This window comes from Bacillus cereus group sp. BfR-BA-01330 (genome assembly GCF_022663885.1).
Taxonomy (GTDB): Bacteria; Bacillota; Bacilli; order Bacillales; family Bacillaceae_G; genus Bacillus_A; species Bacillus_A cereus.
The window spans coordinates 173,015-213,403 of the sequence record NZ_JAKUGK010000010.1 but is presented as its reverse complement, the minus strand read 5'-3'; the positions used below and the strand labels follow the sequence as shown (position 1 = coordinate 213,403).

Genomic DNA, 40,389 nt, shown 5'->3' with positions numbered 1-40,389 from the left:
TGATCAGGTTGATAGGTTCGAGGTGGAAGCATGGTGACATGTGGAGCTGACGAATACTAATAGATCGAGGACTTAACCATATAATATGTAGCAATGTTATCTAGTTTTGAAGGAATATGCCTTCATAGTTTGGTGATGATGGCAGAGAGGTCACACCCGTTCCCATACCGAACACGGAAGTTAAGCTCTCTAGCGCCGATGGTAGTTGGGACCTTGTCCCTGTGAGAGTAGGACGTCGCCAAGCAAGAACCTAAGTTATTTTGACTTAGGTTTTTTTGTGTTTATTTTTATTTACCGAATGCTATAATCCGTAAATTTAATAAAGCTACAGACGAAAAAAGAATGAAGTAGAGACTCTTTAAAATAATAGTAATGATTTTTTGTGTTCCTGATTTTCCTAATGTCGCTAAAGTAATACTTAAAATAGGACACATTATTTCTATCATAAGTATATATTTTAAATAATGAGATGCTATAAATAAATATTTAATAATTACAGAAATTACTGCAATAGAGAAAAATAAATAGGATAATAGCAAAGTTCTTTCTTTAACAGTTATCCTCCTTAGAAATTAAATCGTTATAATAATACAAGAGTGTATATATTTTGATTAAAAACATACTGAAGTGCTATTTAAACGATAAATACATAAAATAGATCTCTAGAAATATATATTCTAATTCCCTTTTCTTCTTGTATATAGTTGCAATTCTTCTTTTGAATATAACTAAAACACGAACGTTATTGACTGCTAATAAAAAAACATTCGATTATTTATTGACATTGTTTATGAAATATTGTTAATATAGCCATAGAAACAATAATATAAGACCTCATATAATCGCGGGGATATGGCCTGCAAGTCTCTACCTAACGACCGTTATTCGTTAGACTATGAGGGAAAGTCACTCGGTATTTTTCTATTCACAAGGGATACGTATGCCTGAGTAGAGCGCTTTCTCTCATAGTAAAAGAGAAACTGTTCTATTTCAGGCTTTTTTTATTTGAATCGGGGGGATTCTAATATGAAATCACTAGTTGGAGTCATAATGGGAAGTACGTCAGACTGGGAAACAATGAAATATGCTTGTGACATTTTAGATGAATTAAATATACCGTATGAGAAAAAAGTTGTATCCGCTCATCGGACTCCGGATTATATGTTTGAATATGCAGAGACGGCTCGTGAACGTGGATTGAAAGTTATTATTGCTGGAGCTGGTGGAGCAGCACATTTACCAGGAATGGTTGCAGCGAAGACAAATCTTCCTGTAATTGGAGTTCCAGTTCAATCAAAAGCATTAAACGGCTTAGATTCATTATTATCCATCGCCCAAATGCCAGGAGGTGTTCCAGTTGCAACTGTTGCAATTGGTAAAGCCGGTTCAACGAATGCTGGATTACTTGCCGCACAAATACTTGGATCATTCCATGATGATATACATGATGGATTAGAATTGAGACGAGAAGCGATTGAAAAAGATGTGCGTGAAGGTAGTGAGCTAGTATGACGAGAATCATTTTACCTGGAAAAACAATCGGTATTATTGGAGGCGGCCAGCTAGGAAGAATGATGGCATTGGCAGCTAAGGAGATGGGATATAAAATTGCTGTTTTAGATCCTACAAAGCATTCGCCATGTGCACAAGTTGCTGATATTGAAATTGTTGCACCATATGATGATTTAAAAGCAATTCAGCATTTAGCAGAGATAAGTGATGTTGTCACATATGAATTTGAGAATATTGATTATAGATGTTTACAATGGCTTGAAAAACATGCGTACTTACCACAAGGTAGTCAGTTGTTAAATACAACGCAAAATCGTTTTACAGAAAAGAATGCGATTGAGAAGGCTGGGTTACCAGTAGCAACGTATAGATTAGTTCAAAATCAAGATCAGCTTACAGAAGCAATTGCTGGGTTATCATTCCCTTCTGTCTTAAAAACGACGACAGGTGGATATGATGGGAAAGGGCAAGTTGTTTTAAGAAGTGAAGCTGATGTTGAGGCGGCAAGAAATCTTGTGGATAAAGCAGAATGTATTTTAGAGAAATGGGTGCCTTTTGAAAAAGAAGTATCAGTTATTGTGATTCGTAGTGTAAGTGGTGAAACAAAAGTGTTTCCAGTAGCAGAAAATATTCATGTAAATAACATTTTACATGAATCTATCGTTCCAGCTCGCATTACAGAAGAGCTTTCTCAAAAAGCAATTGCGTATGCAAAGGTACTTGCGGATGAATTAGAACTTGTGGGAACACTAGCTGTAGAGATGTTTGCTACAGATAATGGTGAGATTTATATTAATGAATTAGCGCCAAGACCTCACAATTCAGGACACTATACACAGGATGCATGTGAAACGAGTCAATTTGGTCAACATATTCGAGCAATCTGTAATTTACCTCTAGGAGAAACAAATTTGTTAAAACCAGTTGTCATGGTAAACATTTTAGGCGAACATATAGAAGGGGTCCTAAGACAAGTGAATAGATTAACCGGGTGCTATTTACACTTGTATGGAAAAGAAGAAGCAAAAGCACAGCGAAAAATGGGGCATGTTAATATTTTAAATGATAATATTGAAGTCGCTCTAGAAAAAGCGAAGAGTTTGCATATTTGGGACCATCAAGAACAACTGTTGGAGGGAAAAAGATGATTAGTCGTTATACACGCCCTGAAATGGGTGCGATTTGGACGGAAGAGAACAAATTTAAAGCGTGGTTAGAAGTTGAGATTTTAGCTTGTGAAGCATGGGCTGAGCTTGGCGATATTCCAAAAGAAGATGTTAAAAAAATTCGTGAACATGCATCATTTGATATTGATCGTATTTATGAAATTGAAAAAGAAACACGTCATGACGTAGTTGCATTCACTCGTGCTGTATCAGAAACGCCAGCATTAGGCGAAGAACGTAAATGGGTTCATTACGGTTTAACATCTACAGATGTAGTAGATACAGCATTATCTTACATCTTAAAACAAGCGAATGAAATTATATTAAAAGACTTAGAGAACTTTGTAAGCATTTTAGCTAACAAAGCGAAAGAGCATAAATACACAATCATGATGGGAAGAACACACGGTGTTCATGCAGAACCAACGACATTTGGTTTAAAACTTGGTCTTTGGTATGAAGAGATGAAACGTAACGTAGAGCGTTTCAAACAAGCTGCTGATACAGTTCGTGTTGGTAAACTATCTGGTGCGGTTGGTACATATGCAAATATCGATCCATTCGTAGAAAAATATGTTTGTGAAAATTTAGGATTAGAAGCAGCACCAATTTCAACACAAACATTGCAACGTGATCGTCACGCACACTACATGTCAACACTTGCACTAATTGCAACATCTATCGAAAAGATGGCAGTTGAGATTCGTGGTTTACAAAAGAGTGAAACACGTGAAGTTGAAGAAGCTTTCGCAAAAGGTCAAAAGGGTTCTTCTGCAATGCCACATAAACGTAATCCAATTGGTTCTGAAAATATGACTGGTTTAGCTCGTGTTATCCGCGGTTATATGATGACAGCTTACGAAAATGTTCCATTATGGCATGAGCGTGACATTTCTCACTCTTCGGCAGAACGCGTAATTTTACCAGATGCTACAATCGCATTAAATTACATGTTAAATCGCTTTGGTAATATTGTTAAAAACTTAACTGTATACCCAGAGAATATGAAACGTAATATGACAAGAACATACGGCTTAATTTATTCTCAGCGCGTAATGCTTACACTAATCGACAAAGGTATGGTACGTGAAGAAGCTTATGATATCGTACAGCCTAAAGCGATGGAAGCTTGGGAAACACAAGTACAATTTAAAGAGCTTGTAGAAGCTGATGAGCGTATTACAAGCAAGTTAACACAAGAAGAAATTAATGAATGCTTCAACTATGAGCATCATATGCAACACGTTGATACAATCTTTGAACGCCTTGGATTAAACGAAGCGTAAAATTTCATATGGCACAGAATAGAGTCATTCTGTGCCATTCTTTATAAAAATATTATTCACATTTTTCAAACTACAGGGGGCTTGCGAAATGCAAAAGCTAGAATTGCTGTATGAAGGTAAGGCAAAAAGAATTTATCGTACAGAATCAGCAGATATGGTTTGGGTAGAGTACAAAGATAGTGCGACTGCTTTCAATGGGGAGAAAAAAGAGACGATTACAGGAAAAGGTCGTTTGAACAATGAAATTACAACTTTATTGTTCAGAAAGTTACAAGAAGTGGGAATTAAAACACATTTTGTTGAGAAGTTATCTGAGACAGAACAACTTGTTAAAAAAGTGAGTATTATTCCTTTAGAAGTTGTCACAAGAAATGTAATTGCAGGAAGTCTTTCAAAACGATTAGGAATGGAAGAGGGAACTGTACTTGCAGAACCAATCGTAGAATTTTACTTCAAAGATGATGATTTAGGAGATCCGCTTGTAACGGAAGATCATATTCGTGTATTAAACGTTGCATCGCCAGAGCAAGTAAGTGTATTACGAGATATGGCTCTACAAATCAATCAAGTGTTGATTGATCATTTCGCAAGCTGTCGTGTAAGATTAGTAGATTTCAAATTAGAGTTTGGTGTAACGGAAGAAGGAGAAATCATTTTAGCGGATGAAATTTCACCAGATACTTGCCGTTTATGGGATGAAACGAGCAATGAAAAGTTTGATAAAGACGTATTCCGTCGTGATCTTGGAAATTTAACAGATGCTTATGAAGAGATTTTAAAACGTTTAGGGGGAATTTCACATGTATAAAGTTAAGGTATATGTAACATTAAGAGAAAGCGTATTAGATCCACAAGGAACAGCAGTAAAAGGAGCACTTCATAGTCTTTCATTCACAGAAGTACAAGACGTTCGAATCGGAAAGTACATGGAACTAACAATTGATAAATCTGTATCTGATTTAGATAGCAAGGTAAAAGAAATGTGTGAAAAACTATTAGCGAACGTTGTAATGGAAGACTTCCGTTATGAAGTTGAGGAGGTTGTCGCACAGTGAAATTTGCCGTAATAGTATTTCCGGGTTCGAACTGTGATGTCGATATGTTCCATGCAATTAAAGATGAGCTTGGCGAAGAAGTAGATTACGTTTGGCACGATACAGAGAATTTAGATGAATATGATGCAATTCTACTACCAGGTGGATTTTCTTATGGTGACTACTTACGCTGCGGTGCTATCTCTCGCTTTGCTAATGCAATGAAAGCAGTGCAAAAAGCTGCTGAGCAAGGAAAGCCGATTTTAGGTGTATGTAATGGATTCCAGATTCTTGTTGAATCAGGATTACTACCAGGAGCGTTAATGAGAAACGAAAACTTAAAATTTATGTGTCGCACTGTTCAGTTACGTGTTGAAAATAATGAAACGATGTTTACATCACAATATGGAAAAGATGAAATAATTAATATTCCAATCGCGCATGGTGAGGGGAATTACTATTGTGATGAAGCGACTCTTAAACAATTAGAAGAGAACAATCAAATCGCATTCCGTTACGTAGAAAACCCTAACGGTAGCGTTTCAGATATTGCTGGTATTGTAAATGAAAAAGGAAATGTACTTGGTATGATGCCACACCCAGAGCGTGCTGTAGATGAATTACTTGGCGGTGCTGAAGGGTTAAAAGTCTTTCAATCTATCTTAAAACAGTGGAGGGAAACATATGTCGTTAATGCTTGAACCAAATCCAACACAAATTAAAGAAGAGCGTATATATGCGGAAATGGGGCTAACAGACGAAGAGTTTGCCATGGTTGAAAAGATTTTAGGTCGTCTGCCAAATTATACAGAAACAGGGTTATTCTCTGTAATGTGGTCTGAACATTGTAGTTATAAAAATTCAAAACCAGTGCTTCGAAAATTCCCAACAACAGGTGAGCGTGTTCTACAAGGGCCTGGGGAAGGTGCTGGAATTGTAGATATCGGTGATAATCAAGCAGTTGTATTTAAAATGGAAAGTCATAACCATCCTTCAGCTATTGAACCATATCAAGGAGCTGCAACAGGTGTTGGTGGTATTATTCGTGACGTATTCTCTATGGGAGCACGTCCGGTAGCTCTATTAAACTCACTTCGTTTCGGTGAATTACAGTCACCACGTGTGAAATATTTATTCGAAGAAGTAGTAGCAGGAATTGCAGGATACGGTAACTGCATCGGTATTCCGACTGTTGGCGGCGAAGTACAATTTGATCCATGTTACGAAGGAAATCCACTTGTAAATGCAATGTGCGTAGGTTTGATTAACCACGAAGACATTAAAAAAGGACAAGCACATGGTGCTGGTAACACAGTAATGTACGTAGGAGCATCAACTGGTCGTGACGGTATTCACGGTGCAACATTCGCGTCGGAAGAACTATCTGAAAGCTCAGAAGCGAAACGTCCAGCGGTTCAAGTAGGGGATCCATTTATGGAAAAACTTCTTATTGAAGCGTGTTTAGAATTAATTCAATCTGATGCACTTGTTGGAATTCAAGATATGGGTGCGGCTGGTTTAACATCATCATCTGCAGAAATGGCAAGTAAAGCAGGAATGGGTATTGAAATGTACTTAGATGATGTACCACAGCGTGAAACAGGAATGACACCATATGAAATGATGCTATCTGAATCACAAGAGCGTATGTTAATTGTCGTGAAAAAAGGTAGAGAACAAGAAATAGTAGATTTATTTGAGAAGTATGGTCTTGCAGCGGTTACGATGGGGAAAGTAACAGAAGATAAAATGCTTCGTTTATTCCATAAAGGTGAAAAGGTAGCTGAAGTTCCAGCAGATGCTTTAGCAGAAGAAGCACCAATTTATCATAAGCCATCAAAAGAAGCAGCATACTTTGCTGAATTCCAAGCAATGAAAATGGAAACGCCAAAAGTAGAAAATTATAAAGAAACGTTATTCGCTTTATTACAGCAACCAACAATTGCAAGTAAAGAGTGGGTATACGATCAATACGATTACCAAGTTCGCACAAGCACAGTTGTTACGCCAGGTTCAGATGCTGCAGTTGTACGTGTACGCGGTACAGAAAAAGGATTAGCAATGACGACAGATTGTAACTCTCGCTACATTTATCTAGACCCAGAGATGGGCGGTAAAATTGCAGTAGTAGAGGCAGCGCGTAATATCGTATGTTCTGGCGGAGAGCCACTTGCAATTACAGATTGCTTAAACTTCGGTAACCCAGAAAAACCAGAAATCTTCTGGCAAATTGAGAAATCAGTAGACGGTATGAGTGAAGCTTGTCGCACATTACAAACACCAGTTATCGGCGGAAACGTATCGATGTATAACGAGCGTAGTGGTGAAGCTGTATATCCAACACCAACTGTTGGGATGGTCGGACTTGTGCATGACTTAAAACATGTAACAACACAAGAGTTTAAGCAAGCTGGTGATTTAGTGTATGTAATTGGTGAGACGAAAGCTGAGTTTGGCGGAAGTGAATTACAGAAAATGATTCACGGCAAAATTTTCGGTCAATCACCAAGTATCGATTTAGATGTAGAATTAAAACGCCAAAAACAAGTATTAGAAGCAATTCAAGCTGGTCTTGTTCAATCTGCACATGATGTTGCTGAAGGTGGTTTAGCAGTTGCGATTTCAGAAAGTGCAATTGGTGCTAAAGGCTTAGGTGCTACTGTGAAATTAGATGGAGAAGCAACAGCTGCATTATTCGCTGAATCACAGTCTCGCTTCGTGATAACTGTAAAACGTGAAAATAAAGAGGCGTTTGAGAAAGTGGTAGAAGCAATCCAAGTTGGAGAAGTAACAAGTACAAATGAAGTAACAATTCATAATGAAGAAAATGAAGTATTACTTACAGCAAATGTAGATGAAATGAGAAAGGCTTGGAAAGGGGCAATCCCATGCTTGCTGAAATAAAGGGGTTAAACGAAGAATGTGGCGTTTTCGGAATTTGGGGGCATGAAAATGCAGCACAAGTTTCATACTACGGATTGCACAGTTTACAGCACCGTGGGCAAGAAGGCGCAGGCATTGTCGTAAATAATGGGGAAAAAATCGTCGGTCACAAGGGGTTAGGTTTAATATCAGAAGTGTTTTCAAGAGGTGAGCTAGAAGGATTAAATGGAAAATCAGCAATCGGACATGTACGATATGCAACAGCTGGTGGAAGTGAAGTTGCTAACGTTCAACCATTGTTGTTCCGTTTTTCCGATCATAGTATGGCGTTAGCTCATAACGGAAATTTAATTAACGCAAAAATGCTTCGTCGTGAATTAGAAGCAGAGGGCAGTATTTTTCAAACTAGTTCAGATACAGAAGTACTTTTACATCTTATTAAACGTAGTACGAAAGATTCTTTAATTGAAAGTGTAAAAGAGGCTTTAAATAAAGTGAAAGGTGCGTTTGCGTATCTTTTACTAACTGGAAATGAAATGATCGTTGCATTAGATCCGAATGGGTTCCGTCCGCTTTCAATTGGAAAGATGGGGGATGCTTACGTTGTAGCATCTGAAACATGTGCTTTTGATGTAGTAGGTGCAACATACATTCGTGATGTAGAACCGGGTGAATTACTTATCATTAATGATGAAGGAATTCACGTAGATCGTTTCACAAACGATGTAGAACATGCAATTTGTAGTATGGAATACATTTACTTTGCACGACCAGATTCTAATATTGCAGGCGTTAACGTTCATGCAGCACGTAAGAATATGGGGAAACGTTTAGCGGCAGAAGCTCCTATTGAAGCAGATGTTGTTACTGGTGTACCAGACTCTAGTATTTCAGCTGCGATTGGCTATGCGGAGGCGACAGGTATTCCATATGAGTTAGGATTAATTAAAAATCGTTACGTTGGACGTACGTTTATCCAACCTTCTCAAGAACTGCGCGAGCAAGGGGTTAAGATGAAGCTTTCCGCAGTAAGAGGTGTAGTTGAAGGGAAACGAGTTGTTATGATTGATGACTCTATCGTAAGAGGAACGACAAGTAAACGAATTGTTCGTATGCTTCGGGAGGCTGGAGCGACAGAAGTTCACGTAAGAATTGCTTCACCACCTCTGAAATATCCATGTTTCTATGGCATTGATATTCAAACGAGAAAAGAATTAATTGCAGCAAATCATACAGTAGAAGAAATCCGTGAAATGATCGGAGCAGATTCTTTAACATTTTTAAGTGAAGATGGATTAGTAGATGCAATTGGACGTCCATATGAAGGAAAATATGGCGGCCTATGCATGGCTTACTTTAATGGGGACTATCCAACAGCTCTTTATGATTATGAGCAAGAGCTTTTAGAAAGTATGAAATAAGAAAAGTGAAACAAGCTTCTACTTCTTTTGATGTAGAAGCTAGCTCTTTTCTTAAAATAGCCCGCCCTGGATGGGGAGAAATTAAAAGACGAGGTGTAAATAACGATGGCGAATGCATATAAGCAAGCAGGAGTAGATATTGAAGCTGGATATGAAGCGGTATCTCGCATGAAAAAACACGTACAAACAACTATGAGAAAAGAAGTACTAGGCGGTTTAGGCGGTTTTGGAGGTATGTTTGATCTATCAAAATTTGCATTAGAAGAACCTGTATTAGTATCTGGAACAGATGGCGTGGGAACGAAATTGATGCTCGCTTTTATGGCAGATAAACATGACACAATTGGTATTGATGCAGTAGCAATGTGTGTAAATGATATTGTTGTCCAAGGAGCAGAGCCGCTTTTCTTCCTTGATTATATTGCTTGCGGTAAAGCTGAACCTAGTAAAATTGAAAACATCGTCAAAGGTATATCAGAGGGCTGTCGCCAAGCTGGTTGTGCATTAATCGGTGGAGAAACAGCTGAAATGCCAGGAATGTATTCTACGGAAGAATATGATTTAGCTGGTTTTACAGTTGGGATTGTTGATAAAAAGAAAATTGTAACAGGTGAAAAGATTGAAGCTGGTCACGTGCTAATTGGCTTAGCATCTAGCGGTATTCATAGCAATGGTTACTCTTTAGTACGAAAAGTGTTACTAGAAGATGGGGAACTATCTTTAGAGCGTATTTATGGCCGCTTAGAACTACCTCTTGGTGAAGAATTATTAAAACCAACGAAAATTTATGTCAAACCTATTTTAGAACTATTGAAGAAACATGAAGTATACGGTATGGCGCATATTACAGGTGGTGGATTTATTGAAAATATTCCACGCATGTTGCCAGAAGGAATCGGTGCCGAGATTGAACTAGGATCTTGGGAAATTCAGCCGATCTTTAGTTTGCTTCAAGAAGTTGGAAAACTGGAAGAAAAAGAAATGTTCAATATTTTTAACATGGGTATTGGTATGGTAGTAGCAGTGAAGGAAGAAGATGCAAAAGATGTTGTTCGTCTTCTTGAAGAGCAAGGAGAAATGGCTCGTATTATTGGACGTACTATACAAGGAGCTGGCGTTACTTTTAATGGGGGCACAGCACTATGAGTAGATTAGCAGTTTTTGCTTCTGGAAGCGGATCTAACTTTCAATCTCTCGTTAATGCGGTAGAAGAAAAAAGATTGGATGCAGAAATTAGTTTATTAGTATGTGATAAACCAGAAGCACGCGCTGTTGGACGGGCAAATTATCATCATATTCCGTGTTTTGCTTTTTCAGCGAAAGCATATGAGTCAAAAGAAGCATTTGAAAAAGAGATATTAAAGAAGCTAGAAGAATATGAAATTGATTATGTTATTTTAGCTGGATATATGCGGTTAATCGGGCCGACGTTACTAGAAGCATACGGCGGGAAGATTATTAATATTCATCCATCATTACTACCGAGCTTTCCGGGTAAAGATGCTGTCGGTCAAGCGTTAGAAGCAGGTGTGAAAGTAACTGGAGTAACAATTCATTATGTAGATGCAGGTATGGATACAGGGCCAATTATTGCGCAAGAAGCAGTGGTTGTTTCTGAAGGGGATACGAGAGAAAGTTTACAAAAGAAAATTCAACAAGTTGAACATAAATTATACGTAAATACAGTGAATCAAATTGTTCAGTCTGTGAAAGAATCAACTGTTAACTAACATACAACCAGGGGTGAAGGATAAATGAAAAAGCGTGCATTAGTAAGTGTTTCAGATAAAACAGGAGTAGTAGAATTTGTTAAAGGGTTACTAGAACAAGGGATTGAAGTTATTTCAACAGGTGGTACGAAAAAGTTATTAGAAGAAAACGGTTTACAAGTAATTGGTATTTCTGAAGTAACTGGTTTCCCTGAAATTATGGATGGCCGTGTGAAAACGTTACATCCAAATATTCATGGTGGTCTATTAGCAGTTCGTGATAATGAAACACATGTAACACAAATGAATGAATTAGGTATGGAGCCAATTGACTTTGTTGTTGTTAACTTATATCCATTTAAAGAAACAATCGCTAAGCCTGATGTAACATTTGCTGATGCAATTGAAAATATTGATATCGGTGGCCCGACAATGATTCGCTCTGCTGCGAAAAATCATAAATTCGTATCTGTAATTGTAGATCCAGTAGATTATGATATTGTGTTAGCAGAACTGAAAGAGAACGGTGAAGTAGCAGAGGAAACAAAACGTAAACTAGCAGCGAAAGTATTCCGTCATACAGCAGCGTATGATGCGTTAATTTCTAACTACTTAACAGAGCAAATGGGTGAAGAAAGTCCAGAAACATTAACTGTGACATTTGAGAAAAAGCAAGACTTACGTTATGGCGAGAACCCACATCAAAAGGCAACTTTCTATAAAGCGCCATTCGCAGCAACTTCTTCTGTTGCATACGCAGAACAATTACACGGTAAAGAATTATCGTATAACAATATTAATGATGCAGACGCAGCACTTAGCATCGTAAAAGAATTTACAGAACCAGCAGTAGTAGCAGTAAAACATATGAATCCATGTGGTGTTGGAGTAGGAACTGATATTCACGAAGCATATACTCGCGCTTATGAAGCAGATCCAGTATCAATTTTCGGCGGTATTATTGCAGCAAATCGTGAAATTGATAAAGCTACAGCAGAAAAGTTACATGAAATTTTCTTAGAAATTGTTATCGCACCTTCGTTCTCGCAAGAAGCTTTAGAAGTGTTACAAAGTAAGAAGAACTTACGTTTATTAACTATAAATATTGAAAAAGCGACAAGTGCAAGCAAAAAACTAACTTCTGTACAAGGTGGACTTCTCGTTCAAGAAGAAGATACGTTATCATTAGATGAAAGTACAATTTCAATTCCAACGAAACGTGAACCTTCAGAGCAAGAATGGAAAGATTTAAAACTAGCTTGGAAAGTTGTAAAACATGTGAAATCAAACGCAATTGTTTTAGCGAAAGATGACATGACAATTGGCGTCGGTGCGGGACAGATGAACCGTGTTGGTTCTGCAAAAATCGCAATTACACAAGCTGGTGAAAAAGCACAAGGTAGCGCACTTGCATCTGATGCTTTCTTCCCAATGCCAGATACATTAGAAGAAGCAGCAAAAGCAGGAATTACAGCAATCATTCAACCAGGCGGATCAATCCGTGATGAAGATTCTATTAAAGTGGCAGATACTTATGGGATTGCTATGGTGTTCACTGGCGTACGTCATTTCAAACACTAATAGAGGATGTTTAAAAAGTCTGGTCAAGATAACCTTCGCATGTCGTCGTTGCATCGCCAGTGCGGTACTCATGTAGGAAAGCTACACTCCGTGTCCTCCTGGCAAATGCGCCTAGACCTGCTCGGTTCTCTTAATCCTCCTTTTTAAACCTTTATTGATATGGATGTTTAAAAAGTCCGGTCGAGATAACCTTTTATTGATATGAAAAAGCAAACTAGGAGCATAGCTTCTAGTTTGTACTTATTTAATTATTGGGGGATGAAATATGAATGTTTTAGTAATTGGCCGCGGTGGGCGTGAGCATGCTTTAGCTTGGAAGTTTGCACAATCTGAAAAAGTAGAAAAGGTATATGTAGCACCAGGTAATGAAGGTATGAGAGATGTTGCAACACCAGTTGATATTGATGAAAATGATTTTGATGCATTAGTTTTATTTGCAAAAGAGAATAATGTTGAGTTAACTTTCGTTGGACCAGAAATTCCGCTTATGAATGGAATTGTTGATTGTTTTAAAGAAGAGGGACTTCGCGTATTTGGTCCGAATAAAGCGGCTGCTGTTATTGAAGGTAGTAAAGCTTTTACAAAAGAGCTTATGAAAAAGTATGATATTCCAACTGCGGCGTACGAAACTTTTACAGATTATGAAGAAGCAGTACAGTACATTCAAAAAGTTGGTGCACCAATCGTTATTAAAGCTGACGGCCTAGCTGCGGGTAAAGGGGTAACGGTAGCAATGACGCTTGAAGAGGCATTACAAGCTGTGAAAGAAATGCTACAAGATGTGAAATTCGGCGCGGCAAGTAAGAAGGTCGTTATTGAAGAGTTTTTAGATGGACAAGAATTTTCATTAATGGCATTCGTGAATGGAACAACTGTACATCCAATGGTAATCGCCCAAGATCATAAAAGAGCTTTTGATGGTGATAAAGGTCCAAATACGGGCGGAATGGGTGCATATTCTCCAGTACCACAAATTCCAGAATCAGCAGTTCAAGAAGCGATTCAAACTGTATTACATCCAACTGCTAAGGCGATGATTGCAGAAAACCGTTCGTTTACAGGTATTTTATACGCAGGTCTTATTTTAACAAATGATGGTCCGAAGGTAATTGAATTTAATGCACGCTTCGGTGATCCTGAAACAGAAGTTGTATTACCTCGCTTAGAAAATGATTTAGTTGACGTATGTAACGCTGTATTAGATGAAAGTGAACTAACGTTACAATGGTCAGAAGAAGCTGTAATCGGTGTTGTACTTGCTTCTAAAGGATATCCAGAAGCATATAAAAAAGGTGATATTATTAGTGGACTAGATGCACTGCAAGATGTGATTGTTTTCCATGCAGGTACAGCAATGAAACATGGGGACTTTGTAACGAACGGTGGCCGTGTATTATTTGTTGCTTGTAAGGCAAATAGTTTACAAGAAGCAAAAGATAAAGTATATAAAGAAATCGGTAAAATTGAGAGTGATGGTCTATTTTATCGAAGTGATATAGGATATCGTGCAATTGGGCATGAGATGACGAAAAGTTAATATGTAAAAATCCCGCTGAGGAATCAGCGGGATTTTTTATGCATCTTTATCTTTTTTTAATTTCCCTTTTTGCTTTGCCATTTCTCGAAGTAAATACTCGATGTGTGCATTGACGCTACGAAATTCATCATTTGCCCATTTTTCGATGACTGCGTGTAATTCAGGATCAATACGTAATGGAAAGCTTTTCTTTTTAGCCATAATTACTTATAGCCCTTAGTATAGGCTTCCTGTATTAATAACTGGTTGTGCACCTTTATCTGAAACGATGGCAACTAATAAGTTGTTTACCATATTTGCTTTACGCTCGTCATCGAGTTCTAGTACGCCTTCTTCATCTAACATATGGATGGAATCTTTCGCCATCTTCACAGCACCTTCAACAATTTCTTTTCTAGCAGCTAATACTGCTTTTGCTTGCTGGCGTTGTAGCATTGCATGGGCAATTTCTGTTGCGTAAGCTAAGTGCGTTAAACGAGTTTCTAATACTTCTACACCAGCAATTTCAAGACGCGCCTCTAACTCACGTTTTAATTCTTCAGAGATTTCTTCAGTATTTCCGCGTAACGTAACGCAGGTTTCATCTTGGAAATTGTCATAAGGATATTTTGTTGCAACATGGCGGATTGCCGTTTCGCTTTGAATTTCTACAAATCGATCATAATGTTCAACACCAAACATTGCTTTTGCAGAATCAACAACTTTATATACGATAACAGCTGCAATTTCAATTGGATTTCCATCAACGTCATTTACTTTTAATTTTTTACTGTTAAAGTTTTCAACACGTAAAGATACAGTTTGACGGAATGCGAACGGAATCGTTAAAAATAAACCGTTTTGACGAATTGTTCCTAAATAATTACCGAAGAACGTAATAACCTTCGCTTGATTCGGTTGAACAATACCGATACCTGTAGCGAGAACTGCGGCTAATATAATAGTTAGTGCCGCTCCTATGAAAATTTCTTGTGCAAGGAAAAATACACCGATAGCAGCTAAAATCAAAATTCCAATAATACCGAGAAAACCATTTACATAAAATACTTGTTTTTCTTTCATATGATCGCCTCCTGATATAAAAATGATATCACTTTTATATCATTTTAAGCAAGAGGTATGCACCTAATTTTCTGAATTTTATTGATTGATATCTTTTATATACATTTTAAGGTCGAAAAAGAGAATGTACGTTCTGTTTTATGGTAAAATAAAGAAGACTTAACCGCCCACTGCAGCAGCTAAGTCCCTTTGAGAGCATCTTGCATCGTGACAAATGATTCAAAGCGGTTTTGCCAGGATTATATTTTCAATCGCTGACTCAATCTCTTTGTCAGAAGCGTCATAACTTCCTTTTGACTTTGGCTTGTCATGAGTGGAAGTTTGATTCACTTCTTCTTTAGCATGTCCTTTTTCAGCAAAATTCATGCTAGGCATTTTAAATGCCCCCATATTCATGTATTTTCCGAATTTCCACATTTCAACAACAGGGCAGAAACGAACAATTCCTTCTGCAACTTTCATTGCACCAATCCATAGAAAAATGTTAGACCAAGTGCACCACGGCTTGCGTACAAGTTTAGTTGCACTACATCCGAAGAGGACAAGCCCAAGTGTAATTCGAATTAGAGCGTTTATTGTCCCGATATTTTGCTTCATTAGAAAAACACTCCTTTTTATGAAAGTTGAAATAGATAATACTATTTCTTTTATTAGTATCCCGTTTGATTTTTGGGATATGTAATCCAACATTTGACGTGGAAAAAGATGTTGGAATGTGCGTGTGTGTAAGTAACTTTTTTTGTTATAATGAAAGAATGCATAAAAGGAACTTCAAAATTAAATCCTCTAGTTTAAAAAATATGGAAGAGGTAATTCCAAACTTAATTCTCCGTTTTAAACAAATATTTAAGATGAAGTTAAAACAATAATGATGAAAATAAACTGTTATTTTGAACAGAAATATATATAACTAGAGAAAAGGAAGGGTGTTTTCATGTACGATATTTCCGGATGGAAACATGTATTTAAGCTTGATCCAAATAAGGAGTTAAGCGATGAACATTTAGAAATGATTTGTGAGTCTGGAACTGATGCGGTTATTGTAGGTGGAAGTGATGGAGTTACAATTGATAACGTATTACACATGCTAGTTAGCATTCGTAGATATGCAGTTCCTTGTGTATTAGAGGTTTCTGATGTAGAAGCAATTACACCAGGATTTGATTTTTATTACATCCCAAGTGTTTTAAATAGCCGAAAAGTAGAATGGGTAACAGGTGTTCATCATGAGGCATTGAAAGAATTTGGGGATATTATGGACTGGGACGAAATTTTTATGGAAGGGTATTGTGTTTTAAATCCAGAAGCGAAAGTAGCCCAGCTTACAGAAGCGAAATGTGATTTAACAGAAGATGACGTTATTGCATATGCTCGTTTAGCAGACAAGTTATTACATTTACCGATATTTTATTTAGAATATAGCGGTACGTATGGAGATGTTGAACTTGTTAAAAATGTAAAAGCAGAATTGAAACAAGCTAAGTTATACTATGGCGGTGGTATTTCTAATGCAGAACAGGCGAAAGAAATGGCACAATATGCTGATACAGTAGTTGTTGGAAATATTATTTATGATGATATAAAATCGGCGTTAAAAACAGTTAAAGCAGTAAAAGGAGAGTAGGTGCAGGCGTATATGAGTATGACAGATAGATTATTAAACGGTTTAAATCCACAGCAACAAAAAGCAGTCCAAACAACGAATGGACCACTTCTATTAATGGCAGGTGCAGGTAGTGGTAAGACACGTGTGTTAACACATCGTATTGCGTATTTACTTGGTGAAAAAGGTGTAGCACCATGGAATGTACTAGCTATTACCTTCACAAATAAAGCAGCTCGTGAAATGCGTGAGCGTATTGATACACTTGTGGGACCAGAAGCAGAAGATATTTGGATTTCGACGTTCCACTCTATGTGTGTACGTATTTTACGACGGGATATCGATCGTATTGGTATTAATCGTAACTTTACAATCTTAGATTCAGGCGATCAGCTAACTGTAGTCAAAAAAATTATGAAAGAGCGCAATATTGATCCGAAGAAATTTGAGCCGCGCTCTATTTTAGCGGGTATTAGTAATGCGAAAAATGAACTGTTATCTGCGGATAAATATGCAAAAAAAATTACAATGGCTGATCCATATGAAAAATTAACGAGCGATGTATACACAGAGTATCAAAAACGTCTTTTGAAAAATAATTCATTAGACTTTGATGATTTAATTATGACCACGATTCAGTTATTTGAACGTGTTCCAGAAGTATTAGAGTTTTATCAGCGTAAGTTCCAATATATTCACGTTGATGAGTATCAAGATACGAACAAAGCGCAATATCTTCTTGTTAAACATTTGGCAGCGCGTTTTAAAAATCTTTGCGTTGTAGGTGACTCTGACCAGTCTATTTATCGCTGGCGTGGTGCAGATATTTCTAACATTTTGTCGTTCGAAAAAGACTATGAGAATGCACAAGTAATTTTGTTAGAACAAAACTATCGTTCGTCACAAAATATTTTAAATGCAGCGAATGCTGTTATTGAAAAAAATACGAATCGTAAGCCGAAGAAATTATGGACAGACAATCAAGTTGGAAGTAAAATCTCGTATTATCGTGCTGCAACTGAAAAGGACGAAGCGTATTTTGTTGCGAAAAAAATTCGTGACGATATTCAAATGGGGAAACGAAAATATACTGATTTTGCAGTGTTATATCGTACGAATGCTCAGTCTCGTATGGTCGAGGAGATTTTCCTTAAATCTAACATTCCGTACAAAATTGTCGGGGGTACGAAGTTCTACGACCGTAAAGAGATTAAAGATATTTTGGCGTACTTACGTTTAATCGGTAATCCAGATGATGAAATTAGTTTTGCACGTATTATTAACATGCCAAAGCGTGGTATTGGTGCGACTTCTATCGATAAAATTATTAATTACGGTGTGCAAAACGGAATTTCATTAACTGCTGTATTTGATGAAATTGAGCATGTTGGAGTAAGTGCAAAAATTACAAAGGCAGTAAAAGAATTTGCGAATTTATTAAATAACTGGGTAAATATGCAAGAGTATTTATCTGTTACAGAATTAGTAGAAGAAGTTATTGAAAAAACAGGCTATCGCGATATGTTGAAAAATGAACGTTCTTTAGAAGCGGAAGGTCGTTTAGAAAACTTAGACGAGTTCTTATCTGTTACGCAAACATTTGAATCTCAAAGCGAAGATAAGAGCCTTGTTGCATTCTTAACAGATTTAGCACTTGTTGCTGATATTGATCGTGTAGATGAAGACCCAACTGCTGGTGAAGAAGTTATTTTAATGACGATGCACTCAGCGAAAGGATTAGAGTTCCCGGTTGTGTTTATTGTTGGCTTAGAGGAAGGGATATTCCCTCATACTCGTTCTCTTATGGAAGAGGATGAAATGCAAGAAGAACGTCGTCTTGCTTATGTAGGTATTACCCGTGCAGAAGAAGAGCTATATTTATCTAACGCGCAAATGCGTACTTTATTTGGTAGAACAAGTATGAACGCTGCGTCTCGATTCATTACAGAAATCCCGACAGAACTAGTGGAATCATTAAATGAAACAGCGCCAAAGCGTGAAACATCGTTTGGTGCAAAAGGCAGAACGGCAAGTAGCGGCAAAACGACAATCACAACGACAACACGCTCTCGTTCAGCTTTCGCGCGCCCTGCAGCTAAGACGACAGGCGGCGAACAAATTGGCTGGGCAGTAGGAGATAAAGCTTCCCACCAAAAATGGGGAGTCGGTACAGTTGTAAGTGTAAAAGGTGAAGGTGATGCAAAAGAATTAGATATTGCATTCCCAAGCCCAATTGGTGTTAAACGTTTGTTAGCAAAATTTGCACCTGTGACGAAACAATAGAAAGGAATGAGGATATGTCAAAAGAGATAGCAAAAAAACGTATAGAAGAACTGCGTGATTTATTAAATACATTTAACTATCAATATCACGTATTAGACAATCCTTCTGTTTCTGATGCGGAATATGACCGTAATATGCAGGAGCTTATAAAATTAGAAGCAGAGAACCCAGAGTTTATGAGTGAAGATTCTCCCTCCGTTCGCGTTGGGGGGACTGTTCTTGATATATTTGAAAAAGTAACACATAAGTCACCAATGTTAAGTTTAGGAAATGCATTTAACGAAGGAGATTTACGTGATTTCGACAGAAGAGTACGTCAAGGAATTGATAGTGCGAATGTAAGATATATATGTGAATTAAAAATTGACGGGCTTGCCGTTTCGCTTCATTATGAAAAAGGACGCTTCATTCAAGGGGCGACACGTGGTGATGGTGTAACGGGTGAAGATATTACTCAAAATTTAAAAACGATTAAAGCTATCCCACTTCGTTTAAATGAAGAAGTAACGTTAGAAGCACGAGGCGAAGCTTATATGCCGAAGCGTTCATTCGTTAAACTAAATGAAGAAAAAGAGCAAAATGGAGAAGATGTATTTGCGAATCCGCGTAATGCAGCAGCAGGTTCAATACGTCAACTTGATCCGAAAATTGCAGCGAAGCGTAACTTATCTATGTTTGTGTATGGTCTTGCGAATGTAGAAGAAAAAACAATTCCATCACATAGTGAATCGCTTGATTTCTTAGGTGAACTTGGATTTAAGACAAATCCAAATCGCCGTACATGTGAAACAATTGAAGAAGTTATAGCTTATGTAGAAGAATGGCAAGAAAAACGTCCGCATCTTGATTATGAGATTGATGGAATCGTTATAAAAGTAGATGATGTTGCCCTTCAAGAAAGTCTAGGAACTACAGCGAAGAGTCCAAGATGGGCGATTGCTTATAAATTCCCGGCTGAAGAAGTTGTAACGAGATTAACAGGCATTGAATTAAGTGTTGGCCGAACAGGAGTTGTAACACCGACTGCAGAACTAGAGCCAGTGAGAGTTGCTGGTACGATTGTTCGTCGTGCTTCTTTACATAACGAGGATTTAATTCGTGAAAAAGACATTCGAATTGGTGACTACGTTGTTGTGAAGAAGGCTGGAGATATTATTCCTGAAGTTGTGAACGTTATTTTTGATAAGCGTACTGGTGAGGAAGAAGAATACCGCATGCCAACTCATTGTCCAGCATGTGAGAGTGAACTTGTTCGTTTAGAAGAAGAAGTAGCACTTCGTTGTATAAATCCAACTTGTCCTGCTCAAATTCGAGAAGGGTTAATCCATTTCGTTTCAAGAAATGCAATGAATATTGATGGACTTGGAGAACGTGTCATTACACAACTCTTTGATGCTGATTACATTCGTACATTTGCTGATTTATATGCATTGACGAAAGAGCAATTATTACAGTTAGAACGTTTTGGTGAAAAATCAGCAACAAACTTAATACAAGCAATTGAAAATTCTAAAGAAAACTCGTTAGAGCGATTATTATTTGGTCTTGGAATTCGCCACGTTGGAGCGAAAGCAGCACGTACATTTGCAGAGCACTTTGAAACAATGGATGAGCTTGTAAAAGCAACGGAAGAAGAACTAAAAGCAATTAATGAAATTGGCGAAAAAATGGCTCAATCTGTTGTGACATATTTTGATAATGAAGATGTATTAGAGTTATTACAGCAGTTTAAAGAGTATGGCGTGAATATGACATACAAAGGTATAAAAATTGCAGATTTACAAAATGTTGAATCTTACTTCGCAGGAAAAACGGTTGTTTTAACAGGTAAGCTAGAAGTTATGGGGCGAAGTGAAGCGAAGAAGAAGATTGAGGCATTAGGTGGAAAAGTAACGGGAAGTGTTAGTAAGAGTACGGATTTAGTTGTTGCAGGTGAAGCGGCTGGTTCGAAATTAGCACAAGCGGAGAAACATAATGTTGAGGTTTGGAATGAAGAGAGGTTCTTACAAGAGCTAAATAAGTAAGAGGTGCAAACTTACCATGAAAAAAATAGCATTAGCGGTATTAAGCCTTGGCCTACTTGTAAGTGGGTGTAGTGCAGGTGCCGACAAAGATGAAAAAGTGGCTGAGAAATCGGGGAAAGCAAAAGAACAATCAGTTGTTCCAAAATACGCTATTTCGGATGAATATTATAAGACGACTATTCCATTTGATGGTGGAAATGCACGTGGTTTAGTGGTGCAAGGGTTAAATAGTCGTCTTGATATAGATGAATTTGAAACAGGGTTAATGCGAATTGCAAAAGAATCATTTAGTACGAAAGATAATTTTTTAAAAGGCGGAAAAGCTCTAGATACTCAAACTATACAGATGCTTGTTAAAAGAAAACGTACAGATGCTGAACAAAAGGAACTAGAGGACAAATTAAAAAAAGATGCAGTTAAATTTCCTAATATAGGATTAAACCCTGCATTAGGAACAGGATCCGAATCACTAGAAGTGAAAAATAAAAAAAATCCAATATATATTTCAAATATTTTAGAGCATGATTATTATGTGAAAAAAGGCGATAACGGCGAGGAACGCGTTGGTATGGTAGTTGGATTAGCAATGAATTCTGTTCAATATTTTAACGAAGAGCATGGTTATCCACGTGAAGCTGCAATCCCGGATGAAAAGATGTTAGCTGAAGGGAAAAAAATGGCGCAAGAAATTTTGAAAGTCATACATCAAAAAGAACCTGAAACCAAAAATATTCCAATAACATTTGCGATTTATCGCCAAGCTCCAAAGTCTTCGCTCGTGCCAGGTAACTTTGTTTCTTATGCAAATGCCGAAAAAGGTAGTGAAACGGTTGAAGATTGGCAACAAATTAATGAAAAATATTATTTGTTCCCATCAGAGCAAGCGAAAACAGATAATAAACGTGAAGACCTTGCAAGAGTATCCAACTTTAAGGCAAAACTAAGCGATTATTTCCAAGGCGACTATACAGCTGTTATTGGTACTGGTATGTATAGAGATGATGAATTAAGAGAAATGAAGCTTGATATTCCTGTCCAGTTTAATGGAAAAGCTGAAATAGTTGGTTTTACACAATATGTGGCAGGGCTTGTTATGGAATACTTCCCGAATTATATGAAAGTACAAGTAACGATTAAATCTGTAGAACGCCCAGAAGCTATTATTATACGTGAAGCAAAACAAGATGAACCACTTGTGAAGATTTTAGATTAAATATGAAGGCTGTTCCTCTATGGAACAGCTTTTTTTCTTATGTAATTTTGTTATAATTTAAAATGTTGTAAAAAATAGGGGTAAGGGGTAAATCTCATGGAAGAATTAAGTTTTCAAGTCATTATTTTATTAATTGCATTCGGTTTTTTAGCAGCTTTTATTGATTCCGTTGTTGGAGGAGGAGGGTTAATTTCGCTTCCTGCGCTTATGTTTGTTGGCTTATCGCCAGCTTCGGCAATTGCAACGAATAAATTAGCGGCAACAATGGGGACGTTTACGAGTGCGATGTATTTTATTCGATCAGGAAAAGTTGATTTTAAAATTGTAGGAAAGTTAATCCCGTTAACTATTGTTGGAGCTGTTGCAGGTGCTTTAGTAGTAAAATTTATTCCACCGGATATTTTACGCCCATTAGTACTTGTAATGTTGGTATTTATTGCTATTTATATTATTGCAAAAAAGAATTGGGGAAGTGTGTCTACCTATAAGAAGATGACGCAAAGAAAAACATTAATATTTTTCTTTGCTATTTTAATGATAGGATTTTATGATGGATTTTTTGGACCAGGGACAGGGTCGTTTTTAATTTTTGCATTTTTATTAATTGGCTTGGATTTTATTCAAGCGGCAGCATCTGGAAAACTTTTGAACTTTGTTAGTAATATTGTATCTTTAATTACTTTTTTATTTTTAGATATAATTCATTTTGAATACGGTATTATCATGGGATTATCAATGATCTTAGGTGCTTATTTTGGATCGAAGTTTGCGGTTCAAAAAGGTGTTGGATATGTAAGGACTTTATTTTTATTAGTTACTATATTATTGATCGGGAAAAATGTTTTGGAATATACTCATATTTTGTAGATTCATACGCATGTATGAATCTCTTTTTTTTATTATATTTTAAAAATTTATTAATTTTTAAAATATAAGTCTAGGAATATTTGAATAAATCTAAATTATCGTGTAGAATAATGTTGTAAAATGTAAACGTTTTTCTAAGGGGAGGCTAAAAAAAATGGTAGTAGCATACAAACATGAGCCATTTACAGATTTTTCAGTGGAGGCTAACAAATTAGCGTTTGAAGAAGGTTTAAAGAAAGTAGAATCTTATCTTGGACAAGACTATCCATTAATTATTGGGGGAGAAAAAATCACTACAGAAGACAAAATTGTTTCTGTAAACCCTGCAAATAAAGAGGAACTTGTTGGTCGTGTTTCAAAAGCAAGCCGTGAGTTAGCTGAAAAAGCAATGCAAGTAGCGGATGAAACATTCCAAACTTGGAGAAAATCAAAGCCAGAAATGCGTGCAGACATTTTATTCCGTGCTGCAGCAATCGTTCGTCGCAGAAAACATGAATTCTCTGCTATTCTTGTAAAAGAAGCAGGTAAGCCATGGAATGAGGCAGATGCTGATACAGCAGAAGCAATCGACTTTATGGAATATTATGGTCGTCAAATGTTAAAATTAAAAGACGGTATTCCAGTAGAAAGCCGTCCAATTGAATATAATCGTTTCTCTTACATTCCATTAGGAGTAGGTGTTATCATTTCTCCTTGGAACTTCCCATTCGCAATTATGGCAGGTATGACAACAGCTGCTTTAGTTTCTGGTAACACAGTATTACTAAAACCAGCTAGTACAACTCCTGTAGTAGCAGCGAAATTTATGGAAGTATTAGAAGAAGCTGGCTTACCAGCTGGCGTAGTAAACTTCGTTCCAGGTAACGGTTCTGAAGTTGGTGACTACTTAGTAGACCATCCTCGTACACGTTTCGTAAGCTTCACGGGATCTCGTGATGTAGGTATCCGCATCTATGAGCGTGCAGCGAAAGTAAACCCAGGACAAATTTGGTTAAAACGCGTTATCGCTGAAATGGGCGGTAAAGATACAATCGTTGTTGATAAAGAAGCAGATCTTGAATTAGCAGCTAAGTCTATCGTTGCATCAGCATTCGGATTCTCAGGACAAAAATGTTCTGCATGTTCTCGTGCAGTAATCCATGAAGATGTATATGATCATGTATTAAATCGTGCTGTTGAATTAACAAAAGAATTAACAGTTGCTAACCCAGCAGTATTAGGTACAAACATGGGTCCTGTTAATGACCAAGCTGCATTCGATAAAGTAATGAGCTATGTTGCAATTGGTAAAGAAGAAGGTAGAATCTTAGCAGGTGGCGAAGGAGACGATTCTAAAGGCTGGTTCATCCAACCAACAATCGTTGCTGACGTTGCAGAAGATGCTCGCTTAATGAAAGAAGAAATCTTCGGACCAGTAGTAGCATTCTGTAAAGCGAAAGACTTCGATCATGCACTTGCAATTGCAAATAATACGGAATACGGTTTAACAGGTGCTGTTATTACTAACAACCGTGACCATATTGAAAAAGCACGCGAAGACTTCCACGTTGGTAACTTATACTTCAACCGTGGATGTACTGGTGCAATCGTAGGTTACCAACCATTCGGTGGCTTTAACATGTCTGGTACAGACTCTAAAGCTGGTGGACCTGATTACTTAGCACTTCACATGCAAGCAAAAACTACTTCTGAAACTTTATAAGAAATAGTAGAGGAGCTCTTCACAGAATGTGAAGAGCTCCTTTTAAAATTGAAATCCTATATATTACCATCGTTCGAAGGGAATGAGCTAAAACCTATTAATAGCGGGATAAACATGTGAACAGAAATAAAATGATGAGAAAAGTTGACTTATTAGTCATATTTTTTAGTATTCATTTTGAGAATTTCCTGTATAATACAATTTGAAAGAAAATCTATGGTTCGACAAGGAACACTCCTTTCGGTTTTGCTCACTGAAAGGAGTGTTTTTTTATGTAGCTAAAAATTCTTGCGTGCTTATTACATTTGCATATACGCCATTTAAACTAGCTAAAATTGTATTGTGAATGTAAACAGCTGGTATAGTAGCGTTCTTAAAAGACAGGTCTTTTGTAGCACAAGCATCATGTATAACGGTACATTGAAAGCCAAAATCGAATGCAGCCCTTACTGTAGCATCGATACACATATGAGTCATCATCCCACATACAACGACATGTTCAATATTTAAACGTTTTAATTGCTCTAGAAGATTAGTTTCTCGGAAGCTATTTGGATAATGTTTGACTATAACTGTTTCTTCTCTAAGTGGACGTACGCTTTCGTGAATATGTACACCTTCTGTATTAGGTAGGAAAAAAGTAGCGTCATCTTTTATAGCTACGTGTTGGATATGAAAAATAGGTTCGCTGTTTGTTCTAAAGTGTTGTAATAACTGATTAGCATATTCGCTTGCTTCTACTGGATTACGCAATTCCATCTTTCCATTTGGAAAATAATCGTTTTGAATATCGATGAGTAAAAGAGCTGTTTTCATATATTTATCTTCCTCCGAGTTTCATATTCAAATAAATTTATTCAATTCGTAGAGAAGATTCTCCTGTTTAAAAATATGAGGAAGAAGAATTTTAAATAACCTTGAAAGTTACTATTTTCTCATGAATTTTCATCTGAAAATTTTAATAAAGGAATAATTAATATTTTTCTAAAAAATGTATTGACTCTTATTATTCTGAGTTCTATAATGAGAATTAATTAAACGACAATTAAATCGATACATTCTTATCCAGAGAGGTGGAGGGACTGGCCCTACGATACCTCAGCAACGGGTTTTTTTAATACCGTGCTAACTCCAGCAAGCCATATAAAGGCTTGGAAGATGAGAAGATGTGAACGAGTACATATAAGTGCTCTCCTTCTTATCTTTATGGTTGATAAGAAGGAGAGCACTTTTTATTTTACCTCGAAAGCTCTACTTCAAGTTTTTACAGCATATAGGAGGGGAAAAAATGATTTCTTTTAACAATGTAAGTAAAGTGTATGAATCAGCTGGGCAATCTGTTCATGCGGTGGAGGATGTAACATTATCAGTTGAGAAAGGCGAAATTTTTGGCATTATTGGTTTTAGTGGCGCTGGAAAGAGTACGTTATTACGCTTAGTAAATATGTTAGAGAGACCGACGGCAGGAACGATTTCAATAGATGATAAAGATATTACATCATTATCGACGAAAGAATTACGTAAACTGAGACAAAGAATTGGAATGATTTTCCAAAGTTTTAATTTATTTAATTCAAGAACAGTATTTGGAAATATTGCTTATCCATTAAAGTTAGCGAAAGTACCAAAGAATGAGATAAAAGAAAGAGTAAATGAATTGCTGAAGTTTGTAGGGTTAGAAGATAAAGTAAACTATTACCCAGAGCAGCTATCAGGTGGACAAAAGCAGCGTGTGGGCATTGCTAGAGCACTTGCGACATCGCCAGATATTCTTATATGTGATGAGGCAACATCAGCCTTAGATCCAGAAACAACGACAGAAATTCTAAACTTATTAAAGAAAGTAAATAGAGAATACAATTTAACAATTCTTCTTATTACACATGAAATGCATGTTGTGAAAGAAATTTGTCACCGTGTAGCTGTAATGGAGAAGGGAAAAGTTATTGAAGAAGGAAAACTGTTTGATGTTTTCACGCAACCAAAAACAAAGACGACTCAAAACTTTGTACGTTCTGTCATTAATGATCATTTACCGGAAAGTGTTCTAGCGAAAATTCAAAATGGTGGTCAAATTTATCGTCTAACATTTACTGGTGAGGAGACAGGACAGCCGGTACTATCATATATCGCAAAAAACTATAACGTCGATGTAAATGTACTGTACGGAAATATTATTGAACTTCAAAATGTGCTATTTGGAAATCTTCTTGTAGAGTTGCAAGGTGAGCAGAGGGAAATTCAAAAAGCATTACAACATCTAAGACTGCAAGTGCAGCTGAAGGAGGTAGAAGCTCATGCGAGTTGATTGGAGTATATTTTGGCCGCGCATACTAGATGCGACGGGGGATACCCTCTTAATGGTAATTGTAACCCTTATATTTGCTACAATTCTTGGTATACCGCTAGGTTTACTTTTATATGTAACGAGAAAAGGAAACTTTTTAGAAAATAAATGGGTCTTTTCTATTCTTAACATCATAATTAATACAATTCGTCCGGTACCATTCATTATCTTTTTAGTAGCGTTAAGTCCACTAACGAGAAGTGTTATCGGAACGACGATTGGAACAGCAGCAGCAATTTTCCCGATGACGTTAGTCGCATCAATTGGTATTGCTAGAATGGTTGAAACAAACCTTGTTTCCGTTCCGAAAGGAGTAATTGAAGCAGCGCAAGCAATGGGCGCTTCGCCAATTAGAATTGTTTTTGAAATCCTTGTACCAGAAGCGTTAGCACCATTAATCTTAGGTGTCACATTTATGACAGTTGGTTTAATTGAATTTTCTGCAGTTGCTGGGCTTGTCGGTGGTGGCGGTCTTGGTGATTTAGCAATGACATATGGTTATCAACGTTTTGATACATCAGTTATGTTCGTAACGGTCGTGTTACTTATTATTCTCGTACAGATAGCTCAAAATTTAGGGAATTACTTTGCGAAAGTCTTGTTACGCAGATCATAAAAAGGAAGAGAGGAAAAGAGAATGAAGAAAATTTTAGCATTTGCATTATCAGCGATTGTAGGAGTCTCAGCATTAAGCGGCTGCTCAAGTGGAGACACGGGTGCAGGAGCGAAAGAAAAAGTAGTTCGCGTCGGTGTAACTGGAACGGATGGAGACGCTTGGGAAATTTTGAAGAAAAAAGCTGAAAAAGAAGGGATTAAGATTAAACTGGTGGAGTTCTCTGATTATACAACTCCAAATAAAGCTTTAGCTGATGGAGATATTGAATTAAACTCATTTCAGCATATTGCTTTCTTAGAGCAATTTAAAAAGGAACATAAGTTAGATATTACAGCTGTTGGTACAACACAAATTGCACCAATGGGTTTATACTCTGAAAAATATAAGAAATCAAATGAAATCCCAGATGGTTCAGAAATTGCAATTCCAAACGATCCAACCAACCAAGCACGTGCATTAAAACTTCTTGATGCAGCTGGATTATTAAAGCTGAAAAAGGATTTTGGTCTATTTGGAGATTCAAGTGGTATTGCTGAAAATCCGAAGAAATTAAAAATTACACCGGTTATCGCACAGCAAACACCTCGTGTGTTAAAAGATGTAGCGGCATCAGTTATTAATAACGGTGTTGCTGGTCAAGCTGGATTAGATCCAGCGAAGGATCCTATTTTCTTAGAAGATCCAAAGAATGAAAATGCGAAGCCTTATATTAATATTTTCGCAGCTCGTAAGAAAGATAAAGATGATCCAACACTGAAAAAAGTAATTGAATTATACCATTCAAAAGAAGTAACAGATGCAATTAAGAAAGAAACAAATGATGGTTCAATTTCAGTAGATCTTTCACTTGAGGAGCTTGAAAAAATCGTAAAATAATGATGGGGTTTAATGGACTAACAGAAGGAACCCCTCCGCTGTTAGTTCGTTCAACATATAAACTTAACAAACAAACCCTAATTCTGTACCTTCCAATTTTGTATAACGTAGAATCCAATGTTTGTTAAGTAGAGTAATGGACCAGGAGTTTTCCTGGTCTTTTTTTATGAATGAAAATAGCTAGCGAACAGTAAGGTAATCCAAATTATAATGGGATAAGAAAATAAGCTGAAAAGGAGTGTAATTACGAATTGCTTTTGATGAATTAAGTGTTTTTGGGATAAAAAAAAGAAAATAGAAAAGAGAGTAATGAAAAATGCTGATATTACGCCGGGGTTATAGGAGCGATAAATGAAAAACAAAATAATATGTTGAACAGAGTTAAAGAAGATGGCCCCTTGTATAAAAATAATCCAGCATATAGAAGACAAGAAGTTAAGTTGATATAGAAAGACGATAAGTAATACAAAGATTGTTAATACGGAAATGGCAATGAAAAATTGTTGGCTAGTTATAAGACGGATTGAAAATTGATTAGCAAGATATTGTGGCATTTGGAAAGCTTCTTCAAGGTTATGAATGAAAAATAATAAGGGAATGATCCAGAGTATAGTAGTGGAATGCTTTTTCATCAACTTACATCACTCCAATAAAGTATAGAAAGCCTAAAAAAGCCCCTCTATACAGAGATAGTTATTCAATTATGATATTTTTTAAATTAACTTCATGATGATCTCGTTCTTTCGGATAAGCAGCTAGCTCCTCTTGCAAAATATTTAATATTTGCTTAGCTGATTGCTGGATTGGATTAGGTAGCTCTTCTAATATATGCATCCCGACTTTTACTTTTGTACGAATTACCCTTCGTAGTAGTTCCTCATGCATGCACTACACCTCCAAACCGAATGTTTAGTATATCTTCTTCAAATTTTGCCCCTTGAATAGAAAGGTGTGTTAACGTTTTTGGCAATGTAATATTTCGTTTCACAGAGCCAGCTCGAATAATTAGCTCATCACCTTTTTGATTTAATGAAAGTTCACTTTTGTTTGAGAAGGGAATAGAAAGAATGAAAATATAATCATCGCCATCTTTTCTTACATATTGTGTGCGGCCGTTAAATTTCACTTCAGTAGGACAATGATCAGTTTTAAATAAAGCATCTCCTACACGCTCTAACATAGGTAAACCAACAACTTCTTGTTCAAACATTGGAGCTTCGTAAATAGGAAGTGGATCAAAACTATTTTGAATTAATGTTTTATATTTCTTTTGCGTATCTTTCCATGCTTGAAAATAAGGATCGGTGACGGTGTTAGGGATGACGCGATTAATCATAATGGCATCTACGTTATAATCGTATAAATTTAAATAAGTAAAGCTACGCTGAGCTTCTTTAATGACCATTTTTTCAGGATTTACAACGATGCGGATACTTGTTACTTCTCGGTTTGATAAAATATCTCTCATTTCTCCGAGCTGTTCAAGTGTATTTGTTAATTCGTCCATAATATCATCGGTTGGAAGAGGGACACCAAGGAGTGGTTGAGCTACAGGACGAACGACTTTTAAAACTTTTCTTTTAATAGGAAACAATTTTTCCATCCACCAGCCGAGCATGTCTGGAAAGCTTAGCATTGCTAATGTTTCTCCTGTTGGAGCACAATCAATAATGATAACATCATATGTGTTTTGTTTATAATAATCGAGTACGCGAAGTAAGCTAATTAAATCTTCCATACCAGGAAACATCGTTAATTCTTCTGTTGTAATATCATCGGCTGCTTTGGAAGTGAAGAGTAGTGTAATATATTTCTGTAATTTTCCCCATCCTTTTTCCATCTCATAAATCGTATTAATTTCTTGTGCCCACAAATTTTCACGAATTTCTAATGGCTCAGAAGATAGCTTTATACCAAATGAATCTCCTAAACTATGAGCGGGATCTGTACTCATGACTAAAGTTTTTAATCCTTGTTTTGCGCTTTGAATTGCTGTTGCTGCTGAAATGCTAGTTTTTCCTACGCCGCCTTTACCTGTATACAAAATAATTCTCATCATTCATATCTCCTTTGTTTCGAATATCGAATATTACGAGTGTCGAAGTAAATGATTGAATAAAAACCCAGATAGGGTTTTATTCAATCGGAATGTTTTTCATTTTAGGTGTAGAAACTTTTTCTTCTGTTTTTTGCTGTGACGTAGCAATGTGATTCATAATCTTTTGGAAGATTTGTAGTAAGAATGCTTTTTCTTCTTCTGACAATGCTTCTGTCACTAAGCTAAAGTAGTGGGCTGCATTTTGTTTTACTTCTTGAACGAGCATTACGCCGTTTTCTGTTAACCGAATTAATACAATACGTCGGTCGTTTTCATCACGGTAGCGCTCAATATATCCCTTTTTTACAAGGCGATTTACAACGCCCGTCGTTGTACTCATCGGTATATCAAGAAGGTCAGCAATTTTCGTCATTGTAATATCTGTATTTCGTTCCATCCAAAGTAAACAAAATACTTCTGTTTTAGAAAGTGTTAAATCTAGGGTTACCCATTCTTCAGGATAGAAAAGTTTCTTGGCGTTATCTAGCAGTAAGTCTAAAAAATGTTCATATTGCAACAATTAATTCCACTCCCGTATATTTCGAGGTTCGTAATATTTATTTTTATTTTATGTAGAATAGAAAAAATTGTCAATGATTTTAATTATTTTTTCAGATTAGACAGAAAACTTTCTTTAAAATAGTATTCTTTTATGATAGATTTATAAATATAAAACTAGAATTTACATAAAAATCCATCATGGTAAATATACTTATCTATAATGGGTATACAGCTAACGAGGGGGAGAACGATGAGAAGACGTAATACGCAAGCGTTCACGTTTTTAGCATGGACTTCATTTGTTTGTGCGCTTTCAGGTATGCTAATTGGGATTTATACGTTAGATGAAACGCTTAGTGTAAAAGGATACTATTTAATTGGAACATTATTTTTAACGATGTCTTGTTTTGTATTACAAAAAACAATTCGTGATAATGAAGAAGATAACGAGAGATTTCCGAAAAATAAACCGTTAGATAAAGAGTAAATTGTAAAGAAAGGCATTTGCCTTTCTTTTTTTATGTAAAAATGGCGTAAGTACTCTGTGTTGACTTGCTTGAAGTACTGAAAATTTGGTATCATCAATAGTATTGTAGATTGAACGATATATTATGGAGGTGGCCTAGCCGTGTCAAGAATTTCCGTTGAGAATGTAAAGCACGTAGCACATTTAGCACGTCTTGCAATTACTGATCAAGAAGCAGAAAAATTTCAAAAACAACTAGATGCAATTGTTACATTTGCAGAACAGTTAAATGAATTAGATACAACAGATGTAAAACCAACAACTCATGTATTAACTATGAAAAATGTTATGCGTGAAGATGTACCAGAAAAAGGTTTACCAGTCGAAGAAGTATTAAAAAATGCACCGGATCACAAAGATAATCAAATCCGTGTTCCAGCAGTATTAGAATAGAGGAGGGGAATTTCGATGTCATTATTTGATCATTCAGTATCAGAGTTACATAAGAAGTTAAACAACAAAGAAATTTCCGTTACGGATTTAGTAGAAGAATCTTACAAACGTATTGCGGATGTTGAAGATAACGTAAAAGCCTTTCTTACATTAGATGAAGAAAATGCACGCGCAAAAGCGAAAGAATTAGATGCAAAAATCGGCGCTGAAGATAATGGTTTATTATTCGGTATGCCAATTGGTGTAAAAGATAACATTGTAACTAACGGTCTTCGTACAACTTGTGCAAGCAAAATATTAGCAAACTTCGATCCAATTTATGATGCGACAGTTGTGCAAAAGCTAAAAGCTGCTGACACAATTACAATCGGTAAATTAAACATGGACGAGTTCGCAATGGGTTCTTCAAATGAAAACTCAGGATTCTACGCTACGAAAAACCCATGGAACTTAGATTACGTTCCAGGCGGATCTAGTGGTGGTTCTGCAGCAGCTGTAGCAGCAGGAGAAGTACTATTCTCTCTAGGTTCTGATACGGGTGGTTCTATCCGTCAGCCAGCTGCATATTGCGGTGTTGTAGGTTTAAAACCAACTTACGGACGCGTATCTCGTTACGGATTAGTAGCATTCGCATCTTCACTTGACCAAATCGGACCGATTACACGTACAGTAGAAGACAATGCATACTTATTACAAGCTATTTCAGGTATTGACCGCATGGATGCAACTTCTGCAAACGTTGAAGTTGGAAACTATTTAGCTGGTTTAACAGGCGATGTTAAAGGTTTACGCATTGCTGTACCGAAAGAATACTTAGGCGAAGGTGTTGGCGAAGAAGCTCGTGAGTCAGTACTAGCTGCTTTAAAAGTATTAGAAGGTATGGGCGCAACTTGGGAGGAAGTATCTCTTCCACACTCTAAATACGCTCTAGCAACGTATTACTTACTATCTTCTTCTGAAGCATCTGCTAACCTTTCACGCTTTGATGGCGTGCGTTACGGTGTTCGTTCTGATAATGTAAATAACTTATTAGATCTTTACAAAAACACACGTAGTGAAGGTTTCGGTGATGAAGTTAAACGTCGTATTATGCTTGGTACATTTGCTCTTAGCTCTGGTTACTATGATGCATATTACAAAAAAGCACAACAAGTACGTACATTAATTAAGAACGACTTTGAAAATGTATTTGCTAACTATGATGTTATTATTGGACCAACAACACCAACTCCGGCATTTAAAGTGGGAGAAAAAGTTGACGATCCAATGACAATGTATGCAAATGACATTTTAACAATCCCAGTAAACTTAGCGGGTGTTCCAGCGATTTCAGTTCCATGTGGATTCGGTGCTAACAACATGCCACTTGGTCTACAAATCATTGGTAAACACTTCGATGAAGCGACAATTTACCGCGTTGCACATGCGTTTGAGCAAGCAACAGACTATCATACAAAAAAAGCAAGTCTGTAAGGAGGCGAGCATAGATGAATTTAGAAACAATTATTGGTTTAGAGGTTCACGTTGAGTTAAAAACAAATTCGAAAATTTTCTCTGCGAGTCCAACAGAATTCGGAGCGGAGCCAAATACACAAACAAGTGTAATTGACTTAGGATACCCAGGGGTACTTCCTACTTTAAATAAAGAAGCAGTTAACTTTGCGATGAAAGCTGCAATGGCATTAAACTGTGAAATCGCAACGGAAACGAAGTTTGACCGTAAAAACTATTTCTATCCAGATAACCCGAAAGCTTACCAAATCTCTCAATTTGATAAGCCAATTGGTGAAAATGGTTGGATTGAAATCGAAGTAGACGGTAAAAAGAAGCGTATCGGTATTACACGTCTTCATTTAGAAGAAGATGCTGGTAAATCAACGCATACAGCTGATGGTTCATTAGTAGACTACAACCGTCAAGGTATGCCTTTAATCGAGATCGTATCTGAGCCAGATATGCGTACGCCAGAAGAAGCATATGCATACTTAGAGAAGTTAAAATCAATCATTCAATACACTGGTGTATCTGATTGTAAGATGGAAGAAGGTTCCTTACGTTGTGATGCGAACATTTCTCTTCGTCCAGTTGGACAAGAGAAGTTCGGTACAAAAGCGGAACTGAAAAACTTAAACTCATTCACTTACGTACAAAAAGGTCTTGAGCACGAGCAAGTGCGCCAAGAAAAAGAACTGTTATCTGGTGGTATCATCCAACAAGAAACACGTCGTTATGATGAAGCAACGAAGAAAACAATCTTAATGCGTGTGAAAGAAGGATCTGACGATTACCGTTACTTCCCGGAGCCAGACTTAGTTGAACTTTACATTGATGATGAGTGGAAAGAAGCAGTTCGAGCTTCTATTCCAGAACTTCCAGATGCACGTAAAGCTCGCTACGTTGCAGAACTAGGCTTACCAGCTTATGATGCACACGTGTTAACATTAACGAAAGAGATGTCTGATTTCTTTGAAGCAACTGTTGCAGACGGTGCTGATGCGAAATTAACATCGAACTGGTTAATGGGTGAAGTACTTGCATACTTAAACAAACAACAAAAAGAATTAAAAGACGTTGCATTAACGCCTGCTGGTTTATCTAAAATGGTTCAATTAATTGAAAAAGGTACAATTTCTTCTAAAATCGCGAAGAAAGTATTTAATGAATTAATTGAAAAAGGTGGAGACCCAGAAGAAATCGTTAAAGCGAAAGGTCTTGTTCAAATTTCTGACGAGGGTACACTTCGTAAAGTTGTAACAGAAATTCTTGATAATAATGAGCAATCTATCGAAGACTTTAAAAACGGTAAAGACCGTGCAATTGGCTTCTTAGTTGGTCAAATTATGAAAGCTACAAAAGGACAAGCAAATCCACCGCTTGTTAACAAAATCTTACTTGAAGAGATTAATAAGCGATAATAGTAGTAACTTTTAAAGATTAAGCAGAAAAACACCCGTACATGGGTGTTTTTCTAGGTTAATCAAACGTTTGTTTAAATGAGACAAAATCGTTTAAACAAACGTTTGATTAACTGTCAAAAGTGGAAAAATGTTTGTATAGCAACTATGGTATGATAGTTGCAAAAAGGTGGGAATAATGATAAATCTAAACATAGAGGTTTTTTTTCATCTCATGAAATAATAGATAGTTATTATTCGTTATATGTAAATTTTTATGGAAGAATGGATAGAAATAAAGTGAAACTTTAATCAGTGAGAGGTTCATCCAACACTGATTATTAGCCCTCACCAATCGGGCATTTACTGCCCGCAAATAGCGGGATAAATTTTGGAGTCAAATAAAAAACCATTGAAATGAATATTTACTTTTGATGGACTACACGAATCGGGTTCTTACTGCCTGTTTGAGCGGGATAAAAGAAGGATAGCAAGATGAGAGGAGGTAGGCATGGGAATACTGAACAGAAGTTCAGTATGTTCTTTTTCGATACATAAAGAAATTTCCTGTGCTAATAAATGATGAAGCGAGCAAGAATTATTTATAATCCTACTTCTGGGCGTGAGCTATTTAAGAAGAGCTTACCAGAAGTATTACAAAAATTAGAACAAGCTGGCTATGAGACATCTTGTCATGCGACAACGGGTCCTGGAGACGCTACTGTGGCGGCGAGGCAAGCTGCGGATCGTAAGTTTGATGTTGTTATTGCGGCTGGTGGCGACGGTACGTTAAATGAAGTAGTAAACGGTTTAGTTGGGCATGAATTCCGTCCGAAATTTGGAATTATTCCAGTTGGAACGACAAATGACTTTGCACGTGCAATTGGTGTACCTCGTTCTATTGAAGAGGCAGCAGATATTATTTGCGAAGGAAAAACAGTGCCATTAGACCTTGGTAGAGCGAACGATACATATTTTATTAACATCGCTGGTGGCGGTCGTATTACAGAATTAACATACGAAGTACCGAGTAAGTTAAAGACAGTATTAGGGCAGCTTGCTTATTACCTAAAAGGTATCGAGATGTTACCATCATTGCATCCGACATATGTTGAAATTGAGTATGATGGAAAGTTACTACAAGAAGAAATTACGATGTTTTTAATTACGAATACTCGTTCAGTAGGTGGATTTGAAAAGGTAGCACCGTATGCATCTATTAACGATGGGTTATTTGACCTATTAGTACTGAAAAAAGGTTCTATCGCTGATTTAATTAAAGCAGCAACACAAGCACAACGTGGTGAACATATTAATAATCCAAAAGTGTTATATACACAAGCGAACCGAATTAAAGTACATTCACCAGATAAACTAATGATTAATTTAGATGGTGAGTATGGTGGAGATGCACCGATGGAATTCGAAAATATATATCATTGTTTAGAACTATTTGTTCCTGAACATCAAGAGGATGCCCTGTAAAGGCATCCTTTTTTACTTTGTTAAAATGAATTGTAAATTGGGAGTTAGTTTGATTTTTATGGTATTTTTACAATTCTTTTATTTTACATCCATACTTTATTGATACACTGGAAGAGATAAGAAATGAGAGGTAGGGTGCTATGGAGAAGGTAAAGGCGATATTATTTGATAAAGATGGGACATTAATGGATTTTCATTCAATATGGATAAAAGTAGCTGAAGAACTTGTAGCTGAATGTATAAGTTTATATCATTTACCAAGTACAATGCGGCAGACCTTATTAGAAGAGATTGGTGTAGAGGGAGCATTTGTTAATCCAAGGAGTGCAATAGCTGCTGGAACAAGCCTTGATGTAGCGAAGGGGCTTTGTAATTATATTGAGTCTGCTAGAGAAGAAGAGATGCATCAGTGGGTAAGTGAGAAGTTATTTTCCCTTATGTATGAGCATCGTTCGCATATGAAAATGACAGCAGACTTACCGAAAGTGTTACAGGCATTAAAAGATAAAGGATTTATATTAGGGGTTGTCACGGCGGATGATTTCGCACCAACAGAATTATTTTTAAAACAATATAAGTTGGAGAACTTTTTTGATTATATTATAGCCTCGGATACATTCCCTGCGCAAAAACCAGATAAAAAGATTATAGAAGTGTTTTGTGAGAAATTTAATTTAGAATCATGTGAGGTTGCGGTTGTTGGAGATACGCCAACTGATTTACATTTAGCTAAAAATGGCGATTGCTATGCAATTGGGGTGCTATCTGGTACAGGAGACCGTCCAACATTAGAACCACTTGCTGATTTAGTGTTAGATTCTGTTGGAGAGTTTATTTCTCAATCGGGTGAGTTTTTCTGGGAGAAAGAAAAGTCTAATGTGTAAGGAAAATAAGTCTATAAAGACTCTTAATGAGTCTTTATAGACTTATTTTTTATGCCTGGATACAAAGAATATAGGATAAATGCTAGAAAAGAAAGTTGGCATATATTTTGCAATAAAAAGAGAAAACAATGTAAAGAAAAGGATGGGGTACGCAATGAACACAAAAAAATTTGCTAAAGTAAATGAACAAATTCCAGGACCGAAAGCGGCATCTTTATTAGAACGCCGTCAAAATATAGTACCAAAAGGAGTAAGTAACGGCATCCCAACGTTTGTACAATCTGCCAATGGTGCTCTTGTAACAGATGTTGATGGCAATCAGTACATTGATTTTGCAGGAGCAATCGGGACAATTAACGTAGGGCATTGTCATCCAACGGTTAAAGAAGCGCTCCATAAACAAGTCGATCAATACATTCATACTGGATTTAACGTCATGATGTATGAGCCATATATTGAATTAGCAGAAAAGCTTGCGGCATTGGCACCAGGAAGTTTCGATAAGCAAGTCCTGTTTTTAAATAGTGGTGCAGAAGCAGTTGAGAACGCGGTGAAAATCGCTCGTAAATATACGAAGAGACCTGGTATTATCGCATTTTCTAAAGGTTTCCACGGGCGTACATTAATGACAATGACGATGACAAGTAAAGTGAAGCCATATAAATTTGGGTTTGGTCCCTTTGCTCCAGAAGTATATAAAGCGCCATTTCCATACGAATACCGTCGCCCAGAGGGATTAACGGAAGAGCAGTATGATGATTTTATTATTGAAGAGTTTAAGAACTTCTTCATATCGGAAGTAGCACCAGAAACAATTGCAGCTGTTGTAATGGAACCTGTTCAAGGGGAAGGTGGATTTATCGTCCCAAGTAAGAAATTTGTTCAAGAAGTACGCCGCATTTGTTCAGAGAACGGCATCTTATTTGTAGCGGATGAAATACAAACAGGCTTTAGTCGTACAGGAAAATATTTTGCAATTGATCACTATGATGTCGTTCCAGATTTAATTACAGTGTCTAAATCATTAGGTGCTGGTGTACCGATAAGTGGTGTCATTGGACGTAAAGAAATTATGAATGAGTCTGCACCAGGTGAACTTGGTGGAACGTATGCAGGAAGTCCATTAGGATGTGCGGCTGCATTAGCTGTTCTCGATGTAATAGAAAATGAGAAATTAAATGATAGAGCGATAGAATTAGGAAAAGTCGTAATGAATCGATTCGAAGAGATGAAAAATAAATATCATTGCATCGGTGATGTGCGTGGGTTAGGCGCAATGTGTGCATTTGAGGTCGTTCAAGATCGTAAGACGAAAGCACCTGACAAAACGTTAACGGCTAATCTATGTGCAGAAGCAAATAAGCGTGGGTTACTGTTATTATCAGCAGGGACATATGGAAATGTTATCCGTGTGTTAATGCCTTTAGTTATTACAGATGAGCAACTTGAAGAAGGTTTAACAATAATTGAAGAATCATTGCAAGCTTGTTATGAGCAAACAAACATCGCTCGCGTTTAAAAACTGAAGTATAAATAGCAAACATTCTAGCTGACTCTATATTAAATGCAGAAAATTCACTTTATAATAAAGGTAGTGAAGTGGATCGATGGATTTGAAGTTAGGGGTGGCTAGGATGGTTGCAGAAAAGGAACGAGTGTTAATGGATTTAAAAGATGTATTTGAATATGCGTTTGACGAAATTTTTGTTACAGATGAGCAAGGGATCGTTGTACGTGTAAATAGTACATGTGAAAGGCACTACCAACTAGCTGCAGAAGAGTTAGTTGGTAAGCATGTAAAAGAACTACAAAAGGATGGAATCTTTTATCCATCAGCGACATTAGAAGTGATTGAAAAAAAGAGGCCAATTGAACTCGTTCAAACTACAAAATCAGGAGAGTATTTACACGTTCGTACAAGGCCTGTTTTTGATGATGAGGGAAATTTAAGAAGAGTGATTAGTTATTCTCGCGACCTTACTGAACTCTATCAATTACGTCAAAAGGTAGAGGAAATGGATAATCAGCTAAAAACATATAAAAAAGAATTAAGAGAAACATATGAGCATGAAGGACTTATTTTTAAAAGTCTAGCTATGCAAAAAATAGTCGATACAATCAAAAAAGTATCTGTAGTGGATAGTACTGTTCTCGTTTTAGGCGAGACTGGAGTAGGAAAAAGTCGATTAGTACGCCATTTACATGAAGTGAGTCACCGTAAGCATGAAAGTTTCTATGAAATTAATTGTGCGGCATTACCAACTAATTTAATTGAATCGGAGCTTTTTGGATATTCAGGTGGATCTTTTACAGGTGCGAATCGTGAAGGGAAAAAGGGACTATTAGAATCCGCGCATAAAGGAACTCTTTTTTTAGATGAAATCGGTGAAATGCCGCTTGAAATTCAAGCGAAGCTTTTGCAAGTATTGCAAGAAAAAACATTTCGTCCTATAGGCGGAAGAGAATTAAAAAAAGTAGATGTTCGAATTGTGGCGGCAACAAATAGAGATTTAAGCGAGATGGTGAAACAAGGAACATTTCGGAAAGATTTATACTATCGTTTGAATGTCATTCCAATTGCAATTCCCCCGCTTAGGGAAAGAACAGAAGATATTTTGCCGCTTATTTATCATTACTTGCAGCACTTTAATAAAAAGTACGGACGTGATGTGAAACTGGCGCCGAGTACGTTACAAATGTTTGTTGGATATCCGTGGGAAGGGAACAATAGAGAAATAGAGAATGTAATTGAGAGAATTGTTATTACTGTTGATGATGTTGTAACGGTAGAGGATTTGCCACTCTCTATGCAAGAGGCTGCAGTTGAACAATCGGGGCAAAGCCTTTATAAAATGCTGGAAGAGGTAGAGAGAAATATAATTCTTA

General features: G+C 36.8%; 37 protein-coding genes, 1 rRNA gene, 1 pseudogene and 2 riboswitches (1 of these 41 running past the window's edge). Of the genes and pseudogenes, 30 read left to right on the top strand and 9 right to left on the bottom strand.

The features are described 5' to 3' along the window. Positions 1–128: 128 nt before the first annotated feature. Positions 129–244 (top strand): 5S ribosomal RNA (gene rrf / locus MR112_RS25620). Positions 245–287: 43 nt separating this feature from the next. Here rrf and MR112_RS25615 read toward each other — a convergent pair. Beyond that, positions 288–539, bottom strand: coding sequence for a hypothetical protein (locus MR112_RS25615; RefSeq protein ID WP_000927500.1), 252 nt, complete (start codon positions 537–539; stop codon positions 288–290). A 275-nt stretch (positions 540–814) separates the two neighbouring features. After that, positions 815–916: riboswitch (purine riboswitch) on the top strand. A 110-nt stretch (positions 917–1,026) separates the two neighbouring features. Between MR112_RS25615 and purE the strand changes: the two genes are divergently transcribed. From purE to purD, 12 genes are all read left to right on the top strand, one after another. Next, the gene (gene purE, locus MR112_RS25610; protein ID WP_048538232.1) at positions 1,027–1,512 is read left to right on the top strand and encodes a 5-(carboxyamino)imidazole ribonucleotide mutase; all 486 of its coding nucleotides are present in this window, start codon (positions 1,027–1,029) and stop codon (positions 1,510–1,512) included. Continuing rightward, entirely contained in the window at positions 1,509–2,660 is a 1,152-nt protein-coding gene (gene purK, locus MR112_RS25605) for a 5-(carboxyamino)imidazole ribonucleotide synthase (protein WP_000196774.1), read from the top strand. The genes purE and purK overlap by 4 nt, the downstream gene beginning before the upstream one ends. Beyond that, positions 2,657–3,964, top strand: coding sequence for an adenylosuccinate lyase (gene purB / locus MR112_RS25600; protein ID WP_000625682.1), 1,308 nt, complete (start codon positions 2,657–2,659; stop codon positions 3,962–3,964). Before purK ends, purB begins: the two co-directional genes overlap by 4 nt. A gap of 88 nt (positions 3,965–4,052) precedes the next feature. Beyond that, a complete protein-coding gene (purC, locus tag MR112_RS25595) occupies positions 4,053–4,772 on the top strand; it encodes a phosphoribosylaminoimidazolesuccinocarboxamide synthase (protein WP_001170544.1) in 720 nt (239 codons plus the stop codon). Further along, on the top strand, positions 4,765–5,019 hold the full coding sequence (purS, locus tag MR112_RS25590) for a phosphoribosylformylglycinamidine synthase subunit PurS (RefSeq protein ID WP_000278823.1): 255 nt from the start codon (positions 4,765–4,767) through the stop codon (positions 5,017–5,019). Before purC ends, purS begins: the two co-directional genes overlap by 8 nt. After that, a complete protein-coding gene (gene purQ, locus MR112_RS25585) occupies positions 5,016–5,699 on the top strand; it encodes a phosphoribosylformylglycinamidine synthase subunit PurQ (RefSeq protein WP_000666786.1) in 684 nt (227 codons plus the stop codon). Before purS ends, purQ begins: the two co-directional genes overlap by 4 nt. Further along, complete coding sequence (gene purL, locus MR112_RS25580; protein ID WP_226368464.1) at positions 5,683–7,902, top strand: phosphoribosylformylglycinamidine synthase II; 2,220 nt, start codon at positions 5,683–5,685, stop codon at positions 7,900–7,902. The genes purQ and purL overlap by 17 nt, the downstream gene beginning before the upstream one ends. Continuing rightward, positions 7,887–9,302, top strand: a complete 1,416-nt coding sequence (gene purF, locus MR112_RS25575) for an amidophosphoribosyltransferase (RefSeq protein WP_000879025.1) — start codon at positions 7,887–7,889, stop codon at positions 9,300–9,302. Before purL ends, purF begins: the two co-directional genes overlap by 16 nt. A gap of 105 nt (positions 9,303–9,407) precedes the next feature. After that, positions 9,408–10,448 (top strand): phosphoribosylformylglycinamidine cyclo-ligase, encoded by a 1,041-nt coding sequence (gene purM, locus MR112_RS25570; protein ID WP_001262439.1) that lies wholly within the window; start codon positions 9,408–9,410, stop codon positions 10,446–10,448. Continuing rightward, on the top strand, positions 10,445–11,032 hold the full coding sequence (gene purN / locus MR112_RS25565) for a phosphoribosylglycinamide formyltransferase (RefSeq protein WP_000088589.1): 588 nt from the start codon (positions 10,445–10,447) through the stop codon (positions 11,030–11,032). The genes purM and purN overlap by 4 nt, the downstream gene beginning before the upstream one ends. Positions 11,033–11,056: 24 nt before the next feature. After that, entirely contained in the window at positions 11,057–12,592 is a 1,536-nt protein-coding gene (gene purH, locus MR112_RS25560) for a bifunctional phosphoribosylaminoimidazolecarboxamide formyltransferase/IMP cyclohydrolase (RefSeq protein ID WP_000745439.1), read from the top strand. Between the two features lie 265 nt (positions 12,593–12,857). Next, entirely contained in the window at positions 12,858–14,129 is a 1,272-nt protein-coding gene (gene purD / locus MR112_RS25555; RefSeq protein WP_048657235.1) for a phosphoribosylamine--glycine ligase, read from the top strand. Between the two features lie 36 nt (positions 14,130–14,165). Here the strand turns inward: purD and MR112_RS25550 are convergent, their stop codons facing one another. The 3 genes from MR112_RS25550 to MR112_RS25540 form a co-directional block, all read right to left on the bottom strand. Then, positions 14,166–14,330: a type II toxin-antitoxin system antitoxin gene (locus MR112_RS25550; protein ID WP_001085171.1), complete on the bottom strand. Its 165-nt coding sequence runs from the start codon at positions 14,328–14,330 to the stop codon at positions 14,166–14,168. 15 nt (positions 14,331–14,345) lie between these two features. After that, positions 14,346–15,191: an SPFH domain-containing protein gene (locus MR112_RS25545; protein ID WP_000660669.1), complete on the bottom strand. Its 846-nt coding sequence runs from the start codon at positions 15,189–15,191 to the stop codon at positions 14,346–14,348. A 219-nt stretch (positions 15,192–15,410) separates the two neighbouring features. Then, positions 15,411–15,788, bottom strand: a complete 378-nt coding sequence (locus MR112_RS25540; protein ID WP_000812346.1) for a YgaP family membrane protein — start codon at positions 15,786–15,788, stop codon at positions 15,411–15,413. A gap of 337 nt (positions 15,789–16,125) precedes the next feature. On the opposite strand from MR112_RS25540, the gene pcrB reads away from it, so the two are divergent. The 6 genes from pcrB (at position 16,126) to pruA (ending at position 24,883) form a co-directional block, all read left to right on the top strand. Continuing rightward, positions 16,126–16,815, top strand: coding sequence for a heptaprenylglyceryl phosphate synthase (pcrB, locus tag MR112_RS25535; protein ID WP_000272099.1), 690 nt, complete (start codon positions 16,126–16,128; stop codon positions 16,813–16,815). Positions 16,816–16,827: 12 nt separating this feature from the next. Then, positions 16,828–19,077, top strand: a complete 2,250-nt coding sequence (gene pcrA / locus MR112_RS25530; protein WP_002164784.1) for a DNA helicase PcrA — start codon at positions 16,828–16,830, stop codon at positions 19,075–19,077. 14 nt (positions 19,078–19,091) lie between these two features. Next, complete coding sequence (gene ligA, locus MR112_RS25525) at positions 19,092–21,101, top strand: NAD-dependent DNA ligase LigA (protein WP_000031455.1); 2,010 nt, start codon at positions 19,092–19,094, stop codon at positions 21,099–21,101. Between the two features lie 16 nt (positions 21,102–21,117). After that, complete coding sequence (locus tag MR112_RS25520; RefSeq protein WP_000717030.1) at positions 21,118–22,314, top strand: CamS family sex pheromone protein; 1,197 nt, start codon at positions 21,118–21,120, stop codon at positions 22,312–22,314. A gap of 96 nt (positions 22,315–22,410) precedes the next feature. Further along, the gene (locus tag MR112_RS25515; protein ID WP_000391974.1) at positions 22,411–23,181 is read left to right on the top strand and encodes a TSUP family transporter; all 771 of its coding nucleotides are present in this window, start codon (positions 22,411–22,413) and stop codon (positions 23,179–23,181) included. A 154-nt stretch (positions 23,182–23,335) separates the two neighbouring features. Beyond that, positions 23,336–24,883 carry an L-glutamate gamma-semialdehyde dehydrogenase gene (gene pruA, locus MR112_RS25510; protein ID WP_000259555.1) on the top strand — a complete coding sequence of 516 codons (1,548 nt, stop codon included), beginning with the start codon at positions 23,336–23,338 and terminating at the stop codon, positions 24,881–24,883. A gap of 250 nt (positions 24,884–25,133) precedes the next feature. Here pruA and MR112_RS25505 read toward each other — a convergent pair. Further along, positions 25,134–25,699: pseudogene (locus MR112_RS25505) on the bottom strand (cysteine hydrolase family protein). 242 nt (positions 25,700–25,941) lie between these two features. Then, positions 25,942–26,048: riboswitch (SAM riboswitch) on the top strand. Positions 26,049–26,171: 123 nt separating this feature from the next. Between MR112_RS25505 and MR112_RS25500 the strand changes: the two are divergent. From MR112_RS25500 to MR112_RS25490, 3 genes are read left to right on the top strand one after another with little or no spacing between them, the layout of a single operon-like run. Then, positions 26,172–27,191, top strand: coding sequence for a methionine ABC transporter ATP-binding protein (locus tag MR112_RS25500; protein WP_048567412.1), 1,020 nt, complete (start codon positions 26,172–26,174; stop codon positions 27,189–27,191). Further along, on the top strand, positions 27,181–27,846 hold the full coding sequence (locus MR112_RS25495; protein WP_001261865.1) for a methionine ABC transporter permease: 666 nt from the start codon (positions 27,181–27,183) through the stop codon (positions 27,844–27,846). Before MR112_RS25500 ends, MR112_RS25495 begins: the two co-directional genes overlap by 11 nt. Positions 27,847–27,867: 21 nt before the next feature. Then, positions 27,868–28,722 carry a MetQ/NlpA family ABC transporter substrate-binding protein gene (locus MR112_RS25490; RefSeq protein ID WP_242245616.1) on the top strand — a complete coding sequence of 285 codons (855 nt, stop codon included), beginning with the start codon at positions 27,868–27,870 and terminating at the stop codon, positions 28,720–28,722. Positions 28,723–28,886: 164 nt separating this feature from the next. Here MR112_RS25490 and MR112_RS25485 read toward each other — a convergent pair whose 3' ends face one another. The 4 genes from MR112_RS25485 to MR112_RS25470 form a co-directional block, all read right to left on the bottom strand. Beyond that, positions 28,887–29,354, bottom strand: a complete 468-nt coding sequence (locus MR112_RS25485; RefSeq protein WP_140158213.1) for an HXXEE domain-containing protein — start codon at positions 29,352–29,354, stop codon at positions 28,887–28,889. Between the two features lie 61 nt (positions 29,355–29,415). Then, complete coding sequence (locus MR112_RS25480; RefSeq protein WP_000544106.1) at positions 29,416–29,607, bottom strand: DUF3926 domain-containing protein; 192 nt, start codon at positions 29,605–29,607, stop codon at positions 29,416–29,418. Next, on the bottom strand, positions 29,600–30,781 hold the full coding sequence (locus tag MR112_RS25475) for an ArsA family ATPase (protein WP_002182396.1): 1,182 nt from the start codon (positions 30,779–30,781) through the stop codon (positions 29,600–29,602). The genes MR112_RS25480 and MR112_RS25475 overlap by 8 nt, the downstream gene beginning before the upstream one ends. Before the next feature lie 76 nt (positions 30,782–30,857). Then, positions 30,858–31,340: a MarR family winged helix-turn-helix transcriptional regulator gene (locus MR112_RS25470; protein ID WP_086403555.1), complete on the bottom strand. Its 483-nt coding sequence runs from the start codon at positions 31,338–31,340 to the stop codon at positions 30,858–30,860. Between the two features lie 231 nt (positions 31,341–31,571). On the opposite strand from MR112_RS25470, the gene MR112_RS25465 reads away from it, so the two are divergent. From MR112_RS25465 to MR112_RS25430, 8 genes are all read left to right on the top strand, one after another. Further along, positions 31,572–31,808: a YiaA/YiaB family inner membrane protein gene (locus MR112_RS25465; protein ID WP_001254393.1), complete on the top strand. Its 237-nt coding sequence runs from the start codon at positions 31,572–31,574 to the stop codon at positions 31,806–31,808. A gap of 141 nt (positions 31,809–31,949) precedes the next feature. Next, on the top strand, positions 31,950–32,240 hold the full coding sequence (gatC, locus tag MR112_RS25460) for an Asp-tRNA(Asn)/Glu-tRNA(Gln) amidotransferase subunit GatC (protein ID WP_000086999.1): 291 nt from the start codon (positions 31,950–31,952) through the stop codon (positions 32,238–32,240). A gap of 15 nt (positions 32,241–32,255) precedes the next feature. Beyond that, complete coding sequence (gene gatA / locus MR112_RS25455) at positions 32,256–33,713, top strand: Asp-tRNA(Asn)/Glu-tRNA(Gln) amidotransferase subunit GatA (RefSeq protein ID WP_000051433.1); 1,458 nt, start codon at positions 32,256–32,258, stop codon at positions 33,711–33,713. 14 nt (positions 33,714–33,727) lie between these two features. Continuing rightward, positions 33,728–35,155, top strand: a complete 1,428-nt coding sequence (gene gatB / locus MR112_RS25450; protein ID WP_001047685.1) for an Asp-tRNA(Asn)/Glu-tRNA(Gln) amidotransferase subunit GatB — start codon at positions 33,728–33,730, stop codon at positions 35,153–35,155. A gap of 558 nt (positions 35,156–35,713) precedes the next feature. After that, a complete protein-coding gene (locus tag MR112_RS25445) occupies positions 35,714–36,619 on the top strand; it encodes a diacylglycerol kinase (RefSeq protein WP_000977679.1) in 906 nt (301 codons plus the stop codon). Positions 36,620–36,759: 140 nt separating this feature from the next. Next, positions 36,760–37,503, top strand: coding sequence for an HAD family hydrolase (locus MR112_RS25440; RefSeq protein WP_000416672.1), 744 nt, complete (start codon positions 36,760–36,762; stop codon positions 37,501–37,503). Between the two features lie 154 nt (positions 37,504–37,657). Further along, a complete protein-coding gene (gene gabT / locus MR112_RS25435) occupies positions 37,658–39,022 on the top strand; it encodes a 4-aminobutyrate--2-oxoglutarate transaminase (protein WP_001093019.1) in 1,365 nt (454 codons plus the stop codon). Positions 39,023–39,137: 115 nt separating this feature from the next. Continuing rightward, positions 39,138–40,389: the 5' portion of a sigma-54 interaction domain-containing protein gene (locus MR112_RS25430; protein WP_000225136.1), read on the top strand. 116 nt of this gene lie beyond the right edge of the window; 1,252 of the gene's 1,368 nt are visible here — the first part of the coding sequence; the start codon lies at positions 39,138–39,140; the stop codon falls past the right edge of the window.

Coding starts and splice junctions, on each gene's coding strand:
- purE (WP_048538232.1), top strand. CDS start 1,027: ATGAAATCACTAGTTGGAGTCATAATGGGAAGTACGTCAGACTGGGAA.
- purK (WP_000196774.1), top strand. CDS start 1,509: ATGACGAGAATCATTTTACCTGGAAAAACAATCGGTATTATTGGAGGC.
- purB (WP_000625682.1), top strand. CDS start 2,657: ATGATTAGTCGTTATACACGCCCTGAAATGGGTGCGATTTGGACGGAA.
- purC (WP_001170544.1), top strand. CDS start 4,053: ATGCAAAAGCTAGAATTGCTGTATGAAGGTAAGGCAAAAAGAATTTAT.
- purS (WP_000278823.1), top strand. CDS start 4,765: ATGTATAAAGTTAAGGTATATGTAACATTAAGAGAAAGCGTATTAGAT.
- purL (WP_226368464.1), top strand. CDS start 5,683: ATGTCGTTAATGCTTGAACCAAATCCAACACAAATTAAAGAAGAGCGT.
- purF (WP_000879025.1), top strand. CDS start 7,887: ATGCTTGCTGAAATAAAGGGGTTAAACGAAGAATGTGGCGTTTTCGGA.
- purM (WP_001262439.1), top strand. CDS start 9,408: ATGGCGAATGCATATAAGCAAGCAGGAGTAGATATTGAAGCTGGATAT.
- purN (WP_000088589.1), top strand. CDS start 10,445: ATGAGTAGATTAGCAGTTTTTGCTTCTGGAAGCGGATCTAACTTTCAA.
- purH (WP_000745439.1), top strand. CDS start 11,057: ATGAAAAAGCGTGCATTAGTAAGTGTTTCAGATAAAACAGGAGTAGTA.
- purD (WP_048657235.1), top strand. CDS start 12,858: ATGAATGTTTTAGTAATTGGCCGCGGTGGGCGTGAGCATGCTTTAGCT.
- MR112_RS25550 (WP_001085171.1), bottom strand. CDS start 14,330: ATGGCTAAAAAGAAAAGCTTTCCATTACGTATTGATCCTGAATTACAC.
- MR112_RS25545 (WP_000660669.1), bottom strand. CDS start 15,191: ATGAAAGAAAAACAAGTATTTTATGTAAATGGTTTTCTCGGTATTATT.
- MR112_RS25540 (WP_000812346.1), bottom strand. CDS start 15,788: ATGAAGCAAAATATCGGGACAATAAACGCTCTAATTCGAATTACACTT.
- pcrB (WP_000272099.1), top strand. CDS start 16,126: ATGTACGATATTTCCGGATGGAAACATGTATTTAAGCTTGATCCAAAT.
- pcrA (WP_002164784.1), top strand. CDS start 16,828: ATGAGTATGACAGATAGATTATTAAACGGTTTAAATCCACAGCAACAA.
- ligA (WP_000031455.1), top strand. CDS start 19,092: ATGTCAAAAGAGATAGCAAAAAAACGTATAGAAGAACTGCGTGATTTA.
- MR112_RS25520 (WP_000717030.1), top strand. CDS start 21,118: ATGAAAAAAATAGCATTAGCGGTATTAAGCCTTGGCCTACTTGTAAGT.
- MR112_RS25515 (WP_000391974.1), top strand. CDS start 22,411: ATGGAAGAATTAAGTTTTCAAGTCATTATTTTATTAATTGCATTCGGT.
- pruA (WP_000259555.1), top strand. CDS start 23,336: ATGGTAGTAGCATACAAACATGAGCCATTTACAGATTTTTCAGTGGAG.
- MR112_RS25500 (WP_048567412.1), top strand. CDS start 26,172: ATGATTTCTTTTAACAATGTAAGTAAAGTGTATGAATCAGCTGGGCAA.
- MR112_RS25495 (WP_001261865.1), top strand. CDS start 27,181: ATGCGAGTTGATTGGAGTATATTTTGGCCGCGCATACTAGATGCGACG.
- MR112_RS25490 (WP_242245616.1), top strand. CDS start 27,868: ATGAAGAAAATTTTAGCATTTGCATTATCAGCGATTGTAGGAGTCTCA.
- MR112_RS25485 (WP_140158213.1), bottom strand. CDS start 29,354: ATGAAAAAGCATTCCACTACTATACTCTGGATCATTCCCTTATTATTT.
- MR112_RS25480 (WP_000544106.1), bottom strand. CDS start 29,607: ATGCATGAGGAACTACTACGAAGGGTAATTCGTACAAAAGTAAAAGTC.
- MR112_RS25475 (WP_002182396.1), bottom strand. CDS start 30,781: ATGATGAGAATTATTTTGTATACAGGTAAAGGCGGCGTAGGAAAAACT.
- MR112_RS25465 (WP_001254393.1), top strand. CDS start 31,572: ATGAGAAGACGTAATACGCAAGCGTTCACGTTTTTAGCATGGACTTCA.
- gatA (WP_000051433.1), top strand. CDS start 32,256: ATGTCATTATTTGATCATTCAGTATCAGAGTTACATAAGAAGTTAAAC.
- gatB (WP_001047685.1), top strand. CDS start 33,728: ATGAATTTAGAAACAATTATTGGTTTAGAGGTTCACGTTGAGTTAAAA.
- MR112_RS25445 (WP_000977679.1), top strand. CDS start 35,714: ATGATGAAGCGAGCAAGAATTATTTATAATCCTACTTCTGGGCGTGAG.
- MR112_RS25440 (WP_000416672.1), top strand. CDS start 36,760: ATGGAGAAGGTAAAGGCGATATTATTTGATAAAGATGGGACATTAATG.
- gabT (WP_001093019.1), top strand. CDS start 37,658: ATGAACACAAAAAAATTTGCTAAAGTAAATGAACAAATTCCAGGACCG.